This window comes from Nocardioides marmoribigeumensis, from assembly GCF_031458325.1.
GTDB classification, from domain to species: Bacteria; Actinomycetota; Actinomycetes; order Propionibacteriales; family Nocardioidaceae; genus Marmoricola_A; species Marmoricola_A marmoribigeumensis.
In genome coordinates, this window is the sequence record NZ_JAVDYG010000001.1 from 1293711 (window position 1) to 1350685 (window position 56975).

The window sequence follows — 56975 nt, forward strand, 5'->3', positions numbered from 1 at the left end:
GGTGCGGTCACCTCGAGCCGGATGCGCCGGTTGTGGGTCATCGAGAGCAGGTGGTAGACCGCGTGCAGCTCGCGGCCCTCCTCCCCGGGGTAGTGCACGCCGCTGACGCCCAGGCACACCTCGAAGCGCAGCTCGGGGTCGTCGCGCAGCAGCTGCGCGGTCTCGAGCAGCCGGGCGCGGCGGACGAAGAAGGTGACCTCGCCCCGGTCCACCACGACCTTCTCGATCGCGTCGTCGAGGCCGATCCCGGCCAGCGCGCCGCGGAGCGCGCCGTCGACCTCGTCGAACCACCCGCCGTACGGCGCCTGGCTGGCGCCCGGCATCGCGACCGTGCGGCGCAGGCCGCCGTAGCCCGAGGTGTCGCCGGACCCGTGGACGTTGAACGAGCCCTGGCGGGTGCCGATCACGTTGACGCCGTGGTCGGCGGGGTCGACCGGCAGGCCCGAGGTCGAGCCCGCGGCGATGGTGTCGTCGTTGCGGTCCTGGTCGTCGGGAGGGGTCATCGCAGCAGGCCTCGCTGGTCGGCGGTGGGCAGCGCGTTGAGCGCAGCGGTCTCCAGCTCGAGCTTCTCGGTCGCGCGGTGGGCGCCGAGCTTGGTGTGCTGGACCTGGTCGTGCAGCTTGAGGATGGCGTCGATCAGCATCTCCGGGCGCGGGGGGCAGCCGGGGAGGTACATGTCGACGGGGACGACGTGGTCCACGCCCTGCACGATGGCGTAGTTGTTGAACATGCCGCCGGACGACGCACAGACGCCCATCGCGAGCACCCACTTGGGCTCGGCCATCTGGTCGTAGATCTGACGCAGCACGGGAGCCATCTTCTGGCTCACCCGGCCCGCGACGATCATCAGGTCGGCCTGGCGCGGCGAGGCCCGGAAGACCTCCATGCCGTAGCGGGCGAGGTCGTAGCGCGGACCGCCGGTGGTCATCATCTCGATCGCGCAGCAGGCCAGGCCGAACGTGGCCGGCCAGAACGACGCCTTGCGGAAGTAGCCGGCGACGCCCTCGACGGTCGTCAGCAGGACCCCGCTGGGGAGCTTCTCCTCGATACCCATGTCAGTTCCTGTCTTCCGTCAGTCCCACTCGAGCCCGCCGCGTCGCCAGACGTAGGCATAGGCGACGAACACCGTGGCGATGAACACGACCATCTCGACGAGGCCGAACAGCTTCATCTCGTCGAAGTAGACCGCCCAGGGGTAGAGGAAGACGATCTCGATGTCGAAGACGATGAACAGCATCGCGGTGATGTAGTACTTCACCGGGAAGCGACCGCCGCCCATCGGCTGGGGGGTCGGCTCGATGCCGCACTCGTAGGAGTCGGACTTGGCGCGGTTGTAGCGCTTGGGCCCGGTCAGCCCGCTGACCACGACCGAGAAGATCGCGAATCCGGCGGCCAGCGCCATCAGGGCGATGACCGGGGTGTAGAGCTCCAACGCTTCAGTCCCTTCTCTTGCTGCCGTCGGCCGAGTCGGTCACGCGTCGGGAGCCATCTTGCTCAACGCGTTGATGATGCGGTCGGAGGCGTCGCCGCCCCGCGGGTCGGTCAGGTTGGCCATGAGCTTCAGCAGGAAGCGCATGAGGGCCGTCCGTGGGAGACCGTACTTGGTCGCCTGCTTCATGAACGTCGGGTTGCCGATCATCTTGGCGAACACGCGACCGAGCGTGAAGTAGCCGCCGTACGCCGCGTCGAGGGCCTCGGGGTAGGCGTGGAGCACCCGCTCGCGCTGCGGGCCCTCGGGCAGGGCGAGCGCCTGGAGGATCAGGTCGGCCGCCATGTGGCCGGACTCGAGGGCGTAGTCGATGCCCTCGCCGTTGAACGGGTTGACCATGCCGCCGGAGTCGCCGACCAGGAGCATGCCGCGGGTGTAGTGCGGCTTGCGGTTGAAGCCCATCGGCAGCGCGGCCGAGGCGATGCGGCCCTCCTGGTTGGCCTCGTCGCGGAAGCCCCACTCCTCGGGGGTGTGGGAGAGCCAGGTCGCCAGGACCGCCTTGAGGTCGACGTTCTGGAAGGCCGCGGAGGTGTTGAGCAGGCCGAGGCCGACGTTGGCGGTGCCGTCGCCGACACCGAAGATCCAGCCGTAGCCGGGGAGGAGGTTGGACTCCTGCGGCTTGCCGTCCCACAGCTCCAGCCACGACTCCATCCACGGGTCGTCGTGGCGCGGGGTGCGGTAGTAGGTGCGCGCGGCGACCGCCATCGGGCGGTTCTCGCGGCGGGTGATGCCCATCGAGGTGGCGAGCCGGCTCGAGACGCCGTCGCAGGCGACCACGAGCGGCGCGCGGTAGGTCAGCTCGTCGCCGGTCTTGCGGCCGCGCTCGTCGACCGCGCGGGCGGTGACGCCGACGACCCGGCCGGTGCGCTCGTCGAGCAGCGGCCCGGTGACGGCGGTGCGCTCGAGCAGCCGGGCACCGGCCTTCTGGGCGTGGCGCGCCAGGGTCTCGTCGAGGTCGGTGCGGGTGCGGACGGCGCCGAACGGCGGGAAGGTGGTGAGCTCGGGCCAGGGCAGCTCGAGGCGGTGACCGGCGCCGACGATGCGCAGGCCCTTGTTCTTCTGCCAGCCCGGGGCGTCGAGGTCGAAGCCCATGCCGATGAGCTGCTTGACCGCGCGGGGCGTGAGGCCGTCGCCGCAGATCTTGTCGCGCGGGAACGAGGACTTCTCGAGCAGGAGCACGTCGGCGCCTGCCTGGGCCAGGTGGAAGGCGGTGGCCGCTCCGGCGGGACCGGCGCCGACGACGACGACGTCGGCCTGGCGCTCGTCGAGGGGGGTGCTCGTCACCACGCAAGCCTCCTTGTCCGCCCGACGTGAGATGGAACCAGCGGTCGTGAGTTTGTGAACGGATTCACGAACTCTCCGCCGGACAGTCTAGGAGTCCCCGGTCACATCGGGAAACCGGGCCCGCCGCCTCCGCGGCGGTCTCAGGAGGGCTTGGTCGCCCGGTGCAGCGCCACGATGCCGCCGGAGAGGTTGCGCCACTCGCACTCCCCCCAGCCGGCCCGCTGCAGGCGCGCGGCGAGGCCGGCCTGGTCGGGCCAGGCGCGGATCGACTCGGCGAGGTAGACGTAGGCGTCGGGGTTGGTGGCGACCGCCCGCGCGATCGCCGGCAGCGCCTTCATCAGGTACTCGAGGTAGACGGTCCGGAACGGCGCCCAGGTCGGGGAGCTGAACTCGCACACGACCACGCGGCCACCCGGCCGCGTGACGCGCAGCAGCTCGCGCAGGCCGGCGTCGGGGTCGACGATGTTGCGCAGGCCGAAGGAGATCGTGACCGCGTCGAAGGAGTCGTCGGCGAACGGCAGCCGGGTGCCGTCCCCCGCGACGAACGGCAGGGCCGGGCGGGCCCGCTTGCCGACCTGGAGCATGCCGAGGCTGAAGTCGCACGGGACGACGTAGGCCCCCGCGTCGCGGAACGGCTGGCTCGAGGTGCCGGTGCCGGCGGCGAGGTCCAGCACCCGCTCGTCCGGCCGCGGGTCCACCGCGTCCAGGACGGCGGTCCGCCAGCGGCGGTCCTGCCCCATCGACAGCACGTCGTTGGTCAGGTCGTAGCGCTCGGCCACGCCGTCGAACATCGCCTGCACCTCGGCGGGCTTCTTCTCCAGGTCTGCGCGGCTCACGCCGTCACTCTAGGAGGCTCGGGAAGGCGCCCTTCGGTGTGGTCGTAGGCTGACGGATCGTGACCACCAGCCCGGCCTCCGGCGCCGTCGACGCCCCCGCGCTCGTCGTACGCACCGTCCGCGTGCCGGTCCCCCACGACCTGGTCGCCCTCCTCCCCGGGGACGGCGAGCAGATCGCCTGGCTCCACCGGCGCGAGGGCTTCGCCGGGTGGGGCGTGGCCGCGCAGATCCACACCCGCGGCGCGGACCGCTTCGCCGAGGCGCAGGAGTGGTGGCAGCAGGTCACCCACGCGGCCGTCGTCCGCGACGAGGTGGGGCTGCCCGGCACCGGCCTGGTCTGCTTCGGCTCCTTCGCCTTCGCCGACGAGCCCGGCGACAGCGTCCTCACCGTGCCGCAGGTGCTCGTCGGCCGGCGCGGCCGCGAGGCCTGGGTGACCACCATCCACGCGATCGCCGAGGGGTCCGAGGGCTCCGGAGCCGTCGACCAGCACCTCCTGCCGACGGACCCGCCCGCCCGCCCGCAGCCGGTCCGCTTCTCCGACGGCGCCCGCTCGGGCACCGAGTGGCAGGGCGCGGTCGCCGAGGCCATCCGGCGCATCGCCGCCGGCGACCTGGAGAAGGTCGTGCTCGCCCGCGACCTGCTCGCCGACTGCGGCGACCCCCTCGACGTCCGCTGGCCCCTGGCCCGGCTCGCCGAGGACTACCCCTCCTGCTGGACCTTCCACGTCGACAGCCTCTTCGGCGCGACGCCCGAGATGCTCGTGCGCCGGGAGCGTGGCCTGGTCACCTCGCGCGTGCTGGCCGGGACGATCCGCCGCACGGGCGACGAGGACCACGACCTCCGGCTGGCCGCCTCGCTGGCCCGCTCCTCCAAGGACCTCGAGGAGCACGAGTACGCCGTCCGGTCGGTCGCCGAGGCCCTCGAGCCCTACTCCTCCTCGATGTCGTTCCCCGAGGCGCCGTTCGTGCTGCACCTGCCCAACGTGATGCACCTGGCCACCGACGTGGCAGCGGTGATGGACGACGACACCCCGTCGCTGGCCCTGGCCGCCGCGCTCCACCCCTCGGCGGCGGTGGGTGGCACCCCGACGGTCGACGCGGTCGCGCTCATCGCCGAGCTGGAGGGCATGGACCGCGGCCGCTACGCCGGCCCGGTCGGCTGGATGGACGCCGCGGGCGACGGCGAGTGGGCGATCGCGCTGCGCTCGGCGCAGCTGGGCGAGGACCGCCGCACGGTCCGGCTGTTCGCCGGCTGCGGCATCGTCGCCGACTCCGACCCGGCCGCCGAGCTGGCCGAGTCACAGGCCAAGCTCGTGCCGGTCCGCAACGCGCTGGGGTGACCTGACCCGGGTGGCGACCGCGACCCCCAGGGTCGCGACGACCAGGCCGACCAGCTCACGCAGGTCCAGGGTGTCGCCGAACCACACGTAGGCCATCACCGCGGTCACCGGTGGCGAGAGGAACAGCACGCTCGAGGACGCCCCGGCGCCGCCCTCGCGCACCAGCGCCTGGATGAGCAGCAGCCCGGCCACGCTGTTGACCACCGCGAGCCACACCACCGACCAGGCGAACGTGCCGGTGTCCTGCACCGGCCACACGCCCTCGGTCAGCATCCCGACCACGAGCAGCGGGGGCACCGACGCGGCCAGCTGGACGGTCGCGGACCAGGCCGGCGGGAGCGCGGTGCTCAGGCCCCGCTGGCCGAGCCAGCCCAGCGACAGGCACAGCGCGGCGAGGGCACCGAGGACCAGGCCCACGGGCCCGCCCGCCGCCTCGACCTCCGGGCCCAGGACCAGGAGCACGCCGGCCACTCCGAGCACGAACCCCGCGACCTGGACGGGGCGGACCCGCTCGCGCAGCAGGAAGCCCGCGAGGAGCACGGTCATCACCGGCGAGAGGGAGTGCAGCAGCGCGCCGAGGGTCGGCTCGAGGCCCGCCCCGAACGCGAGGTACATCAGCCCGAACTGCAGCCCGTTGAGGGTCAGCCCGACACCGGCGTGACGGCCGGCGCCGCGCCACGAGGAGGGCCATCCGTGACGTGCGTAGGCCACCGCGGCCGCCAGGAGGGCGGCCAGCCCGAAGCGGTAGGTCAGCACCGACAGGGGCGCGAACGCCTCGACCGCGACGGGTCCGGCGATGTAGCCGGTCGACCAGACGACCACGAAGGCCAGGGCCAGGAGCGGGGGGACGCGCTGGTGGTCGTGGTGGTGGTGCACCCCGGCTCAGAGGTCCTGTCCGTCGGCCGGTCGCGCGTAGGTGCCGTCGCGCTGGGCCATCCAGGCCCGGAACCGGTCGTCGGCCATCGCGAGGCCGACGTCGCTGTAGACCCGGTCGTGGATGCCGAGCGTGCGCGGCGCGCCGATCTCGCGCGCCACGTCGAGCAGCTCCGACATCTTGGCCCAGGGGGCGCACACCGGCGCGCAGTGGACGTCCACGGCGCGGCCCGGCAGCTCGAAGGAGTCGCCCGGGTGGAACAGCGAGGTGCCGCCCACCTCGAGGACGAACCCGGAGTTGTCGAAGTGCGGCAGCTCGGGGTGGATCACCGCGTGCTTGCGGCCCACCACCTCGACCGAGAAGCCCGCGACCTCGAGGTGCTCCCCGGGCTCGACGACCGTGACCCGCTCGCGCACCGCCGGGTCGGCCGCCTCGATCTGGTCGGCGACCGCACGGATGGTGTGGATCGGGGCGTCGGTCGAGCGCAGGTGGTCGAGGTCCCAGTGGTCGGGGTGCTCGTGGGTCAGGAGCACCGCGGCCACGCCGTCCATCGCCTCGCGCTGCGACCAGACGCCCGGGTCGAGCACGACGTCGCGGCCGTCGTACGACAGGCGGACGCAGGAGTGGCCGAACTTGGTGACGCGCATCAGCCGGTCACCTCGTCGACGAAGCACCAGCGCCAGGCCTCGCCGGGCTCGGCGGAGGCCATGACGGGGTGGCCGGTCTCGCGATGGTGGGCGCTCGCGTGCCGGCGCGGCGAGGAGTCGCAGCACGCCGCGTGGCCGCACTCCAGGCACCGGCGCAGGTGGACCCAGCGCGTGCCCTCGCGCACGCAGTCCTCGCACTCGGTGGCGGGCTCCTGGGGCGGGTCGGGTGCCTCCGCGAGGTGCTTGCACGGCGCCTCGTGCCGGGTCGAGGTCAGGCGCTCGGCCAGGACCTCCTGGCGGCGGATGCGGCGGTCGATCATGGACTCCTCCACGTCGAGGGCGGCCAGGACCTCCTGGACCACCTCGTGGGGCACGTGGCCCTCGCTGCGGACCTGGAGCACCCGGGCACGTTCGGCCTCGAGCATAGACAGGCGGATGCGCGAGTAGGTCTCGCTCGGGGTCTCGCCGCCCTCGTCGGAGTCGGACCCCAGCCGCTCCCACGCGGCGAGGTCGCGCTGCTCGAGCCGGCCCTTGAGCATCATCACCACGCCGTGGTCCTGCTCGTCGTCGAGGTCGAGGTCCTGCTTGAGCTCCGTGAGACGGTCCAGCCCCGCGCGGGAGGCCTGCGTGATGAGCTCCGCGCGGGCCAGGGCGTCCTCCCGCGCGTCGGGGCCGGGCACGTCGAGCAGACGGGCCAGCCACGGCAGCGTCAGCCCGTTGATGAGGAGCGTGCCGGCGGTGACCACCAGCGCGACCAGCAGCAGCACCTCGCGGTGCTTGGTCTCCGGCGGGATGGCGAAGGCGGCGGCGAGGGTGACCACCCCGCGCATGCCCGCCCAGCCGACGAGCGCGACGTAGCGCGGTGGGACCGGCCGCTCCCGCCGCTCCAGCCGGTCGAGCACCCGGCGCGCGGGGAAGACCCACGCGAAGCGCAGCACGATGACCGCGACCAGCACGGCGAGGCAGACCGCGGCGATGCGCGTCATCGACAGGTCGCTGTCGGCGACGTCCCCCAGGATGCGGCTCGCCTGCAGGCCGATGAGGAGGAAGACCGCGTTCTCCAGCAGGAAGCCGACGGTGCGCCACGTGAGCTGCTCCGCGATGCGCGAGGACGCGGTCTGGATCACCGGCGCCCGGTGGCCGAGCAGCAGCCCCGCGACGACCACCGCCAGCACGCCGGAGGCGTGGACCTCCTCGGCCAGGACGTAGGCGACGAACGGGGTCACGATCGAGATCGAGGTGTCGATCACCGGGTCGGTGACGAGCTTGCGAGCCTTGCCGACCACCAGGTAGACCACGACGCCGACCAGCGTCCCCCCGACCGCGGCGACGACGAAGTCCACGCCGACCTGGACGACCGACACCGTGCTCGTCACGGCCACGACCGCCGCGCGCAGCGCGACGAGGGCGGTCGCGTCGTTGAGCAGCGACTCCCCCTCGAGCAGGGTGACGACCTGGCGCGGCAGGCCGATGCGCTTGGCCACTGCGGTCGCGGCGACCGCGTCGGGCGGCGCGACGACGGCGCCGATCGCGAAGGCCGCCGGCCACCGCAGGTCGGGGATCATCACGTGGGCCACCACGGCCACGCCCACGGTCGTGAAGACGACCAGCCCGATCGACAGCGACAGGATCGCCCACCGCTGGGCGTGGAAGTGGATCAGCGAGGTCCCGAGCGCGGCGTTGTAGAGCAGCGGCGGGAGCAGCCCGATGAGGACGATGTCGGCGTTGAGCTCGATGTCGGGCAGCGGCAGGAACGAGCCCGCGACGCCCACCACCACCAGCACGATCGGGGCGGAGAGGTCGTAGCGCCGGCAGAAGCCGGTCACCACCACGACGACCGCGACGAGGGAGACCAGGGTCAGGGCGACGTGCACCGGACCATTGTGGCGGGCGGCGCCAGACGTCCCCTACGGCGTCAGCACGACCTTGCCCGTGCTGCGCCGCGCCTCGATGTGGGCGTGGGCCTCACCCGCACGGTCGAAGGGGTACGACGAGTCGACGTGCGGCCGCACCCAGCCCTCCCCCACCCCGTCGACGACCTGCTGCATCCAGCCCCGGATCCGGTCGACCTCGCCCCACATGTGACCGAGGTTGACCCCGAAGACGCCGACGTTGTCGTTCATCAGCGGGACCGGGTGGAACCACGGCATCAGGGCCGCGGTCTTCGCCAGCTGGAGCTTGCCCCGCAGCCCCTGGTTGCTCGAGGCGGCGGAGACGCCGTACATCCCCAGCCGGCCGGTGGGCCGGAGGACCTGGCGGGACTTGCGGAAGCTCTCGCCGCCGAGGGGGTCGACGACCAGCTCGACGCCGTGCCCGCCGGTCAGGTCGCGGACCTCGCGGACCCAGTCGCCGGTGCGGTAGTCGACGGCGTGGTCGAGCCCGCGCGCCCGCAGGAAGTCGTGCTTGCCGGCACTGGCGGTGCCGATCGTGCGGGCACCCACGTGCCGCGCGACGTCGAGCGCGGCGAGCCCGACGCCGGACCCGGCGTTCTGGACGAGCACCGTGTCCCCCTCCCGCAGCCCGCCCTGGACGACGAGGAGCTGCCAGGCCGTGGCGTAGGCGACCGGGAGGGAGGCGGCCTCGGCGTGGGTCAGGCCGGCCGGCTTGGTGAAGACCTGGGTGCGCGGCACGTTGAGCGCGCTGCTGTAGCCGCCGAAGCGGGTCAGCCCCAGCACCTCCTGGCCGACCAGGCCCGCGTCGTCCCCGTCACCGGCGACGACCGTGCCGGAGAACTCGTAGCCCACGACGCACGGCAGGGGCGGGGCGTCGGGGTAGAGCCCTTGCCTGGCGAGGATGTCGGCGAAGTTGATGCCGGCCGCGGCGACCTCGACCTGCACCTCCCCGGGCCCGGGGGCGGGGAGCGCGCTCCGCCGGACCGCCAGCCGGTCGGGCCCGCCTGCGCCGGTGATGACGACCTGGGTGATCTCCATGGGTTCCTCCGTGTCTGCCGTGGCGAGGGCTCAGACGAGCGCGCGGATCGCGGCGTCGAGCGCCCGCCGGTCGTCGCGTCGTACGACGGCCTCGACGACCTCGAGGCCACCTGCGGGGGTGGCCAGTGCGTCACGGAGCCCGGCCGGGTCCCGGACCTGCCGGTGGTGGACGCCGAGGCCGGCGCAGAGGGCGCCGAGGTCGGCCCCGTGGGGGGTGGCGAAGAGGCGCTCGAACGAGGCGGCGTGCGTCTCGGCCCCCTGCTCGAGCAGCGCGAAGATGCTGCCACCGTCGTCGTTGACCACGACCACGGTGAGGTCCGGACGGGCCTCGACCGGCCCGATCGCGAGGCCCGTGAGGTCGTGCAGGAACGTCACGTCGCCCAGCAGGGCGAGGGCCCTGGTGCTCCTCGGCCTCCCGAGCGCGCACCCGATCGCGCTCGAGAGGGTGCCGTCGATGCCGGCCAGCCCGCGGTTGGCCACGACCATGCGCCGCGCCCCGACGTCGTACCTCGGGACCATGAGGTCGAGGTCGCGGACCGGGTTGGAGGAGCCGACGAACAGCAGCCCGCCCGGCGGCAGGGCGGTCGCGACCTCGCGGGCGACCTGGTGCGGGACGAGGTCGGCGTCCCACCCGTCGACCAGCTCGTCGAGCCGTCGTGACACCTCGGCGTCGCGGCCCTTCCAGTCAGCCAGCCATTTCTTGTCACACCGACCATCCACGGTGGCGGCACCGATCACGCGGGAGACCACGTGCCCCGGATCGGTCCAGCGGCCGTGCCGGTCGGCGAGGGCGACGACCTCGACGTCGGTGCGCGAGACGAGGCGGGTCACGGGGCGGCTGAGCGTGGGGTGCCCGGCGACGACGACGCGGTCGATCCCGCCCGCGAGCGCGGGGTCGGCGAGCAGCAGCCGGCCGGTGCGGATCGCGTGGTCACCGGTGCGCGAGCCGCTCGACGGCTCGGCGAGGAGCGGCCACCCGGCCTGCTCGGCCAGCACGCGCGCCGGCGGACCCGCGTCGTCCCCGGCCACCACGACCGTGCGGACCGTGGCGTCGAGCGGCTCGGGCGAGGGACGCGGCTCGTCGTCGGTCGCGGGCGGGTCGGCGGCGTCGATCCCGGTCGACCACCCGTCGCCGGCGTCGGGGGTCAGCGGACCGTCGAGCTGCAGGTTGAGGTGCACCGGACCGTGGCCGGTCGTCGCCACCTCGACCAGCCGGAAGAGGTGGGCCCGCCAGGCGCGGACCTGCTCGTCCTCGCGGTCCCCGGGGCTGCCCGGCACCACGTCGGCCTCGTCGAGCACGGCGCGGCCGAACATGCCCGGCTGCCAGGTGGTCTGGTTGGCCCCGGTGCCCCGCAGGTGGGCCGGGCGGTCGGCGGTCAGGAGCACCAGCGGCAGGCCGGAGTGCGAGGCCTCGAGGACGGCGGGGTGGAGGTTGGCGACCGCGGTGCCCGAGGTCGTCACGACCCCGACCGGGCGCCGGGAGGTCCGGGCCAGCCCGAGGGCGAGGAACCCGGCGGTGCGCTCGTCCAGCCGCGTGTGGAGCTCGACGCGCCCCGCCGCGGCCGCGTCGTACGCCGCGAAGGCGAGGGGCGCCGACCGGGAGCCCGGGCTGAGGACCAGGTGCCGCGCCCCGCACCGGACGAGCTCGTCGACGACCGTGCGGGCGGCGGCGGTCGCGGCGTTGGGCGGAGGGGTCACGACGACCGATCCTGCCGCACCGAGGCCAGCCGCGCCTCCCAGTGGGCCCACCGGTCCGGGGCGGCCCGCACGGCCTCGAGCGACGCGGCGGTGACGGCCGGACGCCGCACCGCCAGCGCGCCCTCGACCGGCAGCAACGGGTCCGCCACGGTGTCGGCCTCGAACAGCTGCACCGTCGCCAGCCCGCAGGCGTAGGGCAGCTCGGGCAGCGCCGCCGCCAGCGCCAGGCCGGCCGCGATGCCGACGCTCGACTCCAGCGCACTGCTCACCACCACGGGGAGCCCGATGTCCTCGGCGATGCGCAGGCACGCGCGCACCCCGCCCAGCGGCTGCACCTTGAGCACCGCCACGTCGGCGGCCTCCAGGTCCCGCACGCGGTAGGGGTCCTCCGCGCGCCGGATCGACTCGTCCGCCGCCACGGGCACCTCGACGCGACGGCGCACGAGCGCGAGGTCCTCGACCGACGCGCACGGCTGCTCGGCGTACTCCAGGCCGCCCGCGGCACGGTCGAGCCTCCGCACGGCGGTGACCGCCTCGTCGACCGACCAGCCCCCGTTGGCGTCCACACGCACGGCGCCCCTCGGCCCGAGCGCGTCCCGCACGGCCTCCAGCCGGGCCACGTCGTCGTCGAGGGACTGCCCCGGCTCGGCCACCTTGACCTTGGCCGTCGCGCACCCGCCCTCGCGCACGATGCGGTGGGCGGTCGCCGGGTCGACGGCCGGCACGGTGACGTTGACCGGCACCCGGTCGCGGACCGGGTCGGGCCAGCCCTCCTCGGCGGCCTCGAGGGCCGCGCGGAGCCACGGGCGCGCGACCACGTCGTCGTACTCCAGGAACGGGCTGAACTCCCCCCATCCCGCGTCGCCGCGCAGCAGCACCCCCTCGCGGACGGTGATCCCGCGGAACCGCTGGCGCAGCCCGACCGACCAGACGTGCACGCCGCTCACCCCCCCGCCAGCCGTCGTACGGCGGCCAGGTCGACCTTGCCGCGCTCGTTGCGGGGCAGCGCGTCGACGAGCACCAGGTCGCGCGGCGCCCACGACCGGGGCTCGACGAGGTCCCTCAGCTCCTCCAGGGAGACCGTGCCGGCCGCCACGACCACGGCCACCACGACCTCGCCCCACTCGGGGTCGGGGCGGCCGACCACGGCGAGGTCGGCCACCGCCGGGTGGCCGGCGAGCATCCGCTCCACCGCGGGACCCGGCACGTTGACCCCGCCGCTGAGCACCACCTGGTCGCGACGGGAGACGATGCGCAGCCGGCCGTCGTCGTCGATCGTGCCGAGGTCGTCGGTGCGCAGCCACCCGTCGCGCAGGACCCGCGCGGTCCGGGCCTCGTCGACCCGGCCGTCCTCGAGCACGTAGCCGTCGAACAGCACCGGGCCGCTCAGCAGCACCTCGCCGTCGGCCGCGACCCGCACCCCGACGCCGGGCAGCGGGTGGCCGTCGTACACGCAGCCGCCGCAGGTCTCCGACATGCCGTAGGTCTGCACGACCGGGACCCCGGCGTGCTCTGCCCGCGCGCGCACCGCGGGGTCCAGCGGCCCGCCTCCGACCAGCACGGCGTCGAAGGTGGTCAGCGCGTGCAGGTCGGGTCCGTGCTCGTCGAGCAGCCGGACCAGCTGGGTGGGCACGAGCGAGACGTAGCGTCGCTCCCCCGTCATCGCCCGGGCGGTCTCGGCGACGGTCCCGGAGAGCAGGGCCGGCGTCGTGCCTGCCCGCACGCTGCGGAACAGCACCTGCACGCCCGCGACGAAGGTCGGTGGCAGGTTGAGCACCCACTGCCCCGGCCCGCCGAGCACGTCGTGGGTGGCGTCCGCGGAGGCCCGCAGCGCGGCCCGCGAGAGCCGCACGCGCTTGGGCTCCCCCGTCGAGCCAGAGGTGACGATGACCAGCGGCCCGGGGTCCGCGGCGGCGTCCCACGCCCGCAGGAGGTCGGCGATCTCGGCGGCCGTTCCGGCGACGGGGTCGAGGCTGGGCACCCGGCCAACCTAGCGAGCCCCCTGGCAGGATCGACCCCCGTGACCACGACTGACCAGTGGGTGGCCGGCGCCCGCCCCCGCACCCTGCCCGCCGCCGTCGCCCCCGTCCTCGCCGGCACCGGCGTCGCGGCGTACGACGACGCCGCCGTCTGGTGGAAGGCGCTGCTCGCGCTGGTGGTCTCGTTGGCGCTGCAGGTCGGGGTGAACTACGCCAACGACTACTCCGACGGCGTGCGCGGCACGGACGACGAGCGCGTCGGCCCGATGCGCCTGGTCGGCTCCGGTGCCGCGACCCCGGGGGCGGTCAAGCGGGCGGCGTTCCTGTCCTTCGGCGTCGCCGCGCTGGTCGGGCTCGTGCTGGCGGCGACGACCGCGTGGTGGCTGGTCGCCGTCGGCCTGGTCTGCATCGTCGCCGCGTGGTTCTACACCGGCGGGTCCACCCCCTACGGCTACCTCGGGCTCGGCGAGGTGATGGTCTTCGTCTTCTTCGGCCTGGTGGCGGTGATGGGCACCGTCTACGTGCAGACCGAGTCGTTCCCCGCGCCCGGCTGGTACGCCGCGTGCGGCGTCGGCGCGCTCGCCTGCGCGATCCTGGTGGCCAACAACCTGCGCGACATCCCCACCGACCGGGAGGTCGGCAAGCGCACGCTCGCCGTGCGGCTCGGCGACGACCGCACCCGCGGGCTCTACGTGCTGCTGGTCGGCGCCGCCCTGGTCGCCCTGGTCGGCGTGGCGGTGACCACCACGTGGTGGGCCCTGCTCGGGCTGGTCTTCCTGGTGCCGGGGGGCCGCGCCGTGCGCACCGTGACCGGCGGTGCCACCGGGCCGGGGCTCGTCCCGGTCCTCCAGCTGACCGGGGTGGCGGAGCTCCTGCTGTCCGCCGGGCTGGCCCTGGGACTCGTCCTCGGCGTGTAGGAATACCCCAGTGGGGTATCTGGTTCGCATGACCATGGATCACTCACACCACGGCTCCGGCTGGTCCGCAGCCGTCTCGGCCACCTTGCACTGCCTGACCGGCTGCGCCATCGGCGAGGTCCTGGGCATGGTCATCGGCACCGCGCTGGGCTGGCACAACGGCGCGACCGTCGTGCTGAGCATCGCGCTGGCGTTCCTCTTCGGCTACGCGCTGACCGCGAGCACCGTCCTGCGGGCCGGCGACACCCTCGCCCGCGCCGCCAAGGTCGCGCTGGCGGTCGACACCTTGTCGATCATCACGATGGAGGTCGTCGACAACGGCGTGATCCTCGCGATCCCCGGCGCGATGGACGCCGGCCTCGGGTCACTGCTGTTCTGGGGCTCGCTGGCCCTCAGCCTCGCGATCGCCTTCGTGCTGACGGTCCCGGTCAACCGCTGGCTGCTGGCCCGCGGCAAGGGCCACACCGCGATGCACGCCTACCACTGACCGCTCACCGGCTCACTGGTCGGCGGAGCGGCGGGCCTCGTCCTCGGCGTCCTCGCGGGCCTTGTGCTCCTCGAAGCGCCCGGCCATGCGCGAGGCCCGCTCGTGCACCCCGGCGGAGACCTTCTCGCGCAGCCCGCGCAGGGCGTACGTCGACACGATGGTCGAGGTGACCGCCGCGGTGACCACGGGCCACAGGATCCACACGCCCTCGCGGCCGTTGGCCAGCCAGAACACGAGCATCGCGACGCCCAGCAGGACGGCGAAGATGCCGAAGCGGGCCAGGGTGTAGAGGGCGAAGTCCTTCACGAGCACAACCCTACGAGCCCCCGCCCCACGCCCCTGCCATCGAGCGTCGTCGTGGACCCGGCCGCCTGCTGAGCGCCCGCGCAGCACGGAGCCCGGTTCTCGGCGGGCTCTCAGCGAGCGCACGTAGGCTGGTGCCGTGCTCAAGCTGCTCCTGGTCGCCGGCGTGGTCGCCGGGGTGGTCTATGCGGTCTTCTGGGCCCTCGAGCGCCGCCAGGCAGCCGGCCGCGCCCAGCGCCAGCACCCCTCCGCCCGACGGCCCCGCCCCCGGCCCTCGCGGATGGTCGCGCCCGACGACGACGAGGACTTCCTGCGCGACCTGGACCGCCGTCGCCGGGAGAAGGACGAGCCCGGCTGACCGGGCCCGTCCCCCAGGTGATCAGCCGACCGTCTTGACCTTGAAGTCGTCGAAGGTCGCCGAGGCCCCCTGACCGAAGAGCCGCTGGCTCATCGGGATCGACACGTCGAGCGCCGGGGCGTCGGGGTGGCGGAACGGGAAGGCGTCCAGCAGGCTGAAGAGCCCGTGGCCGATGGCGAGACTGTCGATCTGACCGCCCAGCTCCTCACCGGCCCCCAAGGACGGGTAGGTGCCCGTCCACGGGACGCCCTGCACGTCCAGCGGCACGCCGACGTGGTCGACGGTCGCGACCTTGGCACGGTCGAAGAAGTACTCCGCCTTCCCCACGCCGTTGCTCCGGCTGAACCGGACCGACACCGCGTGGGTGCCCCTGGACGCCGGGATCTCCTTGATGATCTGGGTGTAGGCCTTGTCCAGGCCCACGTCCCCGTTGCCCGTCACGTTGGACGGGAGGCGCTCGACCAGGGCGAACGCCGTGTGGCCCGCGACGAACCAGTCGAAGAGCTGGCCGGTCTGGAAGTCCACGACGTTCATCACCGCGCCGGCCTGCTGGCCCTCCAGCGTCGGCTCGGCGTAGGGCGCACCGGTCGCGGTGTAGGTGCCGTGGACGACCCGGCCGGGCTGGGTGCCGGGCGTGGCGGCCCTGATGGTCGACGAGATCTCCACCGAGCCGTCCTCCGGCACCGGGAAGGTCTTGTTGCTGATCGCGATGTACTTCAGGTGGTCGTAGACGCTGAAGTCCGCGCCGACCGTGAACGGCACGGCCGAGACCGAGAAGGCACCCTTCGCGAAAGATCGGGTGTCGTCGTTGGCCACCTCGAGAGGGCCGTAGATGGTGCTCCACTTGGCGTTGTAGTCCGCCAACGAGTAGCCGGGCCCGGAGAAGTCGTCGTAGACCTCGACGGTCGTCCTCTTCCCGGCAGCCGTGGCGGGTCCCGAGAGAGTGGCCGCGGCGAGCAGCGCGCAGAGCGCGCCGGCCGCAGCGGTCGTCGTACGAGTGGGATGCATGGGTCCTCCTCGGTGAAGTGGGTTGTCCTCCTCACCAAGGCCCTGCCGGGGTGCCTCCGGCCAGGGTCCTCGGCCCCTGTCCGGGCGCTGGAGATCCCCGGTCACCAGATCGCGCCACATGTGGCGCTGTCTCGCCCCATGTCACCCGAAAGGGTGACAGCGCCGGCGCTCAGCCGGCGTAGGAGTGCATGCTCCCGCCGCCGAAGAAGAAGTTGATCCCGACGAAGTTGAACAGCAGCGAGGCGAACCCGATCAGCGCGAGCATCGCCGCGGCCTTGCCCTTCCAGCCCGCGGTCGCCCGCGCGTGGAGGTAGGCGGCGTAGCAGACCCAGGTGATGAACGCCCAGACCTCCTTGGGGTCCCAGTTCCAGTAGGAGCCCCAGGCGTACTCCGCCCAGATCGGGCCGGCGATGAGCACCGCGAAGGTCCACAGCGGGAACCCGACCGCGTGCACGCGGTAGGCGAAGCGGTCGAGCGCGTCGCCGGCGGGGAACAGCCGCGAGATCCGCGCCAGCCGGGACCCCGGCCGCTCCTCGCCGCGGGCCTTGAGCAGGAACACCAGGGAGGCCAGCGCCCCCAGGGCGAACGCGCCGGAGGACACCATCGCGGCGCCCACGTGGATCACCAGCCAGTAGGAGTGCAGGGCCGGCACCAGCGGCCCGGCGGAGGTGATCAGCAGCAGGTTGGCGGCCATGAGCGTGACCACGACGAACGCGGTGAGGAACAGCCCCAGCCAGCGCAGGTCGAGGCGCCGCAGGAGGGCGAGGTAGCCGATGACGACGACGAGCGTCCCGGTGACGGTGAACTCGTACATGTTGCCCCAGGGCACCCGCACCGGGTCGGTGGCGAACGAGCGCGCGACCACGCCGACCAGGTGGAGCAGGGCGCCGACGACGGTCAGCGCGACCCCGATGCGCGCCGACGACTCGATCTTGAGCTCCCAGCGCTCCAGCGCCTCGGCCGACGGCGCGGCCTCCGCGGGGCCGGGGGCGCCGACGGCCACGCGCTCCCGGCGTACGGCGGCGGGGCGGCTCATCGACCGCGCCCACTCCGCGACGTGGGCGAGCAGGGCGCCCGCGTAGACGAACGAGGCGAACATGATCGCCCGGTCGCTCAGCTGGGCGAAGTCCTCGATGCTCACGCTTCCACCGCCTTCGCTCCGCTCGGCGGCGGAGCCAGGCGTGAGTTGTCGGTTCGCTCGCTTCGCTCGTTCACGCTGTCTCCTCCGGGGGTGCGTCGGTGCGGTCAGTATCACCGGCCGTCTCGGGGACGACCAGGCCGAGCAGGGTGTGGACCTCGTCGTCCAGGGTCTGGCTGACCGTCGAGCGGTCGAGCCCGGCCACCTCGACGCGGGTGCCCTCGGGGGTGTCGAGGACCCGCACCCACGCGCGGCGGCGACGGATGAACAGCGAGCCCATCAGCCCGAGGAGCCCGATCGTGATCGAGACCAGGGTCGGGGTCTTGGCCGGGGCGTCGCTGACCTGGAGCTTGACCCAGCGCTGCCAGCCGTCGAAGCGCACCGTGCCGAGCCCGTCGGGCAGCTTCACCGCGCGCCCCGGCGAGAGCACGATCTGCAGCGGCGTGCCGTCCTTGCCGAGCACGGGCTTCATCCGGCGGGTGTCGAGGTCGTAGACGGACTGCGGCAGGCCGTCGTCCAGGCCGAGGTTGCCGGCGTAGGCGCGCAGCGACAGGCCCGGGTTGAGGGCGTCGGGGAACGCCGAGAACACCCCGCGCTGCTTGGTCGCGGCGAAGGTCGGGAGGAAGAAGCCGTCGAGGCCGATCTGCTTCGGCTGGGCCTCGGGTGCCTTGACCACGCCGTACGACGCGAAGCTGGCGTCCTGCGGGAGGAAGACCGTCGGACCGGAGTAGACCTCCTTGCCGCGCCCGTCGGTGACGGTGACCACCGGGGCGTAGCCGTGGCCCACGAGGAAGACGCTCACGCCGTCGAGGACCAGCGGGTGGTTGACCTCGATCCGCTGGGTGCGCTCGGGCTCCCCCGGCGCCTCGGTGTAGGTGAGGTGCGCCGCGAACGACTCGGGCTGGCCGCGGTGGGTCCCGGAGGGGATGAACTTCACGGTGAAGTCGTCGACGGTGAAGTGCAGCGGCGGCAGCTGCTCGGGGTCCATCAGCGTGCCGGAGTCGAAGGTGTCGTACTGCGAGACCAGGTTGGTGAAGCCGCGGCCCACCGGGACGATCACGCCGCCCTTGAACCCCCACAGCTGGCCGGCGGCGAAGCACACCAGCACCGCGATCACGGAGACGTGGAAGAGCAGGTTGCCGGCCTCGCGGAGGTAGCCGCGCTCGGCCGACACGGCGTCGCCGGAGGCCACGACGCGGTAGCGCCTCCTGCGCAGCACCTCACCGGCCCGCTCCAGCACCTCGGCGCCGCTGCGGGAGGTCAGGGCGGTGGCGTGGGCGGGGAGCCGGTCCAGACGGCGGGGCGCGGCCGGCGGTCGCGCCCGGACCGCCCGGGCGTAGACGCCGAGCCGCGGCACGATGCAGCCGACGAGCGAGAGCATCAGCAGCAGGTAGATCGCGGAGAACCAGACCGAGTCGTAGACCGAGAAGAGGCCGAGCTTCTCGTAGAGCGGCGTCAGGCCCGGGTGGTCGGCCTTCCAACGGAGCACCCGGGAGGCGTCGATGTTCTGCTGCGGGACGACCGAGCCGGGCACGGAGCCGAGGGCGAGCAGCAGCAGGAGCAGGAGCGCCGTGCGCATCGAGGTGAGCTGGCGCCACCCCCAGCGGGCCAGCTCGCGCGGCGCGAGCGGCGGCGGGGCGCCGGTCGCCTCCCTCTCGGTGGTCGAGCTCGTCGAGACCATCACACGTCCACCCCGTAGCCCGAGCTCCACCCGCGCAGGTCGGCGACCAGGACGTCCCACCAGCCGGTGAGCAGCAGCAGGCCCACCACGACGAGCATCGCGCCGCCGAGGCGGGTCACCCAGACCTGGTGGCGGCGTACCCAGCGCACGGCGCCGAGGGTGCGGCGGTAGGCCAGTCCCAGCAGGACGAACGGCAGCCCGAGCCCGAGCGAGTAGGCGACGCTGAGCAGCACGCCGCGACCGACCGTGCCCTCGCTGAGGGCCATCGACTGGACGGTGACGATCGTGGGACCGAGGCAGGGCGTCCACCCGATCGCGAACAGCAGCCCGAGCAGGGGCGCCGCGCCCAGCCCGACCGCGGGCAGCCGGTGGACGCGCACGTCGCGCTGCAGCAGCGGCAGGCCCATGAACACCAGCCCGACGGCGACCGTGACGCCGCCGAGGACCCGGGAGATCACGTCCTGGTAGTCGTAGAGCCACGCCCCCAGGGCGCCGGTGGTCATGCCGACCACGACGAACCAGGCGGTGAAGCCGAGCACGAACAGCGTCGTGCCGAGGAGCATGCGACCGCGGTGAGCGTCCTCCTCGAGGTCGGCGCCGCTGAGCCCGGTGGCGTAGGAGACGTAGCCCGGCAGCAGCGGCACCACGCAGGGCGAGAGGAAGGAGACGGTCCCGGCGGCGCCGGCGACGGCCAGCGCCACGGGCATGGTCCCCGAGGAGACCTGGTCGACGAACCAGTCCGCAGCGCTCACGCGTCCGCCCTCGGCACGGCCAGCTTCTTGCCGGTGACGTCCTCGACCACGCCGTAGACCGTCGACAGGTCGGCGGGGCCGAGGATGCGCGCGGCGACCCGGCCCTGCCGGTCGATGACCACGATCGACGGGATGCCCAGGGGCGGCAGCGTGCCGCGGAAGGCCAGCAGCGTGCGGCCGTCCTCGTCGTAGATCGAGTCGTAGGAGATGTCGAACCGGTCGAGGAAGCTGCGCACGTCGACCTTGTTGCGGTCGCGGGTGTTGATGCCCAGGAAGGTCACCCCGTCGTCAGCGAGGTCGCGCGCGGCCCGCGCCAGCCCGGGCGCCTCCTTGCGGCAGGGCCCGCACCAGGAGCCCCAGACCGGCATCACCACGACGCGGCCACGCAGGCCGGCCAGGGAGACCTGCTTGCCGTCCACGGTCTGCCCCGCGACCTCGGCCGCGGGCGGCTCGCGCTCGGTGGTGTCGAGCACCTTGACCGAGAGGTCGGGGGTGACGAACCCGTCGTTGCCGCTGCGCAGCTCCTCCTTGCAGCCGGTCAGCAGCAGGAGCGCGGCCACGAGGGGCGCGACGGCTCGGAGGACCCTCACGCCGGCGTGTTCTCCTCGGGGGCGCCGCCGGTCGAGAACGGCGACCTGCGGTCCTTGAGCGGGATGAGGTCGCCGGCCGGCTCGCTGTAGGTCAGGCGCACGAGGTCCTGCCCCTCGAACTCCAGCGAGGTCAGGCTGCACAGCGTGCACTGCCGGCGGCGGGGGTCGTGCAGGAACGAGCGGTTCTCCACGTGCAGGCGCGTGATCCAGATCGGCAGCTGGTGGGAGACGATGAGGGCCTCGTGGCCCTCGGCGTCGCGGCGGGCGTCGTGCACCGCGGCCATCATCCGGTCGACGACCTGGCGGTAGGGCTCGCCCCACGACGGCTTGAACGGGTTCCAGAGGTACTTCCAGTAGCGCGGCTTGCGCAGGATGCGGTCGCCCTGCCCGAACGGCTGGCCCTCGAAGACGTTGGAGGACTCGATCACCCGCTCGTCGGTCTCGATCTCCAGCCCCAGGGCCCGGGCCGTGGGGTCGGCGGTCTCCCGGGTGCGCTCGAGCGGCGAGGTGCGGATCAGGGTGACGTCGCGCGTCCCGAGCGTCTCCGCGACGCGCTCGGCCATCTCGACGCCGCGCGGGGTCAGGTGGTAGCCGTCGCTGCGACCGTAGAGGATGCCCTGCGGGTTGTTGACCTCACCGTGGCGCAGCAGGTGGACGACGGTCTTCATCTGGCTCCTTCGCGTCAGGACGGGTCGGGTACGGCGGCCGCCGCGCGGGCCGCGGCGGGCAGGGCGGTGAGGACCCGGTCGACGGCGGCGTCGTCGTGGGCCGCCGAGAGGAACCACACCTCGAACGCGCTCGGCGGGAGGTGCACACCCTGCTCGAGCATCGAGTGGAAGAACGCGGCGAACCGGTCGGTCCGCTGGGCGGACGCGCCGGCGAAGTCGCGCACCGCGTCGACCCCGTCAGCCTCGGTGAAGAACACGCTGAACATGGTGCCGTCGGTCTGGACCAGGTGGGGCACCCCGGCAGCCGACAGCGCCTCGCCCACCCCGGCACGGATCGCCTCGCCGGCGCGGTGGAGGTGGGCGTAGACCTCGTCGGTGGCGAGCCGCAGCGTGGTGAGGCCGGCGGTGGCCGCGACCGGGTTCCCCGACAGGGTGCCGGCCTGGTAGACCGAGCCGGTCGGCGCCAGCGCCGCCATGACGTCGGCCCTCCCGCCGAACGCGGCCGCCGGGAAGCCACCGCCCATCACCTTGCCGAAGGTGAGCAGGTCGGGTCGCCAGCCCTCGAGCTCGCCGTCCAGGCCCCACCGGCCGTGGGCGTGGGTGCGGAAGCCGGTCATCACCTCGTCGGAGACGAACAGCGCCCCGTGGGCGGCACAGGTCTCGGAGAGGAACCGGTTGAACCCGGGCTCGGGAGCGACCATCCCCATGTTGCCGGGGGCGGCCTCGGTGATCAGGCACGCGATGCGGTCGCCGTGCTCGGCGAACGCCGCGGCGACGGCGTCGCGGTCGTTGTAGGGCAGCACGAGCGTGTGGGCGGTGAAGTCGGCCGGGACACCGGGGGTCCCGGGGACGGCGAAGGTGGCCAGCCCCGACCCGGCCGAGGCCAGGAGGGAGTCGACGTGGCCGTGGTAGCAGCCGGCGAACTTCACCACGAGGTCGCGACCGGTGAACCCGCGCGCGAGCCGGATCGCCGACATCGTCGCCTCGGTGCCCGAGGACACCAGCCGCACCTGCTCGACCGGGGCCCGCTCGACCAGCGCGGTGGCGAGGTCCACCTCGGCCGGCGTCGGGGTGCCGTACGACGTGCCGCGGGCGACCGCCCCGCTGACCGCCGCGACCACCTCGGGGTGGGCGTGGCCCAGGATCATCGGCCCCCACGAGCAGATCAGGTCGACGTACTCCTGCCCGTCCACGTCGTAGAGGTAGGGGCCCGAGGCGCGGGTGATGAAGCGGGGCGTGCCCCCGACGGCGTTGAAGGCGCGCACGGGTGAGTTGACCCCGCCCGGAGTCACCTGGCGGGCGCGCTCGAACAGCGCGGCGGAAGCGGGGGTGGGGACGGGCACCGGGCCATTGTCCCCGACCGGACCCAGGCCCGAGGAGGGCGGCCGGGCGAGGTGTGACGCACCTGTCACCAGGGCACTCTCAAGGTGTGAACGGCACCACAGCGGACTAGCCCGCTCGGCCGTAGGTTTGGGACCTTGGTCGGCCGTCCATGATAAATCACACACCGAAGGTCCTAGGACCCTAGGCTTGGTTGCGGAGAGCTGTGCCCTCCGACTCAGGGGGCCTCTCACAGGGGATGAAAAACAGGCTCGCGCCGTAACCGAGAGGCGCTCGGATCGTTGAGAGGCTGTTCGAGGGAGAGAGACACCGGCTGCGGCAACCGCACCCGGCGACAAGGGAGTTAGGCACACATGAACCACCGCATGACCAGATGGCAGAAGGCGACTGCCCTTGTCCCCCTGGCCCTGCTGTCCGGCGCATGGACCGCGAGCCTCGCGGTGTCCAGCGCGACCGCCGACGACGGCGAGGCCTCGGCCAAGCTGCCCGATGGCAGCACCGTCCCGAGCAAGGCGATCGAGGACCCCGCCAGCGTGTCGGCCCCCGGCCAGATCGCGCCGGGCATCCCCACCGGCGGCGCCGACAAGGTCCTGTCCAGCGCCTCAGCGAACGGCATTCCCGCGGCCGCGCTCGCGGCCTACCAGCGCGCCGCGCAGGTGATCGACAGCGCCGACCCGTCCTGCCACATCGAGTGGCCCCTCATCGGCGCCATCGGCCGGGTGGAGTCCAACCACGGCACCTACGGCGGCAACACGCTCAGCGACCAGGGCGTGTCCACCCCCGGCATCATCGGCATCGCGCTCAACGGCTCCAACGGCACGCAGCGCGTCGCGGACACCGACGCCGGCGAGTTCGACCGGGACAAGACCTTCGACCGCGCGGTCGGCCCGATGCAGTTCATCCCCTCGACCTGGCGGGTCGTCGGCGTGGACGGCGACGGCGACGGCAAGCGCAACCCGCAGGACATCGACGACGCCGCCCTGGCGACCGCGGTCTACCTCTGCTCCGGCGACGAGAACCTCGGCAAGCGGGCCGGGCAGGAGTCGGCGGTCTACCGCTACAACCACAGCCAGGACTACGTGAACCTCGTCCTGTCCATCGCCGACGCCTACGCCTCCGGCGACTACAGCGCCACCCCCAACGGCTCCACGTCGAGCACCACCTTCACCCCGTCCTACGGCGACTCGGTCTTCGGCGGCGCCAGGAGCGGCACCCGCGGCTACAAGGGCGCGCGTGCGCCCAAGGCGCAGCAGGCCCAGACCCAGCAGCCGACGACCGGCACCGGCTCGGGCTCCACCACCACCGGAGGCGGCACCACCACCACCAGCGGCGGCGGCAGCAACCCCGTCACCGGTGGCGGCGGCACCAGCAGCACCACCAGCGACCCGGGCAAGGTCGTGCAGGACACCACCAAGTCGGTGACCGGCACGGTCACCAACACCGTGACCCCGCTGCAGAAGGCCACCGAGTGGTGCCAGTCCAACTACAGCGCGGCCAAGCTCGACGCGATGGGCGGCGTCACCAAGTGCGCCAACGCCTACCTCGACGGCGGGGCCGCAGCGGTCAACAACCTGCTCACGAGCCTCACCGACACCGTCGGTGGCGCGACCGGCGGCCTCCTCGGCAACTGACCCGGCGTCCACGCAGCACCACCGAAGAAGCCCCGGACCACCCGGTCCGGGGCTTCTTCGCGGTGCCGGGGGCGTGGGGTCAGAACCCCTCGCGCAGCCACGGGGCGGCCTCGGCCGCCCAGTAGGTCAGGACGACGTCGGCGCCCGCGCGCCGGATGCTGGTGAGCGTCTCCAGGATGGCTGCCCGGCGGTCGATCCAGCCGTTGGCCGCGGCCGCCTCGACCATCGCGAGCTCGCCGGAGATGTTGTACGCCGCCACGGGCACGTCCACCGCGTCGCGCACCTCGCGCAGCACGTCGAGGTAGGCCAGCGCCGGCTTCACCATGACCAGGTCGGCGCCCTCGGCGATGTCGAGCAGCGCCTCGCGGACGCCCTCGACCCGGTTGCGCGGGTCCTGCTGGTAGGTCCGCCGGTCGCCCTGCAGGCTCGAGTCGACGGCCTCGCGGAAGGGCCCGAAGAAGGCCGAGGCGTACTTCGCCGAGTAGGCCAGCACCGCCACGTCCTGGTGCCCGGCACCGTCGAGGGCCTGCCGGACCACGGCGACCTGGCCGTCCATCATGCCGCTGGGGCCGACCACCTGCACGCCAGCCTCGGCCTGCGCGACGGCCATGTCGGCGTACACCTCGAGCGTGGCGTCGTTGTCGACCGACCCGTCGGCGGCGAGCACACCGCAGTGGCCGTGGTCGGTGAACTCGTCGAGGCACAGGTCGGCCATCGCCGGCAGGGCGTCACCGACCTCGGCGACGACGTCGCGGATCGCGACGTTGAGGATGCCGTCGGGGTCGAGCGCACCCGACCCGACCGCGTCCTTGTCCTCCGGCACCCCGAAGAGCATGATCCCGCCGAGCCCCAGCTCGGCCGCCTCCGCGGCCGCGGCCCGCAGCGAGTCGCGGGAGTGCTGGACGACCCCCGGCATCGAGGTGATCGGCCGCGGCTCGTCGAGCCCTTCGCGCACGAACACCGGCAGCACGAGCTGGCGCGGCGCGAGCGTGGTCTCCGCGACCAGCTCGCGCAGCGCCGACGTCCGCCGCAGCCTGCGCGGGCGTACGACGGGCCGCTCGAGGCCCCCGGGCATGCTCACGTCGCTCACCCCTCGACCCTACGGCCCGGTCGGTTTCCCTCGGCCCGGACTCACTTCTTGCGGGCCGAGGTCCTGCGGTCCGACGGCTTGGTGACCGGGAGGCCCGCCTCGAGCTGCTCGGCGCGGCGGGCGTAGCCCAGCGCGGCGAGGGCGTCGGCGAGGTGCTCCGCGGACGGCTCGGTGGCCATCGCGTCGACCCGCAGGCCGTGCTCCTCGGCGGTCTTGGCCGTCTGGGGACCGATCACCGCGATCACCGTCGACGGGTGGGGCTTGCCGGCGATGCCGACCAGGTTGCGCACCGTCGAGGACGAGGTGAACACGACCGCGTCGAACTTGCCGGACTTGATCGCCTCGCGCACCGGCGCCGGCGGCGGGGCGGCCCGGACCGTGCGGTAGGCCGTCACGTCGTCGACCTCCCAGCCGAGCTCGACCAGGCCGGCGGCGAGGGTCTCGGTGGCGATGTCGGCGCGGGGCAGGAAGACCCGGTCGATCATGTCGAGCTGCTCGTCGTAGGCCGGCCAGTCCTCGAGCATGCCGCGGGCGGACTGCTCGCCGGTGGGCACGAGGTCGGCGCGCAGGCCCCAGTCGGCCAGGGTGGCGGCGGTCTTGTCGCCGACCGCGGCGACCGAGAGCCCGGAGAAGGCCCGGGCGTCGAGGCCGTACTCGTCGAACTTCTCGCGGACCGCGCGCACGGCGTTGGCCGAGGTGAACGCGACCCACTTGTAGCGGCCCTCGACGAGGCCGCGGATCGCCTTGTCCATCTGCTGCGGGTTGCGCGGCGGCTCGACGGAGATCGTCGGGACCTCCTCGGGCGTCGCGCCGTAGGAGCGCAGGCGCTCCGAGAGCGACCCTGCCTGCTCCTTGGTGCGCGGCACCAGGACGCGCCAGCCGAACAGGGGCTTGGTCTCGAACCACGACAGCGCCTCGCGCATGGCCACCACCTCACCGACGACGGTGATCGCAGGCTCGCACAGCTGCGCGGCCTCCGCCTCCGCGGCGATCTCGCCGAGCGTCGAGACCAGGGTGGTCTGCTCGGTGGAGGTGCCGGTGCAGGTGATCGCGACCGGGGTGTCCGCGGAGCGGCCGGCCTCGACCAGGCAGGTGGCGATCTTGTCGATGCCCTCCAGGGCGTGCAGCAGGACGAGCGTCTTGTCGTCGGCGTACCACTCCCAGTCGATCTTGGACGAGGCGCACGAGACGACCGCGAGCTCCTGGGCGGAGCGCGTGGTCAGCGGGATGCCGGCGTACGTCGGGACGGCGAGCGCGGCGGAGACGCCCGGCACGATCTCGAAGGAGAGGCCGGCCTTGACGCAGCCCTGGGCCTCCTCGGGACCGGCGGCGTAGACGAACGGGTCGCCCTCGAGCAGCCGGACCACGCGGCGACCGGTCTTGGCGTGGCGGACCACGACCTTGGTCCGGGCCGAGGGCGGCAGCGAGTGGCCGTCCGGGCCGAAGCCGACCTCGACGACCTCGGGGGCGCCGGGGGCCGGCACCTCGTTGTCGCTGCCGTCCGCGGCCGGGACGGTCAGCGACGGGAGCCCGAGGACCGCGCGGACGAGCTCGCGCTGGCGGGGCGTCTCGGCCACGACGATGTCCGCCTGGCGGATGAGCGAGGCGGCGCGGACGGTCAGCAGGTCGGGGTCGCCGGGTCCCGTGCCGACGAACGCCACGTGGCCGGCCGGGAGGGCGGGCAGGGCGGAAGCGGTCTCACGGGTCTGCTTGGCGGTGTTGCTCACGGTGTGTGCCTTCTGGTGCCTGGTGTGTGTGCGTTCGTGCGGGGGCGGGACTGGGGTCAGGGTTCGTGCTCCGGTGTCGCCGAGGGCGGCGGCATCAGCTCCGCGGCCCCGTCCTCGAGCATCTGCCGGGCCAGGTCGTGGCCCAGCTGCGCGGCGGCGGAGACCGGGCCGCTGGCGGACTGCCGGACGGTGAGCGCCCCGTCGAGCGAGAGCACCACGGCCCGCAGCCACAGCTCCTCGCCGTCCTCGCCCTCGACCACCTCGGCCAGGGCTCCGACGGGGGCGCTGCAGCCCGCCTCGAGGGTGGACAGCAGGCTCCGCTCGGCGGTCACGGCCGCGCGGGTGGCGGGGTCGTCCAGCGCGGCGCCGACCGCGGCGCACGTCTCGGGGTCGGCGGTGCGGCACTCGACGGCCAGCGCGCCCTGGCCGGGGGCGGGGAGCATCTGGAGCGGGTCGAGGCTCTCGGTGACCGCCTCGAGGCGGCCGATGCGCGCCAGTCCGGCCCGGGCCAGGACGACGGCGTCGAGGTGGCCGTCGGTGACCTTGCGCAGGCGGGTGTCGACGTTGCCCCGGATCGCCCGGACGTCGAGGCCGAGCCCGAGCGCGTGCAGCTGCGCGGCACGGCGGGGCGACCCGGTGCCGATGCTGCTGCCGACGGGCAGCTCGCCCAGGGTGAGCCCGTCCCGGGCCGACACGGCGTCGCGCGGGTCCTCACGGGGGGGTACGGCGACCAGGGAGATCCCCTCGGCCGGCGCCGTCGGCAGGTCCTTGAGCGAGTGGACGGCGACGTCCACCCGGCCCTCGAGCAGCGCCTGGCGCAGCGCGCCGACGAAGACGCCGACCCCGCCGAACGAGGCGAGCGGGGCGCGGTTGACGTCGCCCTCGGTGGTCACGTCGACGAGCTCGACCTCACGGCCGAGCCGTTCGCGGAGGAGGTCGGCGACCTGCCCGGACTGGGTCCGGGCGAGCAGGGAGGCGCGGGTGCCCACGCGCAGTGCGGTCATGACAGGCCCCCCTCGGGATCGGTCTCGGCGGCTCGGGCCGCCTCGGCGGACGTGACGGCCTCCACGGCCTGGGGGTCGAGCGCGAACAGCTCGGCCAGGGCCTCGGCGTAGGACACGACCCCGGCGCGGCTGGCCAGCTCCTTGACCCGCACGGTCGGCTGGTGCAGCAGCTTCTGGGCGACCCGGCGCAGGGCCTGCTCGACCTCGGTGCGCACGACCGGGTCCAGACCCGAGAGCCGGCCGTCGAGACGGGTCAGCTCGGCGTCGACCACGTCGGTGGCCATCGAGCGCAGGGCGACCACGGTCGGGGTCACCGACGCCACGCGACGGGCGTCGAGGAAGGCCCGGATCTCCTCGGAGACGATGCGGCGCACGCCGATCACGTCGACCATCCCGGCCCCCGCCTCGGTGTCGTCACCGAGCTCCTCGGCCAGCCGGCGCAGCCCGATCAGCCGCACCCCGGGCAGGTCGCCCACCGCGGGGTCGACGTCGTGGGGCAGCGCGAGGTCGACCACTGCCCGGCGTACGCCGTCGGAGGCTCGCCAGGCCTGCTCGAGCACGGAGGCGTCGATGACGGTGCCGACGGCTCCGGTGCAGGACAGCAGGAGGTCGGCCTGCGCGACCTCGGCCGCGAGCGCCGAGACCGGCGCCGAACGCGCGCCGTGGGCAGCGGCGAGCCGGGCGCCCTTGTCCTCGGTGCGGTTGAGCACGACGACGTCACGCACGCCGGCGCGAATGAGGGTCGCGACGGCCAGGCCGGCCATCGAGCCTGCCCCCACGACGACGGCGCGGCGGCCCTCGAGGCCGCCCAGCCACTCCCCTGCGCGGTCCAGCGAGACCGAGACCAGGGACGGGGCCGCGTGGTCGATGTCGGTCTCGGTGTGGGTGCGCTTGGCCACGCGCAGCGCCTGCTGGAACGCCGCGTTGAGCGCCGGGCCGACGGTGCCGAGCTCCTGGCCGAGCCGGAGGGACTCGCGCGCCTGGGAGAGGATCTGGCCCTCGCCCACGACCATGGAGTCCAGCCCGGCCGCGACGTGGAACAGGTGCGAGACCGCACCGTCGTCGTAGTGCACGTAGAGGTGCGGCACGACCTCGTCGGTGGCCTCGCCGGACAGGTCGCACAGCGCCTGGCAGATCGCCTCCACGCTGCCGTGGAAGCGGTCGACCTCGGTGTAGATCTCGACCCGGTTGCAGGTCGCCAGCACGGTGCTCTCGCGCACGTGGTCGACGGTCTGCACGGCCTGGACGAGCTTCTCGACCTGGTCACCGTCGAGCGCGAGCCGCTCCAGCAGCTCGACCGGCGCGGAGTGGTGGGACACACCCACGACGAGGATGCTCATGCCGCCCCCCTCATGCCCCGACCGCCTTGCGCTGCTCGTGGTAGGCGAGGATCTGCAGCTCGATGGACAGGTCGACCTTGCGGACGTCGACGCCGTCGGGCACCGAGAGCACGACCGGGGCGAAGTTGAGGATGCTGGTGACGCCGGCCGCCACGAGCCGGTCGCAGACCGGCTGTGCGGCCGAGGCGGGCGTGGCGATGACGCCGATCGCCACCGACTCGGCGGCGACGACCTCCTCCAGCCGGTCGAGGGGGACGACGGCCAGGTCGCCCACGCTCTCCGACCACCGGTCGGGGTCGCTGTCGAGCAGGGCCACGATGCGGAAGCCGCGCGAGGTGAATCCGGCGTAGTTGGCCAGCGCGTGACCCAGGTTGCCGATGCCCACGATGACGACGGCGAGGTCCTGGGTGACCCCGATCTCACGGGCGATCTGGTAGCGGAGGTACTCCACGTCGTAGCCGACCCCGCGGGTGCCGTAGGAACCGAGGTAGGACAGGTCCTTGCGGAGCTTGGCGCTGTTGACGCCCGCCGCGCCGGCGAGCTCCTCGCTCGAGCAGGTCGCGATGCCGCGCTCGGCGAGGGCGACCAGGGCGCGCAGGTAGACCGGGAGCCGGGCGACCGTGGCCTCGGGGATGCCGCGCGCCGGGTGGGCCGGACGACCGGGGGCGACGGCACGCGCTGCGTGCTCGACCCCGGTGCTGCGGTCGCGGGTGGCGCTCACGGTCCTCCTGCAGCGACGTCCGGTGCGCAGCCCGAACGACGGCTCGCTGACAGCTCGCTGGTGACTGGGTGGGGCCGGGGACGGGCGCCCGGTGCTGGGGCGCGGGATCGGCCGACAGCCACTGTAGGAGTTTGTGAACGTGAGAACAAAACGAGCATCGGCCCGGGTGACCGGGGTCACACGGGGCGGCCGGGTTCGCGGGGCTCAGCGCGTCAGGGCGCGCCGCAGGCGGTCCTCGGAGACCCAGTGGACCTCGAGCTGCTCGCCGTCGACGAACGTCACCGGGATCTCGATCTGGAAGCGGCGCAGCAGGTCGTCGGAGGTGGTGATGTCGACCTCCTCGTAGGACTCGCCGAGGTCGGCGCACACGCGCTCGACGACCACCCGGGCGTCGTCGCACAGGTGGCAACCGGGACGGGAGTAGAGCGTGACCCGCGCGCTCCGGTCGCTCACTCGATCAGCCCGAGCCGCTCGCGGCGGAGGGTCGCGCGCAGGCGCCCCTTGGCGACCTTGCCGGTGACGGTGCGCGGCAGCGCCTCCACGACCTCGACCCGGGTCGGCTGCTTGAAGCGGGCCAGGCGCCGGGCGCACGCCTCCTCGACGGCGGCCCGCACCTGGTCGGGGTCGGCGGCCGGGTCGACGGGCCGGACGTAGGCGACGACGGCCTCGCCGGTGCGCTCGTCGGGCACCCCGACGACGGCGACCTCACGGACGCCCTCGACCTCCTCGATCACGTCCTCGACCTCGCTGGGGTAGACGTTGAACCCCGAGACGATGACCAGCTCCTTGAGCCGGTCGACCAGGAAGAGGTCGCCGTCACCGTCGAGGAAGCCGACGTCGCCGGTCGCGAGCCAGCCCTCCACGGGCGCCTCGGCACGGTCGGGCCAGTAGCCGCTGAACAGGTTGTCGCCCGACACCCAGATCTCGCCGGGGTCCTCCCCCTCGGGCGCGCGGCCGGTCTCGTCGACCAGCCGCAGCGAGACCCCGGGGATCGCGACGCCGACGGACCCGCGCTTGACCCGGGGGCTCCCGATCGTCGAGGTCACGACCGGAGCGGCCTCGGTCAGGCCGTAGCCCTGGTGCACCGCGACGCCCGTGCGGTCGACGAACTCCTCGACCAGCTCGGGCGCGAGCGGGGCGGAGCCGGAGAGCAGCATCCGGACACCGGAGAGGCGTGCGCGCAGGTCCTCCACGGTGCGCCAGTAGGCCAGCACCGCGGGCGCGATCGGCACGATCGTCACGCCGTGCCGCTGCACCTGCTCGAGCGAGCGCTCGGCGTCGAAGCCGTCGACCACGACGAGCCGGGCCGCCTGGCGCACGACCGCGCCGAGGACCGCGTTGAGGCCGTAGACGTGGAACAGCGGCAGGACGCCGTAGAGCACGTCGTCGGGGCCCACCATGGCCGGCTCGATCCGCGCGACCTGCTCGACGTTGGCCAGCAGCGCGCGGTGGGTCAGCATCGCCGCGCGGGGCCGGCCCGAGGCCCCGGAGGTGTAGAGCAGCACGGCCAGCGCCTCGGGGTCGACCGACTCGGGCAGGACGGTCGGCTCGCCGGACTCCAGGTCGGCGTAGGCCGCCTCGCCCTCGCGCACCGGCACGTCGAGGACGAGCAGGCGGGGCGCGGCCCGCAGGGTGCTGGTCGGGGGTCGCTCGGGCGAGGCCGCGAGGGCCTCCTGCACGCCGGAGACCACCGAGCGGCCGGACTCGGCGGTGGAGGCGTCGACGACCAGCAGCCGGGCGCCGCTGTCCGAGACCACCCGGAGCAGCTCACCGGTGGCCGAGCGCGGGTTGACGGGTACGGCGACCAGGCGCGCGCGCAGCACCGCGAAGTAGAGCGCCACGAACTCGACCCGGTTGGCCGTGGCGAGGGCGACCCGGTTGCCGGCGACCAGCCCGAGACGCTCGAGCCCCGAGGCCAGCCGGGAGGCCAGGTCGTCGAGCTCGCGCCAGGTGAGCGAGACCTCGCGGTCAGGACCCTCCACGCCGACCAGGGCGACCGTGTCCGGGCTCGTCGCGCTCGCACGCGAGAGCAGGTCGGCCAGGTTGGCGGTCACGTCGGCGAGTCTTGCACACCGCCTCGGGCCGGCTTCACCCCTCCGCAGCGGCTCGGGGCCACCACTAGTCTGGGCGCGTGAGCGCGGAGAACGGCAGCGGACCCCCGGCCCAGGGCCGGCCGTCGCTGACCTCGGGGACGCCTCGCCGGGCCCGCACCACGCCCCGCCGCGACCTCAAGGTGCGCTCCAAGCTCGCCGGCGAGGCCTCGAGCGCCGCCCGCGAGGTCGAGTCCTCCCTCGAGGCGCCCGCCGACCCGACCGCGGCGGCGTTCTTCGACGTCGACAACACGATCATCCAGGGCGCCTCGATCTTCCACCTGGCGCGCGGGCTCCACCGGCGCCAGTTCTTCACCACCCGCGACATCCTGGGTGCGGCCTGGAAGCAGGCCTACTTCCGCGTCGTGGGCGTCGAGGACCCCGAGCACGTCGCCGAGGCCCGCAGCTCGGCCCTGGCCTTCATCAAGGGCCACCGGGTCGAGGAGCTGGTCGCGATCGGCGAGGAGATCTTCGACGAGACCATGGCCGAGCGGATCTGGCCCGGCACGCGCGCCCTGGCCCAGATGCACCTCGACCAGGGCCAGCGGGTGTGGCTGGTGACCGCCGCTCCGGTCGAGATCGCCACGACCATCGCCGGGCGGCTGGGGCTCACCGGCGCCCTGGGCACCGTGGCCGAGCACGTCGACGGGGTCTACACCGGCGCCCTGGTGGGCGACCTCCTCCACGGGCCCGCCAAGGCCGAGGCCGTGCTGGGGCTCGCGGAGGCCGAGGGGCTCGACCTGGACCGCTGTGCGGCGTACTCCGACTCCTACAACGACGTCCCGATGCTGAGCCTGGTCGGCGACCCGTGCGTGATCAACCCCGACGCCAAGCTGCGCGACCACGCGCGCGAGCAGGGCTGGCGCATCCGGGACTACCGGACCGGCCGCAAGGCCGCCCGCGTCGGCCTGTTCGGCGCGGCGGTGACCGGCGCGGTGACCGGCACCGTGGCCGCCGGACTGGCGCTGCGGCGCCGCCAGAGCGGCCTCGGCCCCTTCTGAGCGGTCCCGACGGACGGGGCGGTCGGGCCCGTAACTTTGCCGAGACCGGGTGTCCACGTGGTCAATTCGGTCTATCATTCCGGGACAGGTCGGGCACGGGGGCTGCGACTTCCACGCACTCCGCCCCTCGACCGGGAGATGGCTGGCTGGGGAGCCGGCAGGGGAGAGTCATGGAGAAGCGTCGCTACGACCTCGCTGAGGGCATGGACGCGCTGCGCCGTGCCGTCGCCGAGGTGCTGCGCGCCGACCTCGCCGGCCTGGCCCCCCGTCTCGCCCCCGCAGGCGCGCCCCCGCTCGCCGCGCTCCCGGCCTCGCGCCGCTCGCCGTGGCTGCTGGCCGAGGCCGCCGCCCTGCACGAGGTCGCCCCCGACCCCGCCGGCGGGCCCGGCGACAGCCAGCACGCCGTGTCCTCGGTCGAGGACGAGGCCGAGGCCAGCCGGCTGATCGCCCTGGTCGAACTGGCCCGCGGAGGCGACACCGAGGCGTTCGGGCTGCTCTACGACCACTACCACCCGCAGGTCTACCGCTTCCTCTACTACCGCGTGGGCTCGCAGGCGCTGGCCGAGGACCTGACCTCCGACACCTTCTTCCGCGCGCTGCGGAGCATGAGCTCGTTCCGGTGGCAGGGCAAGGACTTCGGCGCGTGGCTGATGACGATCGCCCGCAACCTGACCACCGACCACTACAAGTCGGGCCGCAACCGCCTCGAGATGACCACCGAGGACATGAGCCCGCACGACTCGGTGACCGACGGCCCGGAGACCGCGGTGCTGGCGTCGCTGACCAACGAGGCCCTGATGGAGGCGCTGCGGCAGCTGCCCAGCGAGCAGCAGGAGTGCCTGGTGATGCGGTTCCTCCAGGGCATGTCGATCGCCGAGACGGCCCAGGTGATGGGTCGCTCCGACGGCGCGATCAAGCAGCTGCAGCTCCGCGCGGTGCGCAACCTGGCCAAGCTGATGCCGGAGGGCCTGCGATGACGATCCTCGGTCGAGACGTGAGCATGATTCGGATTCATGGGACTGAGGTCCTGATCTCGCACGGTTCCGTGGCGGACGGCGTAACCCCGGGGCCCACCGGCTCGTTGCAGCCAGTGACGCACCCACCACGACAGACAGGATCCCTGCGATGACCTCCCTGATCGGCGCCCGCAGGCGCGCTGAGGAGTTCGACGCGGCCCTTCGTTCCCCCGCGACCGACACCGCCGCCGAGCTGCAGCCCCTGCTCTCGGTCGTCGCGGCCCTGCGGTCGCACGAGGCCCCCGCCCCCCGGGCCGACTTCGCAGCGAGCCTGCGCGAGCAGCTCATGGCCGAGGCGGCCGAGGTCCTCGCGCCGTCCACGCCCCTGGCACTGCCCCCGCGCCGCCGCGGAGCCCGCGAGCGCCGCCTCACGATCGCCGCCTCGGCCTTCGTCCTCATCGGCGGCACGGCCGGCATGGCCGCCGCCGCCCAGAGCTCCGCCCCCGGCGACGCCCTCTACCCGCTCAAGCGCGGCCTGGAGAACGTCGACCGCACCCTCCAGCGCGACGACGCCGCCAAGGGACACGCGTTCCTGTCCCAGGCCGACGCCCGCCTGGACGAGGCCGCCGTCCTCGCGGGCCGCGACGCCACCACGCAGGAGATCGGCACCAGCCTGCGCTCGTTCAGCACCCAGGCGACGGCCGGCTCCGACCTGCTGCTCGGCTCGTTCCAGGAGAAGCAGGACCCCGCGCTCGTCCGCGACGTCCGCAGTTTCACCGCCGACTCCCTCGACGCCCTCGCCGCCCTCGGCGCCGTCGCGCCGGCCGACCTGTCCGACGAGATCGCCCAGGTCGGGTTCGTCCTCCAGGGCATCGACGCGGCCGCGGCCCAGGCGTGCGGCAGCTGCTCCGACCTCCCGGCGCTCCAGGTCCCCGAGGACATGCAACTGACCGCCGAGGTCCAGCGCGCCACCAAGCAGGTGCAGATCCGCAAGCCCGACAACAGCCACCCGGCCCCGGCCGTGCGGCTGCCGCTCTCGGAGCCCTCGACCGGCACCTCGACCGACGGGTCCGGCGGTGCGACCGGCGGCGACCAGACCACGGCCGGGGGCGGCCTGCCCACCTCCCCGCTGGACAGCCAGAAGGAGGACGTCGGGACCGCGCTGCCCAAGGACCCGCAGGACCTCCTCGGCGCCGTCGACGACGCCACCGGCGGCCTCGTGGGCTCGGTCGGCGACAAGGTCGGCGAGACCACCGACAAGCTCCTCCCCAAGACCGACCCCAGCACGTCCCCCGACGACCTGTTGAAGTGATCTGCGGGCATCCCGGCCACGGTCGGGATCCGCAACGCCCTGCCCAGGTGACCCTCGGCTGAGCCGGCGCAGGGAGCCCGCGCGGCGAGCCGACAACTCAGTGGAAGACGGACTTCCTCCGCATGAGGAGCGCGTAGAGGGTCTGCTGGATGGTCTCGCGCACCTGGTCGGTGACGTTGAAGACCAGCATCGGGTCGTCGGCGGCACCGGGGTCGTAGGAGTCGGTGCGGACGGGCTCGCCGAACTCGATGATCCACTTCGAGGGCAGCGGCACCAGTCCGAGCGGGCCCAGCAGCGGGAAGAACGGCGTGATCGGGATGTAGGGCACGCCGAGCAGCCGGGCCAGGGAGGGGATGTTGCCCACGAGGGGGTAGATCTCCTCGGCGCCGACGATCGAGCAGGGCACGATCGGCACGCCGGTGCGGATCGCGGCCGAGACGAAGCCGCCGCGGCCGAAGCGCTGCAGCTTGTAGCGCTCGGAGTAGGGCTTGCCGATGCCCTTGAACCCCTCGGGCCACACCGCCGCAAGCTCGCCGTTGCTGAGCATGCGGTGGGCGTCCTCGTTGCAGGCGAGGGTGGCCCCGGCCTTGCGGGCGACCTCGCTGACGAACGGCAGCCGGAACACCAGGTCGGCCCCGAGCGGACGCAGGTGGCGCCCGGTCGTCTCGTGGACGGCGAACATGGTCATGATCCCGTCGACGGGGACCGTGCCGGAGTGGTTGGCCACGACCAGCGCACCGCTGTCGCGGGGGATGTTCTCGGCGCCGCGGACCTCGATGCGGAACCACTTGGTGGCCAGCGGGCGCAGGGCCTCCATCACGAACCGGTCGACGAACTCGCTGTCGAGGCCGTACTCGTCGACGGTGTAGTCACCGGTCACCCGGCGACGCAGGAAGGCCAGCATCTCGGCCAGGCGCCGGTCGGCGTCCTCGCCGAAGACGCGCTCGGCGGCGCCGCGGAGCACCGGCAGCAGCTCGCCCAGCCCGAGCGGACCGACCTTGGTGCCCGGCCGGTCGTTGCCCAGGACGACGCCCGGCACCACGCCGGCGTCGGCCCGGCCCCCGAGGGGCTGGAGGGTGTGGATCGCGGCGTCGCCGGCCTCGCCGGTGACCGGCTCGCCGACGCGGGGCTCGCGGAGCAGCCCGGGCGCCTCGGCGGTCTCCGGCTCGGTCGGCTCGGTCGGCTCGGTCGGCTCGGGCTCCGTCGCCTCGGCCTGCTCGACCGGCTCCGTGGGCCGGGTCTCCTCGACCGGGTCGGTCCCCTCGCCGTCCTGGCGCGGGGGGTCGGTGTCCTTGCGCGGCGACCACAGGTCGCGCGAGGACGAGGACGGCTTGTCCCGGCCGGTGCCTCGGCCCGGACGGCCGCGGGTGCCGAGGGGGATGATCTCTGCGTCAGGCATGGGTGCCTCCCAGGAGACCCGTGACGGTGTTCTCCACGGTCACGACGGGGTGGGTGCGGAGGAGGGCCGGCGGGTGGGCCCGCGCGAACTCGCCGAGGGTCTCCTCGGTGGTGCGGGTGGCCTCGAAGCCCAGGACGTTGCGCATGCGGGAGGTGTCGAGCCCGCGACCGTAGGTGAGGTAGGCCAGCTGGTCGGGCGAGAAGCTGCCCATGCCGAGCCGCGCGCGGCGTACGGCGGACCCGAAGCCGCTGAGCGCGAAGCCGGGCACCGGCAGCACGAGCCGCTCGAGGCGGCGGACGGCCTGCGACATCGGCAGGACGCCCTCGCCGGCGACGTTGAACGTGCCCGCGACGCCGGCGAGGGTCGCGTGGTGCAGGGCGCCGACGAGGTCGTCGTAGTGCAGCATCTGGATGCGCGCGTCGAACCCCATCACCTTGGGGATGGGGTTGAGGGTGAGGTAGTCGCTGAGCGCGGTCGGCGTGGTCGGCGAGAGCAGCGGGGCGTTGCGCAGGACCGTGACGGTCACCTCGGGCCGCCGCCGGGCGAAGCCGCGGACGTAGCCCTCGATCTCGAGGACGTCCTTGCCGTAGCCGGTGCGGGGCACCCGGCGGGGTCCCATGTCCTCGGTGAACATCGCCGGGTCGCGGTTGGAGGAGCCGTAGACCTCGGCGCTGGACTTGACCACGAGCCGCTCGAGCCCCGGCGCGCGCTGGCACGCGGCGAGCAGCTGCATGGTGCCGATGATGTTGTGCTCCTTCATCGACACCCGCCCGCCGAGCACGTCGGGGCTGCTCGCCACGCTGGTGTGGACGACGGTGTCGACGTCGTCCTGGGTGATCACCTTGGCGATGACAGGGTTGCGGATGTCGGCGCGCACGAAGCGGACCGAGCCGAGGTCACCGCGCGGCGGGACGACGTCGACGCCGATCACGCGAGCGACCCCGGGGTCGTCGCTGAGACGGCGCGCCAGCCGTCCGCCGAGGACGCCGGAGACACCGGTGACCAGGACGATGCGCCCGGTCGGGCTCGACGCGCCCGAAGTGCCGGTCATGGACTCCCCTGCAAGTCACGGTCACGGCCTGCTCGGCCGTGTCCCCCCTGTGGTCTGTGCGGGTGCGGGCGGCCGGCGTCGTTGCACGACCGGCCCGCGGGCCTCACTTGCCGAGACGGCGACGCTGGACGCGGGTCTTCTTGAGCAGCTTGCGGTGCTTCTTCTTGGCCATGCGCTTGCGGCGCTTCTTGATGACGGAACCCACGGACAGACCCTTCTGGCAGGCGGCACCGAGCCGGACCGGCTCGATGGTGCTGGAAGGACCAAGCCTAACCGGAGGCCGGACGACCGCCCAACCGAGCCGACCGGCGGGACGGCTCCCGCAGGCGGTCCAGACCTCTCCCTGCGTGATTTCTCGAAAGTCCCGGGCACTTCGGGACCATGGTCCTATAGTGAAAGGACCAACAACCGGAGCGATTCGGGACCAGTTGGAGTTCGGGACACCCGGTGTGGGAGCGCCGGCCCGGACGACACCAGGCTAGGGAGGGCCAGGGACATGACCATCGCCGCGACCACTCGTCGGATCCTCATCGCGATCATCGCCGTCCTCGCATCGGGCTTCGCCGTGCTCGGGGGCACCACCGCCAGCGCGGACGCCGCCTCCTTGAGCTACATCCGCTCGATCGCCCCCAACACCTACGAGGCACGGGTGATCACCTGGATCAACCGCGAGCGGACCGCCCGCGGCCTGGTGCCGGTCAAGGGCCAGACGTGCACGGACTACTACGCCGAGCGCTGGAGCCGCTACCTCGGTCGCAGCCTGACGTTCTTCCACCAGGACCTCGACCCGTTCTTCGACAGGTGCCACGCCCGCTACGCCGGCGAGACCCTCGCCCGCGGCGCGGTCAGCCCCAAGGAGATCGTCAACCTGTGGATGCACAGCGACGGCCACCGGGCGATCCTGCTGAGCAAGAGCCCCCGCCGCATCGGCGTCGGCGCCTTCCTCGACTCGCGCGGCGACTGGCTGGTCGCGGCCGACTTCACCCGCTTCTGAGCCTTCGGGCTCCTGCAACACCGCACCCACGAAGACGAAGGGATGTGGACCCTCGGGTCCACATCCCTTCGTCGCGTTCTCGGTCGTGCGCTCGGGGTCGAGTCGCAGCCCCCTCAGCCGGTCTGGAAGTAGCTCCGCTGGAGGTACTCGTTCACCTGGTCCTCGGGCACCCGGAAGGAGCGGCCCACCCTGACGGCGGGGAGCTCTCCTGAGTGGACGAGGCGGTAGACCGTCATCTTGGACACCCTCATGACGGTGGCCACCTCGGCCACGGTCAGGAACTTCACTCCGGAGACGTCCCCGGGGCTGTTATCGGCCATGTAGCACCGCTCTTTCTCAGCCGCACGCCTCCGGCTTCCCCACCGGAGGTCCGACATTGCGCCTATGACTCACGAGCCTAGTGTGACTCGTGGGGTGTGCGGAGCGGGTTGAGGCAAAAGTTTGCGTTCGACCGCGTGTCGACTGGACACGTGGGCCAGCCCGCTCACAGGACGGGGTCGAGCCCGTGCAGCGGGAACACCGACGTGCGGGTGGCCTGGATGGCGCGGTCGAGCCACGAGGCGGGGTCGTAGCCCTGCTCCCAGTCGCGGTAGACCGGGGTGCGCCCGTCGGTCATCAGCAGCGGCCCCGGCCGGCCCAGCCGGCCCCGGACCTCCTCGCGCCACGCCTGCGGCACGTCGGTGGCCGGGTCCAGCGGGGTGCCCGCCACGATCGCGAGCAGGTGGGTCCACGCGCGGGGGACGACGTCCACCACGGCGTACCCCCCGCCGCCGGTGGCCAGCCAGCGGCCGCCGGCCACCTCGTGGGCGAGGTCGTGCAGGGCGGCGTAGGACGCGCGCTGGCCGTCGACGCTGAGCATCAGGTGCGCGAGCGGGTCCTCGGTGTGGGAGTCGCAGCCGTGCTGGGTGACCAGGACGTCGGGGCGGAACTCCCGCAGCAGAGGGGGTACGACGGCGTGGAAGGCCCGCAGCCAGCCGGCGTCGGAGGTGCCGGGCGGCAGCGCCACGTTGACCGCGCTGCCCTCGGCCCCGGGCCCACCCACGTCGTGCGGGAAGCCGGTGCCCGGGAAGAGCATCTGCCCGGTCTCGTGCAGGGAGATGGTGAGGACCCGGGGGTCGTCCCAGAAGACCTTCTCCACGCCGTCCCCGTGGTGCACGTCGACGTCGACGTAGGCGACCCGCTGCGCCCCCTGCGCCAGGAGCCACCGGATCGCCACCGCCACGTCGTTGTAGACGCAGAAGCCGCTGGCCCGGTCGGGCATCGCGTGGTGGAGGCCGCCGGTGACGTTGGCGGCGTGCTGCACCTCGCCGGACCACATCCGCCGGGCGGCCTCGACGGTCGCGCCGACCACGTGGGCCGAGGCGTGGTGCATGCCGGCGAAGGTCGGGTTGTCGTCGGTGCCGAGCCCGCGCACCAGGTCGGTGCGTGTGGGGTCCTCGCCGATCCGGCGGACGCTCTCGATCAGCGCCCGGTCGTGCACGGTCGCGACCAGGTCGTCGTCGGCCACGGGAGCGGGGACGACCCGCAGGTCGGTCCCGCCGACCACGCCCAGCGCCTCGGCCAGCCGCATGGTGAGGTCCACCCGGACCGGGTTCATCGGGTGGCTCGCCCCGAAGTCGTACTCGACCAGGCTCGGCTCGAAGACGGTGCAGGCCGTGCATCCCGTGCTCACTGCTGGTCGCCCGACAGCGAGCGGGAGCGGTCGCGCGCGGCCTCCATCGCGGTGAGGAACGCGGCCCGGACCTTGTGGTCCTCCAGCTCGCGGATCGCGGCGGCGGTCGTGCCGCCCGGTGAGGTCACCTGCTCGCGCAGGACGGTCGGGTGCTCGCCGGTCTCGCGCAGCAGCTTGGCCGAGCCGACCACGGTCTGGACGACCAGCTCGGTGGCGGTCGTGCGCGGGAGGCCCAGGTGGACGCCGGCCTCGATCATCGCCTCCACGACGAAGAACAGGTAGGCCGGGCCGGAGCCGCTGATCGCGGTGACCGCGTCCTGCTGCTTCTCGGGCACGCGGACCACCCGGCCGGTCGCGGCCAGCAGCGACTCGGCGACGGCGAGGTGCTCCTCGTCGCAGTGGGAGCCGCGGGAGATCGCGGCCATGCCCTCGTCGACCAGCGCCGGGGTGTTGGGCATGACGCGGACGACGGCGACCCCGTCGGGCAGGTGGGACTCGATGAACGCCGTGGTGATGCCGGCGGCCAGCGAGACCACCAGCTGCCCGGCGCGCAGGTCGGGGGCGATCTCGGCGAGCAGCTCGCCCATGTCCTGGGGCTTGACGACGACGACGACGGTGTCCGCCCGCGCCGCGGCCTCACGGTTGTCCACGACGGTCACGCCGTAGCGCTCGCGCAGCTCCTCGGCCCGCTCCGCGCGCTTCTCGCCGACCAGGAGGCCGGCCGTCGGCCGGCCGGCGCGCAGCAGACCGGACAGCAGCGTCTCGCCCATCACGCCGACCCCGAGGATCGCGACCACGCCGTCGCCTCCCGCCCGTGGCCCAGTCGTGGCAGTCGTGGCAGTCATGACGCGCTCCTCACTTCTTCGACGCCAGCGCCCGGAGGAAGAACCCCAGGTTGGCCGGTCGCTCGGCCAGCCGCCGCATCAGGTAGCCGTACCACTCCTGACCGTAGGGGACGTAGACCCGCACGCGGTGCCCCTCCCCGGTCAGCCGGTGCTGCTCGTCGGGCCGGATGCCGTAGAGCATCTGGAACTCGTAGGAGTCCGCCGGCCTCGCCGTACGACGGACCAGCGCCTCGGCGATCGCGACCAGGCGGGGGTCGTGGGTGGCCACCATCGGGTAGCCGTCGCCCTCCATCAGCACCCGCAGGCAGCGGACGTAGGACCGGTCCACCTCGAGGCGGCCCTGGAACGCCACGCGCTCGGGCTCGTCGTACGCCCCTTTGCAGAGGCGGACGCGGGAGCCCTCGACCGCCAGGGCGCGGCAGTCGGCCTCGGTGCGGCGCAGGTAGGCCTGCAGCACGGCGCCGGTCTCGGGGAAGTCCTTGCGCAGCTCGCGGAGCACCCGCAGCGTCGAGTCGGTGGTGGTGTGGTCCTCCATGTCGAGGGTCACCGTGGTGCCGGCGTTGCGGGCCGCGCGGCAGATCCTGCGGGCGTGGTCGCGCGCGATGCGCTCCCCGTCGGGCAGCGCCTGGCCGATCGCGGAGAGCTTGACCGACACCTCCGCGCTGGTCGACAGGCCGCGGGCGGCGAGCTGCTCGAGGAGGTCGACGTACGCCGCGACCGCGCGCTCGGCGAGCGCCTCGTCGGTGGTGTCCTCCCCCAGCACGTCGAGGCTGACCAGGCGGCCACCGGCGACCAGCCCGGCGACCACGTCGACCGCCTCCCGGGTCGACTCCCCCGGCACGAACCTCGCGACGACCGCGCGGGTCGGGGGCAGCGTGGTCAGGGCGTCCTTGAACCGCGCGTCGCGCGCGAGTCCCAGCAGCGTGCGCCTCAGCACGTCCACGGCACGGCCACCTCCTCGTCCGGGTCGTTCGTCAGTCAAGCCCAACGGTGGAGGCGAAGTTCAACCGGGTGAAGGCCAGCGCCTCCATCAGGTCGGCCTCGCGGGCGGCGCGGTTGCCCGAGCGCCGGGTGTTGACCTCGAGGACGAGGTGCCCCCGGAAGTCACGCTCGGCGAGGTGCTCGAGCAGGGCGGCGACCGGCTGGTTGCCGCGCCCGGGGATGAGGTGCTCGTCCTTGGCGCTGCCCGAGCCGTCGGTCAGGTGGAGGTGGCGCAGCCGGTCGCCGAGCCGCTGGGCCAGCTCGAGGGAGTCGACCTGGGCGGTCGAGGCGTGGGACACGTCGAGGGTGGTGTGGGCGTAGTCGTAGCCCGCGGGGTCCCAGTGCGGGGCGTAGACCTGCATGTGCCGGTTGGACGAGGCACGCCAGGGATACATGTTCTCGACCGCGAAGGCGAGGTCGGTCTTCTCCTCCAGCAGGGCGATGCCCTCGACGAACCCGCGGGCGTAGTCGCGCTGCCACCGGAACGGCGGGTGCACGACGACGACGTCGGCCCCGACCTGCTGGGCCATCTCGGCGCTGCGGCGCAGCTTGCCCCACGGCTCGGTGCCCCAGACCCGCTGCGTGATCAGCAGGCACGGCGCGTGCACCGCGCAGACCGGGATGTCGTGGTAGTCGGACAGGTGCGCGACCTGGGCGGCGTCCTGGCTGGTCTCGTCCATCCCGACCATCACCTCGACGGCGTCGAAGTCCAGCCGCTTGGCCATCTCGAAGGCGGTCGCGGTGGTCTCGGGGTAGACCGACGCCGTCGACAGGGCGACGAGCGCCTGGCGCTCCGGAGGGACGGACGACATGGGCCGGCCTCAGCGACCCAGGACGCTGAGGGCGTCGAGTCGTTCGAGGATCACGCCCTCGCGCAGCGCCCACGGGCAGATCTCCAGCTGGTCCAGCTCGAACAGGTCGAGCACGGCGTCGGCCACCATCGCACCGGCCAGCAGCTGGTGGGAGCGGCCGGAGGAGACCCCGGGCAGCTCGCGCCGCTGCTCGTCGTCCATCTCGGCCAGGGCGGGCAGCTTCTCGCGCAGGACGTCGGCCGGGAGCACCCGGCGCACGAGCGGACCGTCGCCGGACGGCGCCGCCCCGCAGATGCGGGCCAGGGAGCGGAAGGTCTTGGACGTGGCGACCGCGTGGTCGGGGCGGCCGCCTCGCAGCACCGCGCCGGCCTCGCGACCGATCTCGGCCCGCACGTGGGCGCGCAGCCTGCGGACCGTCTTGGCCGACGGCGGGTCCTCGGACAGCCACTGCCGCGTGAGCCGTCCGGCGCCGAGCGGCACGGACGTCGCGACCTCGGGCGCCTCGTCGGCGCCCGCCGCGATCTCCAGCGAGCCGCCGCCGATGTCGAACAGCGCGAGCCGGCCCGAGGACCAGCCGAACCACCGGCGCACCGCGAGGAAGGTCAGCCGCGCCTCGTCGTCGCCCGGCAGCACCTGGAGCTCGACGTCGGAGGCCTTGTGCACGCTCTTCAGCACGTCGTCGGAGTTGGTCGCGTCGCGCACCGCCGAGGTCGCGAAGCCGAGCATCTCCTCACAGCCCTTGTCCTCGGCGACCTGCAGCGCGTTGGCCACGAACTCGGTGAGGGCGTCGATCCCCTCGTCGGTGATGGCGCCGTCGTCGTCGAGGTGCTCGGCCAGGCGCAGCGGCTCCTTGAAGGAGTACGCCGGCAGCGGGGCGGCACCACCCGACGCGTCCACCACCAGCAGGTGACCGGTGTTGGATCCGATGTCGAGGACTCCGAGTCGCACAGGACCAACGTACCCGCGGGGACCGGCCGCCCGGCGGCGATCGCCCGTCGCGGTCGCCGGGCTTGTCGGGATCACTAGGGTGTGCGGGTGCCCGAGGTCGACCTGATGTTCCCCAGAGCGTTCGTGGAGTTCGCCGACCCGGCCGACGCCGACCAGGTGTTCCGCTGCGACCTGACCTGGCTGACCTCCCGCTGGACCTGCATCTTCGGCCGCGGCTGCCAGGGCATCTACGCCGACCGCCCCGACGACGGCTGCTGCACCCTCGGCGCCCACTTTTCCGACGAGGACGACGAGAAGCGGGTGGCCGCGCACGTCGAGGACCTCACCGACGAGGAGTGGCAGCGCCGCCGGTCCGGGCTCCGCAAGGGCTGGGTGGAGACCGACGAGGAGGGCGCCCGCAAGACCCGTGTGGTCAAGGGGGCCTGCATCTTCCTCAACGACCCCGACTTCCCCGGCGGTGGCGGCTGCGCCCTGCACGGGCTGGCGATCCGCAAGGGCATCCACTTCGTGGAGACCAAGCCCGACGTGTGCTGGCAGCTGCCGCTCCGACGTACCTATCGCACCGTCGAGCGGCCGGACGACACCTCCTACCTCGAGGTCAGCATCGGGGAGTACGACCGCCGCGGCTGGGGCCCGGGCGGCCACGACCTGGACTGGTACTGCTCGGGCAACACCGAGGCGCACATCGCCACCGAGCCGGTCTTCCGCTCCAGCGAGGCCGAGCTGGTCGCGCTCATGGGCCGCTCGGCGTACGACGTCCTGGTCGACCACTGCGAGGCGTTCCTCGCCGGCGGCCGTGCCGGGGCGCCGCACCCGGCGGACCCCGACTGAGGCCCCGCGTCAGTCCTGGGTCTTGAACTTCCTCGCGAGGTTGTCGGGCATCGGCTGGTAGCGCGCGAAGGTGCGGGTGAACGAGCCCGTGCCGTGGGTGCTGGACCGCAGGTCGACGGCGTAGCGGGTGATCTCGAGCTGGGGCACCTCGGCGTGCACGACGCTGCGCTCCTCGCCGACGGACTCCGAGCCGAGCACGTGGCCGCGGCGGCTGGAGAGATCGCTCATCACCGTGCCGACCAGCTCGTCGGGGACCGTGATCTCGACCTGGTCGACCGGCTCGAGCAGCGTGATGCTCGTGGCGGCCGCGGCCTCGCGCAGGGCCAACGACCCGGCGGTCTGGAAGGCCATGTCGGAGGAGTCCACGCTGTGCGCCTTGCCGTCGGTGAGGGTCACCCGGACGTCGACGACGGGGAACCCGGCCGCCACGCCCCTCTCCATCTGCGCGAGCACGCCCTTCTCGACCGAGGGGATGAACTGGCGGGGCACCGCGCCGCCCACCACCTTGTCGACGAACTCGAACCCGCTGCCCTCCGGGAGCGGCTCCACGGTCACGTCGCACACGGCGTACTGCCCGTGGCCCCCGGACTGCTTCACGTGACGCCCGTGGCCCTCGGCCCGGCCGCCGAAGGTCTCGCGCAGCGCGACCTTGAGCTCGACCTGGTCGACGGCCGCACCGTGGCGGGTGGCCAGCCGGTCGACGACGACGTCGGCGTGCGCCTCGCCCAGGCACCAGAGCACGATCTGGTGGGTCTCGGGGTTGTGCTCGATGCGCAGCGTCGGGTCCTCCGCGGCCAGGCGCTGCAGGCCCTGCCCGAGCTTGTCCTCGTCGGCCTTGGCGTGCGCCTCGATCGCCAGCGGCAGCAGCGGCTCGGGCATCGACCAGGGGCGCAGCACCAGCGGGCAGTCCTTGTCGGACAGGGTGTCGCCGGTCTCGGCCCGGGTGAGCTTGGCGATCGCGCAGATGTCGCCGGCGACGACCTGGTCCGCCGGCCGCTGGGTCGCACCGAGCGGCACCGACAGGGCCCCGACGCGCTCGTCCTCGTCGTGGTCCTCGTGGCCGCGCTCCTCCCCGAAGAAGGACGAGAAGTGCCCCGAGACGTGCACCGTCTGGTCGGGGCGCAGCGTGCCGGAGAAGACGCGCACCAGCGAGACCCGGCCGACGTAGGGGTCGGTCGTGGTCTTGACGATCTCCGCGACCAGCGGCCCGTCCGGGTCGCACGACATCACGGGTCCCTTGCCCCCGGCCGGCGTGAACACCTCGGGCAGCGGGTGCTCCAGCGGCGACGGGAAGCCCGCGACGACGAGGTCCAGCAGCTCGGTGGTGCCGACGCCGGACAGGGCGTCGACGGGTACGACGGGGTGGAACGAGCCGCGGGCCACCGCGCGCTCGAGGTCGGTGACCAGCGAGTCGCGGTCGACCTCCTCACCGGCGAGGTAGCGGTCCATCAGCCCCTCGTCCTCGGACTCCTCGATGACCGCCTCGATCAGGGCGCCGCGCTGGGCGTCGTGCTCGTGGTCGTCGGAGAGGAGACCGACCAGGCGCCCGCCCTCGAGCAGGTAGGCGGGGACGACCTTCTCGCCGAAGGCCTCGCGGGCCTGCTCCACCACCCCGGCGTAGTCGGCCCGGGCGTGGTCGAGCTTGGTGACGACCACGGCCCGCGGCATGCCGACCTCGGCGCACTCGCGCCACAGGGAGCGGGTCGGCTCGTCGACGCCCTCGTTGGCGGCGACGACGAACATCGCGGCGTCGGCGGCGCGGAGCCCGGCCCGCAGCTCGCCCACGAAGTCGGCGTAGCCCGGGGCGTCGAGCAGGTTGACCTTCACCCCGTCGTGCTCGAGCGGCGCGAGGGCCAGCCCGACCGACCGCTGCTGCCGCTTCTCGGCCTCGTCGAAGTCCGAGACCGTCGTGCCGTCGACGGTCGTGCCTGCCCTGGACAGCACACCGGCCGAGACCAGGAGGGCCTCGACCAGTGTCGTCTTGCCGGATCCGGCGGGTCCGACCAGGACCACGTTGCGGATCGCCTGCGGGTCCCGGGCGACGGGGGCGGTGTCCGCCCCGGAGGCTCCTGGCCGCGCCTGGCTGCCTCTGCTGCCGGATGATCTGACCGACATGGTCGCCTCCTCGCGCGGTCACACCGTGGGGCCGAGTCGCTGCTGCACCCCTGCCGGCCACTCAACTCCTCATTCCCCTGCTGCACAAGGGACCTGGAGGTCCTCCGGGTCACGTCCGCGGCTCCCCCGGACCCCCCGTCCGGACCCCAGTGTCGGGCCGCCCACGGCGTCGGTTCACAATGCCTGCATGCGTCTGGACCACCTCTCCTACGCCGCCGGCCCTGACGGCATGCGGGCCACCGCCGCACGCCTGTCGGACCTGCTCGGCGAGCCCTTCGTGGACGGTGGCATCCATCCGAGGTTCGGCACCCGCAACATGGTGCTGCCGCTGTGCCAGGGGACCTACCTCGAGATCGTCGAGGCCCTGGACCACCCCGCCTCCGACAAGGCCCCGTTCGGCCAGGCCGTCAAGGCCCGCTCCGAGCTCGGCGGCGGGTGGCTGGGCTGGGTGGTGGCCGTCGACGACCTGGCACCCGTCGAGACCCGGCTGGGTCGCGAGTCGGTGCCCGGCAACCGGTTCCGCCCCGACGGGCACGAGCTCAAGTGGCGCCAGATCGGGGTCAAGGGCCTGCAGGCCGACCCCCAGCTGCCGTTCTTCGTGCAGTGGCTGGGCGACGGGTCCGACCACCCCAGCCAGGGCGCGAGCTGCGAGGTGCACCTCACCGCCCTCGAGATCGCCGGCGACCCCAACCGCGTCAGCGAGTGGCTGGGCCGCCCGGTCGAGGGCCCGCTGGAGGACGTCAAGGTCGACTGGGTCGGCCCCAACGGCCACCCGGGCCTGGTCGCCGCCCAGTTCTCCACGCCCGCCGGTGACGTCCGCATCTGACAGACCCACAGAGACCCAGAGAGACCCAGAGAGACCCTGAGCGGCCGCACTCCCCCGCGTCCCGGCCACCTGCCGGGCACGATCCCCTCGCCGAACATCTGGGACCACACGGCGACCTACGAGCTGGAGAACCACGCCTTCGACCCCGACGGCCAGGTGTGGGCCGCGATGGAGTCCGTGGCCGGGTGGTCCGGGCGGACCGTCCTCGACGTCGGGTGCGGCACCGGCTTCCACCTGCCCCGGTTCGCGCGCTCGGCCGCCCGGGTGGTCGGCGTCGAGCCCCATCCCGACCTCGCCGCACTGGCGCGCCGTCGCGTCGCGGCCGTCGTACGCCGGGAGCCGGGGCTGGCGCCGGTCGACGTGCGCGTCGGGACGGCTCAGGACCTCCCGCTGCCGGACGCCTCGGTCGACGTCGCGCACGCCCGGTGGGCCTACTTCTTCGGACCGGGGTGCGAGCCGGGGCTGCGGGAGCTCGACCGGGTCGTGCGACGCGGCGGCACGGCGTACGTCCTCGACAACGACGGCACGCGCTCGACGTGGGGCGCCTGGTTCCGGCGCGGCTACCCGACGGTCGACCCCGACGCGGTGGAGCGGTTCTGGACGAGCCGGGGCTGGTCGCGGGTCCCGGTCCTGACCCGGTGGACGTTCGCCGACCGCGCCGAGCTGGAGGCGGTGGTGCGCATCGAGCTCGACCGGGAGACCGCGGAGGCCGTGCTCGCCGAGCACCACGGGTGCGAGGTCGACTACGCGGTCAACCTCTGGTGGCGCGACTTCTGACCGGTCGGGTCAGGCCGGGTCGGGTGGGGTCAGGTCGTGCCCCGCACGACCAGCTCCGGGGACAGGATCACGTGGGGCTCGTCGCTGGTGCGCAGCTCGAGCCGGTCCTTGAGCAGCCGGACGACCTCGACGCCGATCTGCTCCAGCGGCTGGCGCAGCGACGTCAGCCCCGGCGTCACCAGCTGGGCGGCCAGCGAGTCGTCGAACCCGACGACGCCGACCCCTCCGGGTCCCGGGTGGATCCCCCGCTCGGCCAGGGCGTGCAGCGCCCCCATGGCGACGGTGTCGCTCACGCACAGCAGGGCGGTGGGGGCCTCGGCCCGGTCGAGGAGGTCGTGGGCCGCGCGGCGGCCGTAGTCGACGGTGTCCTCGCCGCGCAGCTCCCACCCCTCGGTCGGGAGCCCGCGCTCGGTCATGCGGGCCAGCCAGCCACCGCGGCGGTCCTCGCCGATGAAGGAGGTGTCCTGCCAGCCGACCCAGGCGATGCGGCGGTGGCCACGGTCGACGAGGTGGTCCACGGCGGCGGCGACGCCGGCGTGCCCGTCGACGTCGACCCACGGGTGGGTGGCCGTCGGCTCGCCCCACGGGCGGCCGAACGCCACGAACGGCACCTGGTGCTGGTCGAGCCACGAGGCCGCCGGGTTGCCGCGGTAGGTGTCGGTGACCACGAAGGCGTCGACGGCCGCGGACTGCAGCAGGCCGTCGTAGCCGTCGAGCGGGTCGTTGACGTCCTCGGCGGTGAACAGCAGGACGTGCAGGTCGGCGGTGCGGCAGGTCTCGACCAGCGAGTGCAGGAAACGGTCCATCAGGCCGCTCGCGGTGCCCTCGAGGGCGGGCTCGACGCGCAGGCCCACCAGGTGGGAGGCGCGGGTGCGCAGGTTGCGGGCCGCGCGGTTGGGCCGGTAGCCGAGGGTCTCGATCGCCTCCTGCACGCGGGCCAGGGTGTCGGGGCGCAGCAGCTCGGGGCTGTTGAGCGCGTTGGAGACGGTCTGGCGTGAGACGCCGGCCGCCTCGGCGACGGTGGCGAGCGTCGCCACGGGACGCTGGCCGGCCATGGCACCCTCCTCCACCCCTCGGCCGGGCCCCGTCGACGCAGGATCGAGCCGCCCGTTGATCGTTCCAATCGACTCCATCGTCCTGTCTCGACGCGGCAGCCGTCAACCGCCCTGGGGGTGGGGGTGCGCGCCCCGCCGCGGTTTGTCGGAGCGCCGACCTAGGGTGCGGGTCATGGCGAAGGCGAGCAGGTCGGGTGAGCGGGCGGCCTACGTCTGCGCGGAGTGCGGCTGGGAAGCCGCCAAGTGGGTCGGCCGCTGCGGCGAGTGCCAGGCCTGGGGCAGCCTGACCGAGCGCGGGCCCGCGGGGCTCACCCCTGCCCGCCCGGTCTCGGCGCCCGCGATCCCCATCGGCCAGGTGCCGCGTGACGAGGCCCGGGCCCGCACCACCGGCGTGCCCGAGCTCGACCGCGTGCTCGGCGGCGGACTGGTCCCCGGCGTCGTCGTGCTGCTCGCCGGCGAGCCCGGGGTGGGCAAGTCCACCCTGCTCCTCGAGGTCGCCGCCCAGGTCGCCCGCGTGGGTGCGACCACCCTCTACGTCAGCGGCGAGGAGTCGGCCGCGCAGGTCCGGCTCCGCGCCGACCGCTGCGGCGGCATCCACGACCGGCTCTTCCTGGCCGCCGAGACCCAGCTGGGCGCCCTCCTCGGCCACGTCCAGGAGGTCCGGCCCGACCTGCTGGTCGTCGACTCGGTCCAGACGATCTCGGCCGAGGACGTCGACGGCGTGCCGGGCGGCGTCACCCAGGTCAAGGAGGTCACCGCCGCCCTGGTCCGTCAGGCCAAGGCCCGTGGCATCTCGACGCTGGTGGTGGGGCACGTGACCAAGGACGGCTCCATCGCCGGCCCGCGGGTGCTCGAGCACCTGGTCGACGTGGTCCTCCAGTTCGAGGGCGAGCGGTCCAGCAGCCTGCGCATGGTCCGGGCCACCAAGAACCGCTTCGGCCCGGTCGACGAGGTCGGTTGCTTCGCCCTGACCGCCGACGGCATCACCGCGGTGAGCGACCCGTCGGGGCTGTTCGTCTCCCGCCACCACCACCCCGTCCCGGGGTCCTGCATCACGGTGGCGCTCGAGGGCCGGCGCCCGCTGCCGATCGAGATCCAGGCGCTGGTGACCAGCGCCGCCGACCGGCCGCGGCGGGCCCAGACCGGGGTCGACCCCGGCCGCGCGGCGATGGTGCTCGCCGTGCTCGAGGCGCGGGCGCGCGTGCGCAGCAGCGACAGCGACGTGTTCGTCGCCACCGTCGGCGGGGCCCGGCTGCACGAGCCGGCCGGCGACCTGGCGATGGCCCTGGCCGTCGCCTCGGCCACGCGCGGCACGATCGTCCCGCCGCAGGTCGTGGCGCTCGGCGAGATCGGCCTGGCCGGCGAGCTGCGCCGGGTGCCCGATCTGCGTCCGCGGCTGATGGAGGCCGCGCGGCTCGGGTTCACCGTCGCGGTCGTCCCGCACCACAACGACGGCGGTCCCGGCACCTCCGGCCCGTTGGAGATCCCGGGCCTGCACGTCCACGGCGCCCCCGACCTGGCCGCGGCGCTGCAGGTGGTCGAGCAGGCCGGCACCTCCCGCGCTCCACGCGCCCCACGCACCGAGCTGCCCGACTTCTGAGTCCGGGGGCTGCCGCAGACCCGCATGGAGCCGTCCGTCTCCTAGAGTTGGCCCACCGAACCTCGAGCCCAGGAGACCGTGTGGCCCCCGCCGACCGCCCCGCCGACACCGAGCGGCTGCGCGCGACCCTGGCCAGCGTCGCGCCCGGCACCTCCCTGCGCGACGGGCTCGAGCGCATCCTGCGCGGACGCACCGGCGCGCTCATCGTGCTCGGCACCGACCGCACGGTCGACTCGATCTCGTCGGGCGGCTTCACCCTCGACGTGCCGTTCTCCTCCACCGGCCTGCGCGAGCTGGCCAAGATGGACGGCGCGATCATCGTCGACCGCGACATCACCCGCATCATGCGGGCCGCGGTGCACCTGATGCCCGACCAGTCGATCCACTCGGTCGAGACCGGCACCCGGCACCAGACCGCCGACCGCGTGGCCAAGATGACCGGGCTCCCCGTGGTCTCGGTGTCGCAGTCGATGCACATCATCGCGCTCTACGTCGGCGAGATCCGCTACGTCCTGGAGGACACCGGGTCGATCCTGTCCCGCGCCAACCAGGCCTTGGCCACCCTCGAGCGCTACAAGATGCGGCTCGACGAGGTGTCCACCACGCTCTCGGCCCTCGAGATCGAGGACCTGGTGACGGTGCGCGACGTCGCCGCCGTGGCCCAGCGCCTGGAGATGGTGACCCGGATCGCCAGCGAGATCGAGGACTACGTCCTCGAGCTCGGCACCGACGGCCGGCTGCTCTCCCTGCAGCTCGACGAGCTGGTCACCGGCGTCGACGCCGACCGGCAGCTCGTGGTGCGCGACTACCTCCCCACCGGCAAGCGGGCCCCCACCACCGACGACGCCCTGGCCGCGCTCGAGGCGCTCAGCCCCGCCGAGCTGGTGGACATCAACGCCGTCGCCCGCTCCCTCGGCTTGGGCACCAACGAGCTGCTCGACAACCCGGTGTCACCTCGGGGCTACCGCCTCCTGGCCCGGGTCCCCCGTCTCCCCGGCACGGTCGTCGAGCGCCTGGTCGACCACTTCGGTGGGCTGCAGAAGCTCCTCGCGGCCAGCATCGACGACCTCCAGACCGTCGAAGGGGTCGGCGAGCTCCGGGCGCGCAGCGTGCGCGAGGGCCTGTCCCGGCTGGCCGAGTCGAGCATCCTCGAGCGCTACGTCTGAGCCGCCGCGCCCGGCCGGTCAGCGTGAGGTGGGGCTCGCGCTCGTCGACGGGCTCGCCGTCGGCGTCGGCGTGCGGGTGACGGTGGGCCGCACCGCCATGCCCAGCACGAACTCCGACGACGTGGCGCGGGAGCTGCCCACCGCGATCGCCTGGGCGGTGTAGTCGCCGGGGAACACCCAGTCGGTCAGGTCGGAGCACCGGTCGTCGGAGGTGCGGCCGTTCCAGAACACCTGGACCCGGCCGGGCTTGCCCGGACGGGCGACCACGGTGCGCTCGGGCACCGCGGCGGTGCAGTCCTGGGTGGTCCACAGCGGCTCGCTGCGCCGCGGGGTGAGGAGGCGGACGATCACCGACGCCGGCGAGACCTCGAAGGTGCAGGCCGGGCTCTCGATGCTCGTCACCTCGAGCACGATGCGCACCGGCTGGGCCACGTGGGCCTCCTTGACCACCGGGGTCACCAGGACGTCGGACGGGTCGCAGGAGCCCTGCGGAGCCACGTTGCCCTTGGGCCCCGTCGGCAGCACGGTCGGGGAGAGCGGTGCGGTCGGAGCCGTGGTCAGGCTCGGCGTCACGCTCGTGCCGCTGCCCGCGGTCACGGCGGCGCCGCCCCCGTCACCGCCGCCCATGCTGAGCAACCGGGTGATCCCGAGGACCAGGAGCGCCGCGACCCCGAGGACGAGGGCCCGGCGGACCCAGTAGACGCGTCGCGGCAGCGGTCCGCGGCGCCGGGAGGGGGAGCTCGCGCTGCGGGCACGCGGGGAAGGGCGGTTCCGCTGGCTCATGGTGCTCGAGGCTAACCGGGGCGACCGGGCGTCCCGCGCAGGCGCACCGGACCCGCCCGCACCTGGCCCGCCCACGTAGGGTGACCTCGCTCATGGACCTCTCCACCGCCCCTGCCGAGGACCCCCGTCCCGACCCGACCGACCTGCACCTGCGGGTCCTCGCCTGGTACGCCGACCACGCGCGCGACCTGCCCTGGCGGCGGTCCGACGCCACGCCCTGGGGCGTGCTGGTCTCCGAGATCATGCTGCAGCAGACCCCCGTGGCCCGGGTGGCACCGGTGTGGGAGGAGTGGCTGCGCACGTGGCCCCGCCCCGCCGACCTCGCCGCCGAGCCGGCCGGGGAGGCCGTCCGGGCGTGGGGCAGGCTGGGCTACCCCCGCCGCGCCCTGCGGCTGCACGCCGCGGCCCAGGCCATCGTCGAGCAGCACGGCGGCGAGGTGCCCTCGACCTACGACGAGCTCCTGGCGCTGCCGGGGATCGGCGACTACACCGCCGCCGCGGTTGCCTCCTTCGCCTACGGGCAGCGTCACGTCGTGCTCGACACCAACGTCCGCCGGGTCCTGACCCGCGTGCTCCGCGGGGCCGAGCTGCCCTCCCCCGCCGTCACCCGCGCCGAGCGCGACCTGGCCACCGAGCACCTGCCCGACGACGACCGGACCGCCGCGGCGTGGGCGGTCGGGGTGATGGAGCTCGGGGCGCTGGTGTGCACGGCGAGCCGCCCCTCGTGCGGCCGCTGCCCCCTGGCGGACACCTGCGCCTGGCGAGCCGCCGGCCACCCGTCGTACGACGGCCCGGTGCGGAGGGCGCAGACGTGGGCCGGCACCGACCGGCAGTGCCGGGGGCGGTTGCTCGACGTGCTGCGCGCGACCGACGGCCCGGTGCCGGCGCAGGCGCTCGTGGGTGCCTGGGACGATGCCGACCAGCGCGAGCGCTGCGTCGCCTCGTTGCTCGACGACGGGCTCCTGGTCCGGCTCGAGGGGGACCGGGTCGGGCTGCCGTGACCCGGGGCCGGGCAACTGACAGCGCCTATAGTCAGTTGCATCCCGGACCGACGGAGGCCGCATGCACCAGCCGACCCTGCTCGACACAGTCCCGCACCCCTCGGTCGTGAGCGACCCGTCCACGGTCCTGGGGCGCCACTTCAGCGACCTGGTCGACGAGGCCACGCTGCGACCCGACCCGCGGCAGGTCGAGGAGTTCCGCAGCCACGCCCACTGCGCCGACCCGCTCGCCGACGACGTGGTCGAGGCGATGGCCACCGACGGCCCGACCGTCCGCGCTGCCGTCGAGGCGGCCCTCGCCCGGGGCTGCACCCCGTCCGACGACGACCCCGACCCGGTCCGCGAGCTCTTCGCCCGGACCGCGGCCACGCCGTACTGGGTGGACCTGCGCCAGGTCGAGGCCGGCCAGCGGGCCCTGGCCCGCGCCGGGATCCTGGGGCTGATGAGCCTGGGGTCGCTGGCCCTCATGGGCGGCTACCTCTCGCGCCGCAGCATCAAGCCGCTGGTGCGCACCGGCGAGCTCGACGCGATGGCGCCGCGACGCCTCACCGAGACCGCGGCGTGGTGGCTCGAGGTCACCACGCCCGGCTCGCTGCGCCCGGGCGGCAAGGGCGTCGAGTCCGTCCTGCGGGTCCGCCTGACCCACGCCCACGTGCGCCGCTGGATGCACCGGCGGCCCGACTGGGACTACGAGTCGTGGGACGCCCCGGTCAACCAGATCCAGATGGCCGGCACGCACCTGCTGTTCTCGATCGCGTGCCTCGGGGGCCTCCAGCGCCTCGGGGTGAGGTACGACGCGCGCGAGCGTGCCGCGGTCATGCACCTGTGGCGCTACGTCGGGTGGCTGATGGGGATCGAGGACGCGCTGCTGCCGGCGACCGAGGCCGACGGGTGGCGGCTGTTCTGGCTGATGGCCGCCACCGAGCTCGACCCCGACGAGGACTCCCGCGCCCTGGCCGACGCGCTGACCCGCTCCTCGGGCCTGGCCGCCGCCGACGCCCCCGACCTGGTCGTGCAGGCCGGGCTGGCCTTCAACGCCGGGATGAGCCGCTACCTGCTGGGCGACTGGGCCTGCGACGTGCTCGGGCTGCAGCGCAGCCGGGGCGGGGCCCTGGCGGTCCGGGCGTTCACCCGCGGGGTGGCCGCAGCCGAGCTCGGCCGCCGCGTCGTGCCCGGGGGCACCCGGGTCGCGGGCCTGGTGGGTGGGGCCACCCGCCGCCGGTTCATCGAGCGTGCCGCGTCGGCCCTGGACGCGGACCGCAGCTACGGCCGCGACCACCTGACCACGGCCTGACCACGGCCTGACCACCGCCTGGTCCGGGCTGACCCACCGGACGCACGAGGGGCCCGCACCGGATCGGTGCGGGCCCCTCGCGTGTGGACCGTGAGGTCGGTCAGTCGGTGGTCTCCACCGGCTCGACGTCCTCCACGCCCTCGATGACCTCCATCGGGGGCATGTCCTCGATCTGGGTGAGGTCGGTGCGCGGCCTGCCCTGGAAGGTGAAGGTCGCGGTCGGACCCTCGCCCTCCACGTCGACCAGCACGACCTGACCGGGGCCGACCTCGCCGAAGAGCATCTTCTCGGCCAGGCTGTCCTCGATCTCGCGCTGCACGGTGCGGCGCAGCGGCCGGGCACCGAGGACCGGGTCGAAGCCCCGGACCGCGAGGAGGTTCTTGGCCGCCTCGGTCAGCTCGAGCTTCATGTCGCGGTCGGCCAGTCGCTTGTCGACACCGGCCAGCATCATGTCGACCATGTGGACGATCTGCTCCTGGCTCAGCGGCGGGAAGACGATGATCTCGTCGACGCGGTTGAGGAACTCGGGCCGGAAGTGCTGCTTGAGCTCCTCGGAGACCTTGCCCTTCATCCGCTCGTAGGAGCCCGCCGCGTCACCGGCCTGCTGGAACCCGAGGTTGACCGTCTTGGCGATGTCGCGGGTGCCGAGGTTGGTGGTCATGATGATGACGGTGTTCTTGAAGTCGACCACCCGGCCCTGGGAGTCGGTCAGACGACCCTCCTCCAGGATCTGCAGCAGCGAGTTGAAGATGTCGGGGTGGGCCTTCTCGACCTCGTCGAAGAGCACCACCGAGAACGGCTTGCGGCGGACCTTCTCGGTCAGCTGGCCGCCCTCCTCGTAGCCGACGTAGCCAGGAGGCGAGCCGAACAGCCGCGAGACGGTGTGCTTCTCGGAGAACTCCGACATGTCGAGCTGGATGAGCGCGTCCTCGTCGCCGAAGAGGAACTCCGCCAGCGTCTTGGACAGCCACGTCTTGCCGACGCCCGAGGGGCCGGCGAAGATGAACGACCCGCCGGGACGCTTGGGGTCCTTGAGGCCCGCACGGGTGCGTCGGATGGCCCGGCTGAGCGCCTTGACGGCCTCCTCCTGGCCGATGACGCGCTTGTGCAGCTCGTCCTCCATGTTGAGCAGCCGCGTGGACTCCTCCTCCGACAGCTTGACGATCGGGATGCCGGTCGCGATCGCGAGGACCTCGGCGATGAGCTCCTCGTCGACCTCGGCGACGACGTCCATGTCGCCGGCCTTCCACTGCTTCTCCCGCTCGCCCTTGGCGGCGATGAGCTTCTTCTCCTCGTCGCGCAGCGACGCGGCCAGCTCGAAGTCCTGGCTGTCGATCGCCGACTCCTTGCGGCGGCGCACGTCGGCGATCTTCTCGTCGAACTCGCGCAGGTCCGGCGGGGCGGTCATGCGGCGGATGCGCAGCCGCGAGCCGGCCTCGTCGATCAGGTCGATCGCCTTGTCGGGCAGGAACCGGTCGGAGACGTAGCGGTCGGCCAGCGTCGCGGCCGAGACCAGCGCCTCGTCGGTGATGGTGACCCGGTGGTGCGCCTCGTAGCGGTCCCGCAGGCCCTTGAGGATCTCGATCGTGTGGGCGATCGAGGGCTCCTGGACCTGGATCGGCTGGAAGCGGCG

Annotated in this window: 56 protein-coding genes (2 of these 56 cut by a window edge); 16 read left to right on the forward strand and 40 right to left on the reverse strand. The window is 73.6% G+C overall.

The features are described from left to right. From J2S63_RS06245 to J2S63_RS06265, 5 genes are all read right to left on the reverse strand, one after another. Positions 1–503 carry the 5' portion of an NADH-quinone oxidoreductase subunit C gene (locus tag J2S63_RS06245; RefSeq protein ID WP_310300019.1) on the reverse strand. The gene continues 241 nt to the left of window position 1, outside the view, so only the first 503 of its 744 coding nucleotides appear in the window; the start codon lies at positions 501–503; the stop codon falls past the left edge of the window. Then, entirely contained in the window at positions 500–1054 is a 555-nt protein-coding gene (locus J2S63_RS06250) for a NuoB/complex I 20 kDa subunit family protein (RefSeq protein WP_310300022.1), read from the reverse strand. The genes J2S63_RS06245 and J2S63_RS06250 overlap by 4 nt, the downstream gene beginning before the upstream one ends. An 18-nt stretch (positions 1055–1072) precedes the next feature. Beyond that, a complete protein-coding gene (locus J2S63_RS06255; protein ID WP_310300025.1) occupies positions 1073–1432 on the reverse strand; it encodes an NADH-quinone oxidoreductase subunit A in 360 nt (119 codons plus the stop codon). Positions 1433–1471: 39 nt separating this feature from the next. Next, complete coding sequence (locus J2S63_RS06260) at positions 1472–2773, reverse strand: geranylgeranyl reductase family protein (RefSeq protein ID WP_310300026.1); 1302 nt, start codon at positions 2771–2773, stop codon at positions 1472–1474. Between the two features lie 140 nt (positions 2774–2913). After that, complete coding sequence (locus J2S63_RS06265) at positions 2914–3609, reverse strand: demethylmenaquinone methyltransferase (RefSeq protein WP_310300027.1); 696 nt, start codon at positions 3607–3609, stop codon at positions 2914–2916. Positions 3610–3668: 59 nt separating this feature from the next. Between J2S63_RS06265 and J2S63_RS06270 the strand changes: the two genes are divergently transcribed. Next, the gene (locus J2S63_RS06270; RefSeq protein ID WP_310300032.1) at positions 3669–4949 is read left to right on the forward strand and encodes an isochorismate synthase; all 1281 of its coding nucleotides are present in this window, start codon (positions 3669–3671) and stop codon (positions 4947–4949) included. On the opposite strand, the gene J2S63_RS06275 is transcribed toward J2S63_RS06270, so the two are convergent. The 7 genes from J2S63_RS06275 to J2S63_RS06305 are packed head-to-tail and all read right to left on the reverse strand — an operon-like array spanning position 4908 to position 13079. Continuing rightward, positions 4908–5825: a DMT family transporter gene (locus J2S63_RS06275; RefSeq protein WP_310300035.1), complete on the reverse strand. Its 918-nt coding sequence runs from the start codon at positions 5823–5825 to the stop codon at positions 4908–4910. The two genes, J2S63_RS06270 and J2S63_RS06275, sit on opposite strands and share 42 nt — an antisense overlap. Before the next feature lie 6 nt (positions 5826–5831). Then, entirely contained in the window at positions 5832–6470 is a 639-nt protein-coding gene (locus J2S63_RS06280) for an MBL fold metallo-hydrolase (RefSeq protein ID WP_310300037.1), read from the reverse strand. Then, positions 6470–8344: a Na+/H+ antiporter gene (locus J2S63_RS06285; RefSeq protein ID WP_310300039.1), complete on the reverse strand. Its 1875-nt coding sequence runs from the start codon at positions 8342–8344 to the stop codon at positions 6470–6472. Before J2S63_RS06285 ends, J2S63_RS06280 begins: the two co-directional genes overlap by 1 nt. Positions 8345–8377: 33 nt before the next feature. Next, positions 8378–9400: a synaptic vesicle VAT-1 family membrane protein gene (locus J2S63_RS06290; RefSeq protein WP_310300041.1), complete on the reverse strand. Its 1023-nt coding sequence runs from the start codon at positions 9398–9400 to the stop codon at positions 8378–8380. A gap of 30 nt (positions 9401–9430) precedes the next feature. Next, positions 9431–11098, reverse strand: coding sequence for a 2-succinyl-5-enolpyruvyl-6-hydroxy-3-cyclohexene-1-carboxylic-acid synthase (gene menD / locus J2S63_RS06295; RefSeq protein WP_310300042.1), 1668 nt, complete (start codon positions 11096–11098; stop codon positions 9431–9433). Next, positions 11095–12036 (reverse strand): o-succinylbenzoate synthase, encoded by a 942-nt coding sequence (locus J2S63_RS06300; RefSeq protein WP_310306613.1) that lies wholly within the window; start codon positions 12034–12036, stop codon positions 11095–11097. The genes menD and J2S63_RS06300 overlap by 4 nt, the downstream gene beginning before the upstream one ends. Positions 12037–12041: 5 nt before the next feature. Beyond that, a complete protein-coding gene (locus J2S63_RS06305; RefSeq protein ID WP_310300043.1) occupies positions 12042–13079 on the reverse strand; it encodes an AMP-binding protein in 1038 nt (345 codons plus the stop codon). 39 nt (positions 13080–13118) lie between these two features. On the opposite strand from J2S63_RS06305, the gene J2S63_RS06310 reads away from it, so the two are divergent. Then, positions 13119–13994 carry a 1,4-dihydroxy-2-naphthoate polyprenyltransferase gene (locus J2S63_RS06310; protein ID WP_310300045.1) on the forward strand — a complete coding sequence of 292 codons (876 nt, stop codon included), beginning with the start codon at positions 13119–13121 and terminating at the stop codon, positions 13992–13994. A gap of 28 nt (positions 13995–14022) precedes the next feature. After that, positions 14023–14481, forward strand: a complete 459-nt coding sequence (locus J2S63_RS06315) for a DUF4396 domain-containing protein (protein WP_310300048.1) — start codon at positions 14023–14025, stop codon at positions 14479–14481. A 12-nt stretch (positions 14482–14493) separates the two neighbouring features. On the opposite strand, the gene J2S63_RS06320 is transcribed toward J2S63_RS06315, so the two are convergent. Further along, entirely contained in the window at positions 14494–14787 is a 294-nt protein-coding gene (locus J2S63_RS06320; protein WP_310300051.1) for a DUF4229 domain-containing protein, read from the reverse strand. A gap of 136 nt (positions 14788–14923) precedes the next feature. Here J2S63_RS06320 and J2S63_RS06325 point away from each other — a divergent pair, with 136 nt between their 5' ends. Then, positions 14924–15142 (forward strand): hypothetical protein, encoded by a 219-nt coding sequence (locus tag J2S63_RS06325; RefSeq protein WP_310300054.1) that lies wholly within the window; start codon positions 14924–14926, stop codon positions 15140–15142. 21 nt (positions 15143–15163) lie between these two features. On the opposite strand, the gene J2S63_RS06330 is transcribed toward J2S63_RS06325, so the two are convergent. From J2S63_RS06330 to hemL, 7 genes are all read right to left on the reverse strand, one after another. Further along, complete coding sequence (locus tag J2S63_RS06330; RefSeq protein WP_310300057.1) at positions 15164–16150, reverse strand: DUF6081 family protein; 987 nt, start codon at positions 16148–16150, stop codon at positions 15164–15166. A 169-nt stretch (positions 16151–16319) separates the two neighbouring features. After that, positions 16320–17291, reverse strand: coding sequence for a c-type cytochrome biogenesis protein CcsB (ccsB, locus tag J2S63_RS06335; RefSeq protein WP_310300059.1), 972 nt, complete (start codon positions 17289–17291; stop codon positions 16320–16322). Between the two features lie 70 nt (positions 17292–17361). Further along, a complete protein-coding gene (gene resB / locus J2S63_RS06340; RefSeq protein WP_310300061.1) occupies positions 17362–18969 on the reverse strand; it encodes a cytochrome c biogenesis protein ResB in 1608 nt (535 codons plus the stop codon). Beyond that, entirely contained in the window at positions 18969–19721 is a 753-nt protein-coding gene (locus J2S63_RS06345) for a cytochrome c biogenesis CcdA family protein (RefSeq protein ID WP_310300064.1), read from the reverse strand. The genes resB and J2S63_RS06345 overlap by 1 nt, the downstream gene beginning before the upstream one ends. Next, positions 19718–20311: a TlpA disulfide reductase family protein gene (locus J2S63_RS06350; protein ID WP_310300067.1), complete on the reverse strand. Its 594-nt coding sequence runs from the start codon at positions 20309–20311 to the stop codon at positions 19718–19720. Before J2S63_RS06350 ends, J2S63_RS06345 begins: the two co-directional genes overlap by 4 nt. Further along, positions 20308–20979 carry a histidine phosphatase family protein gene (locus tag J2S63_RS06355; RefSeq protein ID WP_310300070.1) on the reverse strand — a complete coding sequence of 224 codons (672 nt, stop codon included), beginning with the start codon at positions 20977–20979 and terminating at the stop codon, positions 20308–20310. Before J2S63_RS06355 ends, J2S63_RS06350 begins: the two co-directional genes overlap by 4 nt. 14 nt (positions 20980–20993) lie before the next feature. Continuing rightward, positions 20994–22322 (reverse strand): glutamate-1-semialdehyde 2,1-aminomutase, encoded by a 1329-nt coding sequence (hemL, locus tag J2S63_RS06360; protein WP_310300073.1) that lies wholly within the window; start codon positions 22320–22322, stop codon positions 20994–20996. 363 nt (positions 22323–22685) lie between these two features. Here hemL and J2S63_RS06365 point away from each other — a divergent pair, with 363 nt between their 5' ends. Further along, positions 22686–23951: a lytic murein transglycosylase gene (locus J2S63_RS06365; RefSeq protein WP_310300075.1), complete on the forward strand. Its 1266-nt coding sequence runs from the start codon at positions 22686–22688 to the stop codon at positions 23949–23951. A gap of 79 nt (positions 23952–24030) precedes the next feature. Here J2S63_RS06365 and hemB read toward each other — a convergent pair whose 3' ends face one another. The 7 genes from hemB to J2S63_RS06400 form a co-directional block, all read right to left on the reverse strand. Continuing rightward, entirely contained in the window at positions 24031–25026 is a 996-nt protein-coding gene (hemB, locus tag J2S63_RS06370) for a porphobilinogen synthase (RefSeq protein ID WP_310306615.1), read from the reverse strand. Between the two features lie 56 nt (positions 25027–25082). Continuing rightward, complete coding sequence (locus J2S63_RS06375) at positions 25083–26768, reverse strand: bifunctional uroporphyrinogen-III C-methyltransferase/uroporphyrinogen-III synthase (RefSeq protein WP_310300078.1); 1686 nt, start codon at positions 26766–26768, stop codon at positions 25083–25085. A 56-nt stretch (positions 26769–26824) separates the two neighbouring features. Next, positions 26825–27772: a hydroxymethylbilane synthase gene (gene hemC / locus J2S63_RS06380; RefSeq protein ID WP_310300081.1), complete on the reverse strand. Its 948-nt coding sequence runs from the start codon at positions 27770–27772 to the stop codon at positions 26825–26827. After that, positions 27769–29112, reverse strand: a complete 1344-nt coding sequence (locus J2S63_RS06385; protein ID WP_310300084.1) for a glutamyl-tRNA reductase — start codon at positions 29110–29112, stop codon at positions 27769–27771. Before J2S63_RS06385 ends, hemC begins: the two co-directional genes overlap by 4 nt. Positions 29113–29122: 10 nt before the next feature. Further along, positions 29123–29833 carry a redox-sensing transcriptional repressor Rex gene (locus J2S63_RS06390; protein ID WP_310300087.1) on the reverse strand — a complete coding sequence of 237 codons (711 nt, stop codon included), beginning with the start codon at positions 29831–29833 and terminating at the stop codon, positions 29123–29125. Between the two features lie 204 nt (positions 29834–30037). Beyond that, positions 30038–30286 carry a glutaredoxin family protein gene (locus J2S63_RS06395; protein WP_310300092.1) on the reverse strand — a complete coding sequence of 83 codons (249 nt, stop codon included), beginning with the start codon at positions 30284–30286 and terminating at the stop codon, positions 30038–30040. Continuing rightward, positions 30283–31887, reverse strand: a complete 1605-nt coding sequence (locus J2S63_RS06400; RefSeq protein WP_310300095.1) for a class I adenylate-forming enzyme family protein — start codon at positions 31885–31887, stop codon at positions 30283–30285. The genes J2S63_RS06395 and J2S63_RS06400 overlap by 4 nt, the downstream gene beginning before the upstream one ends. A gap of 77 nt (positions 31888–31964) precedes the next feature. Here J2S63_RS06400 and J2S63_RS06405 point away from each other — a divergent pair, with 77 nt between their 5' ends. The 3 genes from J2S63_RS06405 to J2S63_RS06415 all read left to right on the forward strand — a co-directional run bounded on the left by J2S63_RS06405 (position 31965) and on the right by J2S63_RS06415 (position 35192). Then, complete coding sequence (locus tag J2S63_RS06405; protein ID WP_425573294.1) at positions 31965–32924, forward strand: HAD family hydrolase; 960 nt, start codon at positions 31965–31967, stop codon at positions 32922–32924. Between the two features lie 170 nt (positions 32925–33094). Further along, complete coding sequence (locus tag J2S63_RS06410) at positions 33095–33901, forward strand: sigma-70 family RNA polymerase sigma factor (RefSeq protein ID WP_310300097.1); 807 nt, start codon at positions 33095–33097, stop codon at positions 33899–33901. Positions 33902–34049: 148 nt separating this feature from the next. Then, positions 34050–35192: a DUF5667 domain-containing protein gene (locus J2S63_RS06415; protein ID WP_310300100.1), complete on the forward strand. Its 1143-nt coding sequence runs from the start codon at positions 34050–34052 to the stop codon at positions 35190–35192. A 97-nt stretch (positions 35193–35289) separates the two neighbouring features. On the opposite strand, the gene J2S63_RS06420 is transcribed toward J2S63_RS06415, so the two are convergent. The 3 genes from J2S63_RS06420 to J2S63_RS06430 form a co-directional block, all read right to left on the reverse strand. Further along, positions 35290–36591, reverse strand: a complete 1302-nt coding sequence (locus tag J2S63_RS06420) for a lysophospholipid acyltransferase family protein (protein WP_310300103.1) — start codon at positions 36589–36591, stop codon at positions 35290–35292. Continuing rightward, complete coding sequence (locus J2S63_RS06425) at positions 36584–37642, reverse strand: NAD-dependent epimerase/dehydratase family protein (protein WP_310300105.1); 1059 nt, start codon at positions 37640–37642, stop codon at positions 36584–36586. The genes J2S63_RS06420 and J2S63_RS06425 overlap by 8 nt, the downstream gene beginning before the upstream one ends. A gap of 103 nt (positions 37643–37745) precedes the next feature. After that, positions 37746–37847 carry a 30S ribosomal protein bS22 gene (locus J2S63_RS06430; protein WP_081683056.1) on the reverse strand — a complete coding sequence of 34 codons (102 nt, stop codon included), beginning with the start codon at positions 37845–37847 and terminating at the stop codon, positions 37746–37748. Between the two features lie 291 nt (positions 37848–38138). On the opposite strand from J2S63_RS06430, the gene J2S63_RS06435 reads away from it, so the two are divergent. Further along, positions 38139–38636, forward strand: a complete 498-nt coding sequence (locus tag J2S63_RS06435) for a CAP domain-containing protein (RefSeq protein WP_310300117.1) — start codon at positions 38139–38141, stop codon at positions 38634–38636. Positions 38637–38749: 113 nt separating this feature from the next. Here J2S63_RS06435 and J2S63_RS06440 read toward each other — a convergent pair whose 3' ends face one another. From J2S63_RS06440 to J2S63_RS06465, 6 genes are all read right to left on the reverse strand, one after another. Then, positions 38750–38956, reverse strand: coding sequence for a helix-turn-helix domain-containing protein (locus tag J2S63_RS06440; protein WP_310300120.1), 207 nt, complete (start codon positions 38954–38956; stop codon positions 38750–38752). 164 nt (positions 38957–39120) lie between these two features. Beyond that, positions 39121–40308 (reverse strand): acetoin utilization protein AcuC, encoded by a 1188-nt coding sequence (locus tag J2S63_RS06445; protein ID WP_310300123.1) that lies wholly within the window; start codon positions 40306–40308, stop codon positions 39121–39123. Beyond that, entirely contained in the window at positions 40305–41153 is an 849-nt protein-coding gene (gene proC / locus J2S63_RS06450; RefSeq protein WP_310300125.1) for a pyrroline-5-carboxylate reductase, read from the reverse strand. The genes J2S63_RS06445 and proC overlap by 4 nt, the downstream gene beginning before the upstream one ends. 10 nt (positions 41154–41163) lie before the next feature. Further along, the gene (locus J2S63_RS06455; protein ID WP_310300127.1) at positions 41164–42096 is read right to left on the reverse strand and encodes a proline dehydrogenase family protein; all 933 of its coding nucleotides are present in this window, start codon (positions 42094–42096) and stop codon (positions 41164–41166) included. Positions 42097–42127: 31 nt separating this feature from the next. Next, the gene (locus tag J2S63_RS06460) at positions 42128–42946 is read right to left on the reverse strand and encodes a sugar phosphate isomerase/epimerase family protein (RefSeq protein ID WP_310300129.1); all 819 of its coding nucleotides are present in this window, start codon (positions 42944–42946) and stop codon (positions 42128–42130) included. Positions 42947–42955: 9 nt separating this feature from the next. Continuing rightward, entirely contained in the window at positions 42956–43894 is a 939-nt protein-coding gene (locus tag J2S63_RS06465) for a Ppx/GppA family phosphatase (protein ID WP_310300132.1), read from the reverse strand. Between the two features lie 87 nt (positions 43895–43981). Between J2S63_RS06465 and J2S63_RS06470 the strand changes: the two genes are divergently transcribed. Next, entirely contained in the window at positions 43982–44725 is a 744-nt protein-coding gene (locus J2S63_RS06470) for a DUF3109 family protein (protein ID WP_310300134.1), read from the forward strand. Between the two features lie 9 nt (positions 44726–44734). Here J2S63_RS06470 and J2S63_RS06475 read toward each other — a convergent pair whose 3' ends face one another. Then, positions 44735–46840 (reverse strand): elongation factor G, encoded by a 2106-nt coding sequence (locus J2S63_RS06475; protein ID WP_310300136.1) that lies wholly within the window; start codon positions 46838–46840, stop codon positions 44735–44737. Positions 46841–47027: 187 nt separating this feature from the next. On the opposite strand from J2S63_RS06475, the gene J2S63_RS06480 reads away from it, so the two are divergent. Continuing rightward, on the forward strand, positions 47028–47666 hold the full coding sequence (locus J2S63_RS06480) for a VOC family protein (RefSeq protein WP_310300139.1): 639 nt from the start codon (positions 47028–47030) through the stop codon (positions 47664–47666). A gap of 168 nt (positions 47667–47834) precedes the next feature. After that, entirely contained in the window at positions 47835–48443 is a 609-nt protein-coding gene (locus J2S63_RS06485) for a class I SAM-dependent methyltransferase (RefSeq protein WP_310300141.1), read from the forward strand. Between the two features lie 29 nt (positions 48444–48472). Here the strand turns inward: J2S63_RS06485 and J2S63_RS06490 are convergent, their stop codons facing one another. Then, a complete protein-coding gene (locus tag J2S63_RS06490) occupies positions 48473–49498 on the reverse strand; it encodes a LacI family DNA-binding transcriptional regulator (RefSeq protein WP_310300144.1) in 1026 nt (341 codons plus the stop codon). A gap of 172 nt (positions 49499–49670) precedes the next feature. Between J2S63_RS06490 and radA the strand changes: the two genes are divergently transcribed. Both radA and disA read left to right on the forward strand, forming a co-directional pair. Then, a complete protein-coding gene (radA, locus tag J2S63_RS06495) occupies positions 49671–51098 on the forward strand; it encodes a DNA repair protein RadA (protein ID WP_310300147.1) in 1428 nt (475 codons plus the stop codon). Positions 51099–51178: 80 nt separating this feature from the next. Further along, positions 51179–52264 carry a DNA integrity scanning diadenylate cyclase DisA gene (gene disA / locus J2S63_RS06500; RefSeq protein ID WP_310300150.1) on the forward strand — a complete coding sequence of 362 codons (1086 nt, stop codon included), beginning with the start codon at positions 51179–51181 and terminating at the stop codon, positions 52262–52264. A gap of 18 nt (positions 52265–52282) precedes the next feature. On the opposite strand, the gene J2S63_RS06505 is transcribed toward disA, so the two are convergent. Further along, the gene (locus J2S63_RS06505) at positions 52283–53047 is read right to left on the reverse strand and encodes a hypothetical protein (protein WP_310300152.1); all 765 of its coding nucleotides are present in this window, start codon (positions 53045–53047) and stop codon (positions 52283–52285) included. A 92-nt stretch (positions 53048–53139) separates the two neighbouring features. On the opposite strand from J2S63_RS06505, the gene J2S63_RS06510 reads away from it, so the two are divergent. After that, the gene (locus tag J2S63_RS06510; RefSeq protein ID WP_310300154.1) at positions 53140–54048 is read left to right on the forward strand and encodes an iron-sulfur binding domain-containing protein; all 909 of its coding nucleotides are present in this window, start codon (positions 53140–53142) and stop codon (positions 54046–54048) included. Between the two features lie 61 nt (positions 54049–54109). Continuing rightward, positions 54110–55342, forward strand: coding sequence for an oxygenase MpaB family protein (locus J2S63_RS06515; protein WP_310300155.1), 1233 nt, complete (start codon positions 54110–54112; stop codon positions 55340–55342). 100 nt (positions 55343–55442) lie between these two features. On the opposite strand, the gene J2S63_RS06520 is transcribed toward J2S63_RS06515, so the two are convergent. Next, positions 55443–56975, reverse strand: partial view of an ATP-dependent Clp protease ATP-binding subunit gene (locus J2S63_RS06520; RefSeq protein ID WP_310300158.1) — the 3' portion only. Its footprint extends 1005 nt past the window's final position; 1533 of the gene's 2538 nt are visible here — the last part of the coding sequence; its start codon lies off the right edge, out of view; the stop codon is at positions 55443–55445.

Excerpts from the sequence above, each read along its gene's own strand:
- J2S63_RS06280 (WP_310300037.1), bottom strand. The coding sequence starts at position 6,470 with ATGCGCGTCACCAAGTTCGGCCACTCCTGCGTCCGCCTGTCGTACGAC.
- J2S63_RS06460 (WP_310300129.1), bottom strand. The coding sequence starts at position 42,946 with ATGTCGTCCGTCCCTCCGGAGCGCCAGGCGCTCGTCGCCCTGTCGACG.
- J2S63_RS06385 (WP_310300084.1), bottom strand. The coding sequence starts at position 29,112 with ATGAGCATCCTCGTCGTGGGTGTGTCCCACCACTCCGCGCCGGTCGAG.
- J2S63_RS06475 (WP_310300136.1), bottom strand. The coding sequence starts at position 46,840 with ATGTCGGTCAGATCATCCGGCAGCAGAGGCAGCCAGGCGCGGCCAGGA.
- J2S63_RS06330 (WP_310300057.1), bottom strand. The coding sequence starts at position 16,150 with ATGCATCCCACTCGTACGACGACCGCTGCGGCCGGCGCGCTCTGCGCG.
- J2S63_RS06425 (WP_310300105.1), bottom strand. The coding sequence starts at position 37,642 with ATGACCGGCACTTCGGGCGCGTCGAGCCCGACCGGGCGCATCGTCCTG.
- J2S63_RS06415 (WP_310300100.1), top strand. The coding sequence starts at position 34,050 with ATGACCTCCCTGATCGGCGCCCGCAGGCGCGCTGAGGAGTTCGACGCG.
- J2S63_RS06435 (WP_310300117.1), top strand. The coding sequence starts at position 38,139 with ATGACCATCGCCGCGACCACTCGTCGGATCCTCATCGCGATCATCGCC.
- J2S63_RS06410 (WP_310300097.1), top strand. The coding sequence starts at position 33,095 with ATGGAGAAGCGTCGCTACGACCTCGCTGAGGGCATGGACGCGCTGCGC.
- proC (WP_310300125.1), bottom strand. The coding sequence starts at position 41,153 with ATGACTGCCACGACTGCCACGACTGGGCCACGGGCGGGAGGCGACGGC.
- J2S63_RS06485 (WP_310300141.1), top strand. The coding sequence starts at position 47,835 with ATGGAGTCCGTGGCCGGGTGGTCCGGGCGGACCGTCCTCGACGTCGGG.
- J2S63_RS06505 (WP_310300152.1), bottom strand. The coding sequence starts at position 53,047 with ATGAGCCAGCGGAACCGCCCTTCCCCGCGTGCCCGCAGCGCGAGCTCC.
- resB (WP_310300061.1), bottom strand. The coding sequence starts at position 18,969 with ATGGTCTCGACGAGCTCGACCACCGAGAGGGAGGCGACCGGCGCCCCG.
- radA (WP_310300147.1), top strand. The coding sequence starts at position 49,671 with ATGGCGAAGGCGAGCAGGTCGGGTGAGCGGGCGGCCTACGTCTGCGCG.
- J2S63_RS06510 (WP_310300154.1), top strand. The coding sequence starts at position 53,140 with ATGGACCTCTCCACCGCCCCTGCCGAGGACCCCCGTCCCGACCCGACC.
- J2S63_RS06440 (WP_310300120.1), bottom strand. The coding sequence starts at position 38,956 with ATGGCCGATAACAGCCCCGGGGACGTCTCCGGAGTGAAGTTCCTGACC.
- J2S63_RS06355 (WP_310300070.1), bottom strand. The coding sequence starts at position 20,979 with ATGAAGACCGTCGTCCACCTGCTGCGCCACGGTGAGGTCAACAACCCG.
- J2S63_RS06250 (WP_310300022.1), bottom strand. The coding sequence starts at position 1,054 with ATGGGTATCGAGGAGAAGCTCCCCAGCGGGGTCCTGCTGACGACCGTC.
- hemC (WP_310300081.1), bottom strand. The coding sequence starts at position 27,772 with ATGACCGCACTGCGCGTGGGCACCCGCGCCTCCCTGCTCGCCCGGACC.
- J2S63_RS06490 (WP_310300144.1), bottom strand. The coding sequence starts at position 49,498 with ATGGCCGGCCAGCGTCCCGTGGCGACGCTCGCCACCGTCGCCGAGGCG.
- hemB (WP_310306615.1), bottom strand. The coding sequence starts at position 25,026 with ATGCCCGGGGGCCTCGAGCGGCCCGTCGTACGCCCGCGCAGGCTGCGG.
- J2S63_RS06365 (WP_310300075.1), top strand. The coding sequence starts at position 22,686 with ATGACCAGATGGCAGAAGGCGACTGCCCTTGTCCCCCTGGCCCTGCTG.
- J2S63_RS06420 (WP_310300103.1), bottom strand. The coding sequence starts at position 36,591 with ATGCCTGACGCAGAGATCATCCCCCTCGGCACCCGCGGCCGTCCGGGC.
- J2S63_RS06515 (WP_310300155.1), top strand. The coding sequence starts at position 54,110 with ATGCACCAGCCGACCCTGCTCGACACAGTCCCGCACCCCTCGGTCGTG.
- J2S63_RS06480 (WP_310300139.1), top strand. The coding sequence starts at position 47,028 with ATGCGTCTGGACCACCTCTCCTACGCCGCCGGCCCTGACGGCATGCGG.
- J2S63_RS06315 (WP_310300048.1), top strand. The coding sequence starts at position 14,023 with ATGACCATGGATCACTCACACCACGGCTCCGGCTGGTCCGCAGCCGTC.
- J2S63_RS06290 (WP_310300041.1), bottom strand. The coding sequence starts at position 9,400 with ATGGAGATCACCCAGGTCGTCATCACCGGCGCAGGCGGGCCCGACCGG.